This window comes from Paraburkholderia acidipaludis NBRC 101816 (assembly GCF_000684975.1).
GTDB lineage: Bacteria > Pseudomonadota > Gammaproteobacteria > Burkholderiales > Burkholderiaceae > Paraburkholderia > Paraburkholderia acidipaludis.
Genome location: NZ_BAXZ01000017.1, coordinates 1 through 56218 on the forward strand (window position 1 = coordinate 1; position 56218 = coordinate 56218).

General features: G+C 67.4%; 53 protein-coding genes (1 of these 53 cut by a window edge). 37 read left to right on the top strand and 16 right to left on the bottom strand.

Features of this window, described 5'->3' with window-relative positions; translation table 11 throughout:
* From BAC01S_RS18780 to BAC01S_RS18795, 4 genes are all read left to right on the top strand, one after another.
* On the top strand, positions 1–1941 hold a 1941-nt coding region (locus BAC01S_RS18780; RefSeq protein WP_027796156.1), incomplete at its 5' end, for a DUF2345 domain-containing protein.
* Entirely contained in the window at positions 1931–3331 is a 1401-nt protein-coding gene (locus BAC01S_RS31810; protein WP_218001721.1) for a hypothetical protein, read from the top strand. The genes BAC01S_RS18780 and BAC01S_RS31810, both read left to right, overlap by 11 nt.
* Positions 3324–3626, top strand: a complete 303-nt coding sequence (locus tag BAC01S_RS31815) for a PAAR domain-containing protein (RefSeq protein ID WP_245616620.1) — start codon at positions 3324–3326, stop codon at positions 3624–3626. The genes BAC01S_RS31810 and BAC01S_RS31815 overlap by 8 nt, the downstream gene beginning before the upstream one ends.
* On the top strand, positions 3623–5038 hold the full coding sequence (locus BAC01S_RS18795) for a hypothetical protein (RefSeq protein ID WP_027796157.1): 1416 nt from the start codon (positions 3623–3625) through the stop codon (positions 5036–5038). Before BAC01S_RS31815 ends, BAC01S_RS18795 begins: the two co-directional genes overlap by 4 nt.
* Here the strand turns inward: BAC01S_RS18795 and BAC01S_RS31820 are convergent.
* Together BAC01S_RS31820 and BAC01S_RS18805 are read right to left on the bottom strand one after the other, a co-directional pair.
* Positions 5030–7075, bottom strand: a complete 2046-nt coding sequence (locus tag BAC01S_RS31820) for an EAL domain-containing protein (RefSeq protein WP_043202790.1) — start codon at positions 7073–7075, stop codon at positions 5030–5032. The two genes, BAC01S_RS18795 and BAC01S_RS31820, sit on opposite strands and share 9 nt — an antisense overlap.
* A gap of 296 nt (positions 7076–7371) precedes the next feature.
* Entirely contained in the window at positions 7372–8367 is a 996-nt protein-coding gene (locus BAC01S_RS18805; RefSeq protein ID WP_084168659.1) for an AraC family transcriptional regulator, read from the bottom strand.
* A 199-nt stretch (positions 8368–8566) separates the two neighbouring features.
* Between BAC01S_RS18805 and BAC01S_RS18810 the strand changes: the two genes are divergently transcribed.
* Together BAC01S_RS18810 and BAC01S_RS18815 are read left to right on the top strand one after the other, a co-directional pair.
* The gene (locus BAC01S_RS18810) at positions 8567–9628 is read left to right on the top strand and encodes an NAD(P)-dependent alcohol dehydrogenase (protein ID WP_027796159.1); all 1062 of its coding nucleotides are present in this window, start codon (positions 8567–8569) and stop codon (positions 9626–9628) included.
* 228 nt (positions 9629–9856) lie between these two features.
* Positions 9857–10813, top strand: coding sequence for a LysR family transcriptional regulator (locus BAC01S_RS18815; protein ID WP_027796160.1), 957 nt, complete (start codon positions 9857–9859; stop codon positions 10811–10813).
* A 20-nt stretch (positions 10814–10833) separates the two neighbouring features.
* Here the strand turns inward: BAC01S_RS18815 and BAC01S_RS18820 are convergent, their stop codons facing one another.
* Positions 10834–11448 carry a C39 family peptidase gene (locus BAC01S_RS18820; protein ID WP_027796161.1) on the bottom strand — a complete coding sequence of 205 codons (615 nt, stop codon included), beginning with the start codon at positions 11446–11448 and terminating at the stop codon, positions 10834–10836.
* Between the two features lie 296 nt (positions 11449–11744).
* Between BAC01S_RS18820 and BAC01S_RS18825 the strand changes: the two genes are divergently transcribed.
* Positions 11745–12599: a helix-turn-helix domain-containing protein gene (locus tag BAC01S_RS18825; protein ID WP_027796162.1), complete on the top strand. Its 855-nt coding sequence runs from the start codon at positions 11745–11747 to the stop codon at positions 12597–12599.
* Here BAC01S_RS18825 and BAC01S_RS18830 read toward each other — a convergent pair.
* Together BAC01S_RS18830 and BAC01S_RS18835 are read right to left on the bottom strand one after the other, a co-directional pair.
* A complete protein-coding gene (locus BAC01S_RS18830) occupies positions 12586–14394 on the bottom strand; it encodes an ATP-binding response regulator (protein WP_027796163.1) in 1809 nt (602 codons plus the stop codon). The two genes, BAC01S_RS18825 and BAC01S_RS18830, sit on opposite strands and share 14 nt — an antisense overlap.
* A 10-nt stretch (positions 14395–14404) precedes the next feature.
* Positions 14405–14917: a molybdopterin-dependent oxidoreductase gene (locus BAC01S_RS18835; RefSeq protein ID WP_027796164.1), complete on the bottom strand. Its 513-nt coding sequence runs from the start codon at positions 14915–14917 to the stop codon at positions 14405–14407.
* A 209-nt stretch (positions 14918–15126) separates the two neighbouring features.
* On the opposite strand from BAC01S_RS18835, the gene BAC01S_RS18840 reads away from it, so the two are divergent.
* Positions 15127–16074 carry a phosphoribosyltransferase gene (locus BAC01S_RS18840; protein ID WP_027796165.1) on the top strand — a complete coding sequence of 316 codons (948 nt, stop codon included), beginning with the start codon at positions 15127–15129 and terminating at the stop codon, positions 16072–16074.
* A gap of 14 nt (positions 16075–16088) precedes the next feature.
* Here BAC01S_RS18840 and BAC01S_RS18845 read toward each other — a convergent pair whose 3' ends face one another.
* On the bottom strand, positions 16089–17768 hold the full coding sequence (locus BAC01S_RS18845; protein ID WP_027796166.1) for an ATP-binding domain-containing protein: 1680 nt from the start codon (positions 17766–17768) through the stop codon (positions 16089–16091).
* 222 nt (positions 17769–17990) lie between these two features.
* On the opposite strand from BAC01S_RS18845, the gene BAC01S_RS18850 reads away from it, so the two are divergent.
* Together BAC01S_RS18850 and BAC01S_RS18855 are read left to right on the top strand one after the other, a co-directional pair.
* The gene (locus BAC01S_RS18850) at positions 17991–18617 is read left to right on the top strand and encodes a glutathione S-transferase family protein (RefSeq protein WP_027796167.1); all 627 of its coding nucleotides are present in this window, start codon (positions 17991–17993) and stop codon (positions 18615–18617) included.
* A 74-nt stretch (positions 18618–18691) separates the two neighbouring features.
* Positions 18692–19270 (top strand): Fur family transcriptional regulator, encoded by a 579-nt coding sequence (locus tag BAC01S_RS18855; protein ID WP_027796168.1) that lies wholly within the window; start codon positions 18692–18694, stop codon positions 19268–19270.
* 13 nt (positions 19271–19283) lie between these two features.
* On the opposite strand, the gene BAC01S_RS18860 is transcribed toward BAC01S_RS18855, so the two are convergent.
* The 3 genes from BAC01S_RS18860 to BAC01S_RS31825 all read right to left on the bottom strand — a co-directional run bounded on the left by BAC01S_RS18860 (position 19284) and on the right by BAC01S_RS31825 (position 22231).
* Positions 19284–19694, bottom strand: coding sequence for a response regulator (locus tag BAC01S_RS18860; RefSeq protein WP_027796169.1), 411 nt, complete (start codon positions 19692–19694; stop codon positions 19284–19286).
* 228 nt (positions 19695–19922) lie between these two features.
* Entirely contained in the window at positions 19923–21428 is a 1506-nt protein-coding gene (locus tag BAC01S_RS18865; RefSeq protein ID WP_027796170.1) for a cryptochrome/photolyase family protein, read from the bottom strand.
* Positions 21429–21502: 74 nt separating this feature from the next.
* Positions 21503–22231, bottom strand: coding sequence for a TetR/AcrR family transcriptional regulator (locus BAC01S_RS31825; protein WP_043202794.1), 729 nt, complete (start codon positions 22229–22231; stop codon positions 21503–21505).
* A gap of 113 nt (positions 22232–22344) precedes the next feature.
* Here BAC01S_RS31825 and BAC01S_RS18875 point away from each other — a divergent pair, with 113 nt between their 5' ends.
* Entirely contained in the window at positions 22345–23868 is a 1524-nt protein-coding gene (locus BAC01S_RS18875) for an MDR family MFS transporter (RefSeq protein ID WP_027796171.1), read from the top strand.
* A gap of 23 nt (positions 23869–23891) precedes the next feature.
* Here the strand turns inward: BAC01S_RS18875 and BAC01S_RS18880 are convergent, their stop codons facing one another.
* Entirely contained in the window at positions 23892–25313 is a 1422-nt protein-coding gene (locus tag BAC01S_RS18880) for an aminotransferase-like domain-containing protein (RefSeq protein ID WP_027796172.1), read from the bottom strand.
* 154 nt (positions 25314–25467) lie between these two features.
* On the opposite strand from BAC01S_RS18880, the gene BAC01S_RS18885 reads away from it, so the two are divergent.
* From BAC01S_RS18885 to BAC01S_RS33355, 11 genes are all read left to right on the top strand, one after another.
* Positions 25468–26379: a DMT family transporter gene (locus BAC01S_RS18885; RefSeq protein ID WP_027796173.1), complete on the top strand. Its 912-nt coding sequence runs from the start codon at positions 25468–25470 to the stop codon at positions 26377–26379.
* A 139-nt stretch (positions 26380–26518) separates the two neighbouring features.
* Positions 26519–27061 (top strand): GNAT family N-acetyltransferase, encoded by a 543-nt coding sequence (locus tag BAC01S_RS18890; RefSeq protein WP_027796174.1) that lies wholly within the window; start codon positions 26519–26521, stop codon positions 27059–27061.
* Between the two features lie 156 nt (positions 27062–27217).
* Complete coding sequence (locus BAC01S_RS31830; RefSeq protein ID WP_043202797.1) at positions 27218–28129, top strand: mechanosensitive ion channel family protein; 912 nt, start codon at positions 27218–27220, stop codon at positions 28127–28129.
* Positions 28129–29328, top strand: a complete 1200-nt coding sequence (gene kch, locus BAC01S_RS18900) for a voltage-gated potassium channel protein (protein WP_043202799.1) — start codon at positions 28129–28131, stop codon at positions 29326–29328. Before BAC01S_RS31830 ends, kch begins: the two co-directional genes overlap by 1 nt.
* A gap of 183 nt (positions 29329–29511) precedes the next feature.
* Complete coding sequence (locus BAC01S_RS31835) at positions 29512–30531, top strand: urea transporter (protein ID WP_084168661.1); 1020 nt, start codon at positions 29512–29514, stop codon at positions 30529–30531.
* A 31-nt stretch (positions 30532–30562) separates the two neighbouring features.
* Positions 30563–31339 (top strand): class II aldolase/adducin family protein, encoded by a 777-nt coding sequence (locus tag BAC01S_RS18910; RefSeq protein WP_027796176.1) that lies wholly within the window; start codon positions 30563–30565, stop codon positions 31337–31339.
* 33 nt (positions 31340–31372) lie between these two features.
* Positions 31373–31561 carry a 4-oxalocrotonate tautomerase gene (locus tag BAC01S_RS18915; protein WP_027796177.1) on the top strand — a complete coding sequence of 63 codons (189 nt, stop codon included), beginning with the start codon at positions 31373–31375 and terminating at the stop codon, positions 31559–31561.
* Between the two features lie 422 nt (positions 31562–31983).
* Positions 31984–33417: a cytochrome ubiquinol oxidase subunit I gene (locus tag BAC01S_RS18920; protein ID WP_027796178.1), complete on the top strand. Its 1434-nt coding sequence runs from the start codon at positions 31984–31986 to the stop codon at positions 33415–33417.
* A 50-nt stretch (positions 33418–33467) separates the two neighbouring features.
* Positions 33468–34472 (top strand): cytochrome d ubiquinol oxidase subunit II, encoded by a 1005-nt coding sequence (gene cydB, locus BAC01S_RS18925; RefSeq protein WP_027796179.1) that lies wholly within the window; start codon positions 33468–33470, stop codon positions 34470–34472.
* On the top strand, positions 34447–34596 hold the full coding sequence (locus BAC01S_RS35145; RefSeq protein WP_169740138.1) for a hypothetical protein: 150 nt from the start codon (positions 34447–34449) through the stop codon (positions 34594–34596). Before cydB ends, BAC01S_RS35145 begins: the two co-directional genes overlap by 26 nt.
* Before the next feature lie 84 nt (positions 34597–34680).
* The gene (locus BAC01S_RS33355) at positions 34681–35460 is read left to right on the top strand and encodes a hypothetical protein (RefSeq protein ID WP_027796180.1); all 780 of its coding nucleotides are present in this window, start codon (positions 34681–34683) and stop codon (positions 35458–35460) included.
* A gap of 36 nt (positions 35461–35496) precedes the next feature.
* Here the strand turns inward: BAC01S_RS33355 and BAC01S_RS18940 are convergent, their stop codons facing one another.
* Positions 35497–36174 (bottom strand): methyltransferase family protein, encoded by a 678-nt coding sequence (locus tag BAC01S_RS18940; protein WP_027796181.1) that lies wholly within the window; start codon positions 36172–36174, stop codon positions 35497–35499.
* A gap of 68 nt (positions 36175–36242) precedes the next feature.
* Positions 36243–37121, bottom strand: coding sequence for an arylamine N-acetyltransferase family protein (locus tag BAC01S_RS31845; RefSeq protein WP_043202885.1), 879 nt, complete (start codon positions 37119–37121; stop codon positions 36243–36245).
* 322 nt (positions 37122–37443) lie between these two features.
* Between BAC01S_RS31845 and BAC01S_RS18950 the strand changes: the two genes are divergently transcribed.
* The 6 genes from BAC01S_RS18950 to BAC01S_RS18975 all read left to right on the top strand — a co-directional run bounded on the left by BAC01S_RS18950 (position 37444) and on the right by BAC01S_RS18975 (position 45312).
* A complete protein-coding gene (locus BAC01S_RS18950) occupies positions 37444–38880 on the top strand; it encodes a carbohydrate porin (RefSeq protein WP_027796182.1) in 1437 nt (478 codons plus the stop codon).
* Between the two features lie 124 nt (positions 38881–39004).
* The gene (locus BAC01S_RS18955; RefSeq protein ID WP_043202802.1) at positions 39005–40165 is read left to right on the top strand and encodes an NHL repeat-containing protein; all 1161 of its coding nucleotides are present in this window, start codon (positions 39005–39007) and stop codon (positions 40163–40165) included.
* Between the two features lie 2 nt (positions 40166–40167).
* A complete protein-coding gene (gene efeB / locus BAC01S_RS18960) occupies positions 40168–41487 on the top strand; it encodes an iron uptake transporter deferrochelatase/peroxidase subunit (RefSeq protein WP_043202804.1) in 1320 nt (439 codons plus the stop codon).
* 72 nt (positions 41488–41559) lie between these two features.
* Positions 41560–42585 (top strand): iron ABC transporter substrate-binding protein, encoded by a 1026-nt coding sequence (locus BAC01S_RS18965; protein ID WP_027796184.1) that lies wholly within the window; start codon positions 41560–41562, stop codon positions 42583–42585.
* 25 nt (positions 42586–42610) lie between these two features.
* Complete coding sequence (locus BAC01S_RS18970; RefSeq protein ID WP_027796185.1) at positions 42611–44242, top strand: ABC transporter permease; 1632 nt, start codon at positions 42611–42613, stop codon at positions 44240–44242.
* Positions 44243–44262: 20 nt separating this feature from the next.
* A complete protein-coding gene (locus tag BAC01S_RS18975) occupies positions 44263–45312 on the top strand; it encodes an ABC transporter ATP-binding protein (protein WP_027796186.1) in 1050 nt (349 codons plus the stop codon).
* Here the strand turns inward: BAC01S_RS18975 and BAC01S_RS18980 are convergent.
* Positions 45300–46169 carry a LysR family transcriptional regulator gene (locus BAC01S_RS18980; protein WP_027796187.1) on the bottom strand — a complete coding sequence of 290 codons (870 nt, stop codon included), beginning with the start codon at positions 46167–46169 and terminating at the stop codon, positions 45300–45302. The two genes, BAC01S_RS18975 and BAC01S_RS18980, sit on opposite strands and share 13 nt — an antisense overlap.
* Before the next feature lie 107 nt (positions 46170–46276).
* Between BAC01S_RS18980 and BAC01S_RS18985 the strand changes: the two genes are divergently transcribed.
* The gene (locus BAC01S_RS18985; protein ID WP_027796188.1) at positions 46277–47203 is read left to right on the top strand and encodes a DMT family transporter; all 927 of its coding nucleotides are present in this window, start codon (positions 46277–46279) and stop codon (positions 47201–47203) included.
* 47 nt (positions 47204–47250) lie between these two features.
* On the opposite strand, the gene BAC01S_RS18990 is transcribed toward BAC01S_RS18985, so the two are convergent.
* The 3 genes from BAC01S_RS18990 to BAC01S_RS19000 form a co-directional block, all read right to left on the bottom strand.
* Entirely contained in the window at positions 47251–47571 is a 321-nt protein-coding gene (locus BAC01S_RS18990) for a type II toxin-antitoxin system PemK/MazF family toxin (RefSeq protein ID WP_027796189.1), read from the bottom strand.
* Positions 47565–47813, bottom strand: a complete 249-nt coding sequence (locus BAC01S_RS18995) for an AbrB/MazE/SpoVT family DNA-binding domain-containing protein (RefSeq protein WP_027796190.1) — start codon at positions 47811–47813, stop codon at positions 47565–47567. Before BAC01S_RS18995 ends, BAC01S_RS18990 begins: the two co-directional genes overlap by 7 nt.
* Before the next feature lie 77 nt (positions 47814–47890).
* Positions 47891–49192, bottom strand: coding sequence for an MFS transporter (locus tag BAC01S_RS19000; RefSeq protein WP_027796191.1), 1302 nt, complete (start codon positions 49190–49192; stop codon positions 47891–47893).
* Between the two features lie 152 nt (positions 49193–49344).
* Here BAC01S_RS19000 and BAC01S_RS19005 point away from each other — a divergent pair, with 152 nt between their 5' ends.
* The 8 genes in view from BAC01S_RS19005 to mdcH are tightly spaced (at most 11 nt apart) and all read left to right on the top strand, a layout consistent with a single transcriptional unit that may run on beyond the window.
* Complete coding sequence (locus BAC01S_RS19005) at positions 49345–50118, top strand: GntR family transcriptional regulator (protein ID WP_027796192.1); 774 nt, start codon at positions 49345–49347, stop codon at positions 50116–50118.
* A gap of 7 nt (positions 50119–50125) precedes the next feature.
* Entirely contained in the window at positions 50126–51805 is a 1680-nt protein-coding gene (gene mdcA, locus BAC01S_RS19010; RefSeq protein WP_027796193.1) for a malonate decarboxylase subunit alpha, read from the top strand.
* A gap of 11 nt (positions 51806–51816) precedes the next feature.
* Positions 51817–52797 (top strand): triphosphoribosyl-dephospho-CoA synthase, encoded by a 981-nt coding sequence (locus BAC01S_RS31850; RefSeq protein ID WP_084168679.1) that lies wholly within the window; start codon positions 51817–51819, stop codon positions 52795–52797.
* Complete coding sequence (locus BAC01S_RS19020; protein ID WP_027796194.1) at positions 52785–53099, top strand: malonate decarboxylase subunit delta; 315 nt, start codon at positions 52785–52787, stop codon at positions 53097–53099. Before BAC01S_RS31850 ends, BAC01S_RS19020 begins: the two co-directional genes overlap by 13 nt.
* Positions 53096–53977: a biotin-independent malonate decarboxylase subunit beta gene (locus BAC01S_RS19025; protein WP_027796195.1), complete on the top strand. Its 882-nt coding sequence runs from the start codon at positions 53096–53098 to the stop codon at positions 53975–53977. Before BAC01S_RS19020 ends, BAC01S_RS19025 begins: the two co-directional genes overlap by 4 nt.
* Positions 53974–54798: a biotin-independent malonate decarboxylase subunit gamma gene (gene mdcE / locus BAC01S_RS19030; RefSeq protein WP_027796196.1), complete on the top strand. Its 825-nt coding sequence runs from the start codon at positions 53974–53976 to the stop codon at positions 54796–54798. The genes BAC01S_RS19025 and mdcE overlap by 4 nt, the downstream gene beginning before the upstream one ends.
* A complete protein-coding gene (locus BAC01S_RS19035) occupies positions 54783–55475 on the top strand; it encodes a malonate decarboxylase holo-ACP synthase (protein WP_322786897.1) in 693 nt (230 codons plus the stop codon). The genes mdcE and BAC01S_RS19035 overlap by 16 nt, the downstream gene beginning before the upstream one ends.
* Positions 55472–56218, top strand: partial view of a malonate decarboxylase subunit epsilon gene (mdcH, locus tag BAC01S_RS19040; RefSeq protein WP_043202806.1) — the 5' portion only. Its footprint extends 192 nt past the window's final position; 747 of the gene's 939 nt are visible here — the first part of the coding sequence; it begins with the start codon at positions 55472–55474; the stop codon falls past the right edge of the window. Before BAC01S_RS19035 ends, mdcH begins: the two co-directional genes overlap by 4 nt.

A 56218-nucleotide genomic window follows, 5' to 3' on the forward strand; every position in this document is an offset into this window, starting at 1 on the left:
ATGGGCGCGGAACTGCGCACGGCCGCCCATCTTGTCAGTCGCGGCGGCGCGGGTGTGATGGTGACGGCGTACAACCAGGCGGGCGGCAGCGGCAAGGTGCTGGCCATGGACGAAACCCTGGCGCAGTTCGCGGACCACCAGACGTTTGCCGGGACGCTGGCGCAGTCCGCCGAAGCATCGAAGGCCGTGCCCGCCGACACCCAGGCGCAGCAGTCAATCAACGACGGCCTGAAGGCGCTGAAAAAGCCCGGTGTGCTGGTCACGGGACCGGGGCCGGTCGCAGTGGCCTCGGGCGACGGTGTGCAGCTTGCCGCCGACGGGCCGATTCTCGGCACGGCGAAAAAGGGCATCCACTTCAGCACGCTCAGGCGGTTCACGGTGGCCGCCGGTGACCTGTTGTCCCTCTTCACGCAGAAGGGCATGAGCCTGATCGCGGCGGCGGGCGATTTCGTGGCGCAGGCCCAGCGTGGGCGCATGCAGCTTGCCGCGCAGGAGGACATGTCGGTCGAATCGGTCAACGGCGTGGTGCACGTGAAGGCGGCGAAGGAGATCATCCTGAACGTGGACGGCACCTACGTGAAGCTCAGCGGGGCGGGTGTCGAGATCGGCTCGCGCGGGGGCGTGCTGTACCGCACGGCGGGCGTGAAGGGCACCGGCCCTGCACAGATGAATCTGGGCGGGGCAGCGTTCGCGCCGAAGTTCGTGCCGTACACGACCGGGTGCGAGGTGTGGCGCACCCATCCCGGCTTCGTGCCGCCGCCCGCACCGGCGCCTGAGATGGACGCGGCGCAGAGTACGGGAGGTGTCCCGCCTGCTCCTTCGTCTGATATGGGTGCAGCGCCGCCACCTGCCCCGCCGTCCGACATGGGCGCGGCGATCCCGGCTGGACAGCAGCAGACGAACCCGGGCAACAGTCCGCTGGTACTGAATGATCCGGCCAATGCGCCCAGGGGGAACGTCCCCGAGAACCCGGACCCGATCAAGCTGAACAAGGCGGTACCGTGCGACTGGAAGATGCCAGCACTTTGCAGCCAGCGGAACCCGTCTATGGAGACGGAGGCATACCCCGGCATTTACCAGGATGGGAGTCCATGGCTGGATAAGGGACAACATCGCTTGACTGCTGGTGGAAATCGAACCTCCCCCTTCGAACTGGCATTCGATCCGCAGTCGAAAACGGTAACGGCTACTGTTCGTGTAAAGCTTATGCCCAAAGATATCAGGGTGGCGGGTCCCGGCGGCGAAGCGGTTCAACCAGTACAGTCCGTTCCATATAACTATCAGGCGCATTGGTACGCAATACAAAATAATTTGCCAATTCCCGGATGCGTAGTGGAATCCCGCAGCGAGCCTGGAGCCGACTTCAAGCTTTCCGAGGTTCGTGCCCGTATTGAAGCCGTCCTGAACCAGAAGGCATTCTGGCTGGTTCTCGATCAATGCCAAAAGGGCGCTTCCTGCGGTTGCCGGGTCAAGGTCAAATATGCCGTTGAGCTTTACCTGCCAGATGCAAATGGAAAGGTGCCTGCCAACAAGACCATCCACCATGAAATCAATCTGTTTCCCATGGCTATCCGTAACGATGCGGCTAGCTGGGGCGAAGATTCGCCTAATAGCACGAGTTTAAAGTTCCACGACAATGCGATTCCGCACGAGTGTGGTCATCTGTTTAATTTTCCTGACGAATATTACGACCAAGGGGGCTGGCTGCACACGATGTACATCGAAAACGGCGTAGTCAATCGGGACAAGGTGAAGGCGAATCAGGGAACAGAGGTGTGGCAAGGGTATTCGCAGGATAACGTGATGGGCGGCGGTTGCGCGCATTTTTCATTGCCCGGTCAAGCGCCGACAGCGAAGATTGATTACTACTACGGCAATTATATCGCGCGGGAGTTCAACGACATGACCGGTCGGATCTGGCGGGTCGGCTATGAAAAATAATCGAATGATTCGCTGGCTCATCGGTTTTCTTTTCTTGACGGCTTCAACGGGATATGTGATGGCGAATGCAGATATGCCAAACGATGACATGGGCGCAAAACTCGATTTCGCTGAACAAGGTGGTGATTATAGTGTGCGCAATGGGAAGGTGGTTTTGACTAGAAGCGATGCATACGATTCCAACGTTTCTGGATATACGCTATTGGAGGCCAGGCTGCAAGGGGAATCACTGGACGCAGCGCGAGAGATATCCACTATCCTCTGTGACAAAAGTCACTGGCTCAAGAACAATTATTATGGTCCGTATTTCGATGTCACCTGCCCGACGACTGGTGAGAAGATAACGAGCAATATGGATGTTTTGCCGCGTGATTTGGGTATGCGCTATATGGAGCTGACCAACTCCTTGAAGATATATTGCGTGCAAAATGGAATTGCCGTAGAAAAGCTTACCGCCTCCGTTTTGTCATTTGAAAAATCGCTCGAGGGAGGCTTCAAGGCTCATTTGAGGTTATCCAATAGCGGTCGCGATGAAATGACGGTTGATGCTCCCAGTAAGATGTCGGCACCGTATGGATATCTCGCCGTGGGAGTCCCAGGGAAAGGTTCCGTAGTAATCCAGGGGAAAGACGGTTGGATCATCAGGAATGCCCCTTCGGGCAAGGAGCTTTCCCACGCATCCATCATGCCGGGACAATCCCTCGACTTTTCATTCTCGGCAGTACCCTACGAAAAAATTCCGGCCGGGACCTACGATGTCAGCGCATGGATTACGCTTCATGTGAGATTTGAGGGTCCCTATGCCACGAACGACGACGTGAGTTTCCACTCCGACTTCAAGGCTCCGCTGCGCGTAACTTTCGACCATGATTATCCCTCGACACCCGAGGAACGCCAGCAATGGGAAGCGGCGCATCGCTCGGGCATGTCATATCAGCCGGTCAAACCCGGTGAAACGTTCGCGGAGAATGGCCTGTATCGCGCGGTGACGCTGATTCACGGAGGCCGCTATCGCAGCCTTCAGGTCAAACCGTTCAAGGCCGGGGATGTCGCCACCACCGAGAACGTAAAGATGCTGATGGACGGCGGCACCGGCGTCAACATCAACGGCCCGGTGCAGTGGGAGTGGGAAGCCACCGCGCCAACACCTGTGAAGCAGTGGTCGTCCGACATGATCGCGGACACCGTGCAGTTCTGTGCACCGGGTTTGGTCTGTCCGCGCAGCGGGCGCTGGGTGGCCCGCATCCCGGCGGGATCGGACTGGTTGCACCCGGAATATCGTCACGACCTGTCGAGTCTCGTGACTCTGCGGCGCGGCCAGCCGATGCCATCGATCCGGGATGCGGGCGAGCGGGCCGACTGGGAATGGGTGGGAGCCGCACGTGGCTGAGCGCGCCCACATCTATGAAGGCGACCACACGACCGCTGGCGGGACCGTAGCCGACGGCATCGACGGCACCGGCTACAACGGGCGCAGGATGGGCTACATCGGCGCGCACGTGACCTGTCCGGCCTGCGGCACCACCGGCAGGATCGGCAAGAACGGTGAACGCTTCGAACAGGACTGGTACGGCAAGGTGCCCGCGCTGGAGGGCGACTTCTGCCTGTGTGCCTGCAACCCGAAACCTGCGTTGATCGCCTCGCTGCACGCGTGGGCAGTGGGTGACGGAAGGGAGGACGGATGAGTTTTCGCTGGAATCAACCGATGCTGGTTGAACAAGAAATTGGGGAGCCCCCGTCTCGCTGGATATATGTTGTGGTGGTTGTCATCGTGGAGTGTGTTGCCTTCGGGTTGACGGTAGCGACCTGGCCGGCCGGCAAACCCGTCATGTCATGGGACTTCTTCCGGGGTATCGTGGCAATCGGCCCGGCGTTCTCGGCGGCGTTGTGCGCATTCATTTACACCAGTGCCCACGGCCAATACGCCTTCGAGACGGCCGTCGTGAATCAGGAAGCGTGGCGATTGAAGAAATCGTGGCTGCGTGCCAGCCGCTCCGGTGTCGGCGTGCTGGACAGTGTGATACTCGCGCCCGAACCGGACCTGGGCGAGCGCATGCTGGGACTGGACGGCACGCCGCCCGAGAACCCCGGCAAGGTCATGTCGCTCGACGGGATGGAAGATGCGCAGGCCGAGTCCCGTCTGCACGCCGTGCTGGAGACGCTGCTTACCCCGCTCGTCCCGAAACTCGCCAAAGCCATGAGGAGCGAGTCGTTCCTTCTCATGATGCAGGGCGCCCGGGACGAGTCATCGAACGTTATCAGCGCTGTGTGGAAGAAGCTGGAACTGCCGGGGTTTCCGCGCATCGTCCGCATGCGGGCAACCACCGAACCAAAATTCGCCGAGCAGTGGTTTCCCGCGGACAGCGACCCGTACTACCGTCTCGTGCTGGCCTGGCATTTGAACGATGACGGCCCCGACGTCCCGAAAGACTGTTCGGAATTCGCCGTGGCGCTATTGCTGGGTTCGCACCCGTTCCTCTACGACAATCGCGACAAGCTCAGGCCGCAGGCCTGGCTGCTGCGTGGGATCGAGTCGGAAGCCGATCAGGTCGAGGAAGCGCTGGCGCTGCTGCTCGGCGCGGAACAGGTCGAGACGAAACGCATCCGGCAGTTCTGGCACAGCCGCCTGAAGGGCCTCGCGCAACACGCCACGCTGGGTGCGGTGCGGGAAAGCGGGCTGGAGGTTTCCACGCATGTGCCCGACGCGGCCATCGGTCCGCAGGCGCCCGCATCACGATGGCTCGTCTATGCGCTCGCGGCAAAAATGGCGCACTTCGGACAGGGTGCGCAGCTCGTGGCGTTGCCAGGCGAGAAAGGCGTGACGCTCAACCTTGCCGTGCGGGAACTGCGGGCGGTGAACCTGCCCTGGAAAGACAGTTACGCGTATAGCGTCGTCCCGATCGCCGAATGGGTGTTCGTCTCGCTCCTGTTCCAGGCCCTCGCGTTGCTCAATGACAGCAAGGTATGGAGCGGTCTCGATACCGCGATGGTCATCATCTGGCTGCTTGCGCTCGCGGCATTTCTTGCAGCGAGAATTTTCCGCTCCAAACGGCTGGTCGAAGAATGCTGGCGGCTAAGTCGTGGAGGATCAAGATGATCCCGAACGCTCCCGCCCTTCCCCATCCAGCGTCATCGTGTTCGTCAACTCCCGCACCGCGCCGCGATATACATCGCTATTGCGCCCGCCGCTCAGCAGCGCATCGAGCAGCCTGCGCTGCAACGCCGTGCGGGCCTCGCCGGGCGGCAGGATGCCGTCGAACTCGGCCAGCGAGGTCACGAGCGCCGGTGCCTGCGCCGGCGTGGGCTCTCCTGCCAGCCACGGCGCCACGCCGGGAACGGCGGCGATCAACGCAACGCGTTCCTCCCAGATCACGAAGCGCGCAAGGCGCGCGAGCAGACTCTCGCCCGGCGGCGCATACGGGCAAGGCGGCCGCCGCGCCATCCACTCGAGCAGCCGGGGCGCCTCCATCGGCCGCGCGATCGCGTAGCCCTGCGCGCCGTCGACGCCCAGCACGGTCAGCGCGCGCAACAGGTCGGGCGAATCGATACCCTCCGCGAGCACGAGCTTGCCCAGCGCGTGACCGAGGCGCGTCAGCTGATAGATGAAGCGCAGCACGTCGAGTGCGTCGTCGCGGTCGACCCGCGCGATCTCGCGGTCGATCTTGATCGAGTCGAACGGCAACTCGCGCAGGCGCGCGAGCCCGCTGTGCCCGGAGCCCAGATCGTCCTGCGCCAGCAGCACGCCTAGCTCGCGAAAGCGCGTCAGGATCGCCAGTTGTCCCTGGCCGAGCGACAGCGATTCGTTCTCCAGAACTTCCAGCGTGAGGCGAGCCGGGGGACAGGCATGCGCTTCGAGCGCCGCCCGCGTGGCCTCGAAATAGCGGATGTCGTTGAGCGCCGAGGGCGGAAGGTTGATCGAGATTTCGAGGTCGAGACCATCGCGCAGCCAGCGGCTGCGGTCGGCCAGCGCTTCGTCGACCCCGCGCGCGTAGAGCGCAAGCAGGTCGTCGGAGGCAAGCGCGCGAAGGAACTCGTCGGGCTTGAGCAGGCGCTCGCCGTCGCGCAGCCGCGCCAACGCCTCGACCTTGGCGACTCCCCAGGTGCGCAGATTCAGGAGCGGCTGATAGTGCATTTCCAGCGCCCCGGTGCGCACGAGCGCCGCCCAATGCTGGCGCAGGCTCACCGGCACGGCTTCGCTGATGCCGTCGTGGGTCTGGATGCGCAATGCCGCGCAGCCCAGCAGCGTTTGCAGCAGATCGATGAACGCCACCTGGTGCAGCCCGATGAACCCGCCGGGAAACGCGCTATAGAGCATCAGCACCGCGATCGGCGGCTGGCCGGGCGCCGCAAGCGGAATCGCCACCGAAGAGCGCAGGCCCAGTCCGCGCGCCACATTGCGCCACTGCGCCACGTGCGGATCGGTCTGATAGTTGACCACGCGCTCGGGCTTGCCGCTGCGCCACGCGCGCCCGATCGCGCCCTGCCCGTGCGGATGATCGGCGCGCACGCTAACGGCGCGGCCCGATTCGGCCAGCACCTCGATCAACCCCTTGGGCGCCTCGGCGCCCGTGCCCGCCTCGAAGTGAAAGATGCCGTGCTCGTCGGGCCGTCCGATGATGCACGCCGCAATTTCGTCGTGACCGGAAAACGCCTTGACGAGATGGTCGATGAAGTCCGTGTAGCCATCCGCTTCCCACACGATGCGCGTGACGCGCAACAGCACCTCCTGCTGCGAGTCCTGCACTTCCTGATAAGCCTTGAGCTGCCAGGCGAGATCGGAAGTAAGACGGCGCGTGTACAGCGAAAGCGCATGGCCGCTCACCTGGTTGCCGATCAGCTTGTACAGCAGCTCCTGCAGGATGCCGCGGCTGCGCGCGAGCTCTTCCTTGTCGAGCCCCACGATGGCGTGAATGCGGCCGATGCGCAGCGCCATGTCGGCATGGCCGTGCGTGGTGAGGCCGGGGCTCGCGAGCGCGAGGAGATTCTGGAGCTGCTTCGATTTCAGATGCGCGAGTTCGTCCGCCGACAGCATTTCGAGAATGCGTCGAGACTTGGGGAGGCGGGCCAGCTCCTCGTAGAACTGGTTCACCACGAGGGCTGCATAGCGATGCAAAGCCTCGATCAACGTTTGCATTCTTCGAACCTTGACTGGTTCTGACTAAGTCCTGGATGGCGGACGGGCACCACGCCGGTGCGGGTTCCTTGCCGGATCTGGGCGACGCAGACGAAATGATAAGGCATGGCCCCTGCCGCACCAGCGGGTTTTGGGGGCGAAGCGTGGGCTGCCCGACGTAGCGGGACGAGAGCCCCGGGGGAAGGAAAATGCGAATCAGGAGAGGTTCGAAGGGGCGACCGCCGTCATGCCCGCAGCCAGGCCCCGGATCGGCGCGTCGAGCCGGCGCCCTGAGCCGGCATCGCAACGCACGCGGCTCACACCGCCGTCACATAACGCGGCGCAGGCGGCGCCACGCGCGGCGCGGGCCCCACGGCCTCGCCGCGCGCCCGGCGCATTTCGTCGGCGGGACTCAGGCCGAACAGACGCTTGAACTCGCGGCTGAACTGCGAGGCGCTTTCATAGCCCACGCGCGTCGCGGCCGCGCTCACATTGAGGCCGTCGTGCGCAATCAGAAGTCGCGCGTGATGCAGGCGCGTCGTCTTGACGTACTGCATCGGCGACGTCGACGTCACGGCCTTGAAGTGCGCGTGAAAGACCGCGAGACTCATGCCCGCCTCGCTCGCGAGCGTGTCGACGTCGAGCGCGCCGCAGTAGTCCGCGTGAATGCGTCGCAGCGCCTTCGCAATGCGCCCGAAGTGATGCTGATGGGCCAGCGCCGCGCGAATGGCATCGCCCTGCACGCCCGTCAGCACGCGATAGATGATCTCGCGCACGATCGAGGGCCCGAGAATGCGCGCGTCGGACGGCGCGGCCAGCGCTTCGACGAGACGCAGCACGGCGTTGGAAAGCGGCGCATCGAGTTCGGTGGCGTAAATGCCGCGCGGCTCCGAAACCGCGTTGCCGCGCGATTCGTTCAGCGCCATCAGCAGCTCCGCGACCATCGTGAGATCGACACGGATCGAAATGCCGAGCAGCGGTTTGTCCGGGCTCGCCTCGGTCTCGCACTCGAACGGCAGCGGCACCGAAAGCACGAGGTACTGCTGCGCGTCGTACACGAACACCTGGTCGCCCAGAAAACCGCGCTTGCGTCCCTGGCAGACGATGAAGATGCTCGGCTCGTACATGACCGGCGTGCGCGGACGCGCCACGCTCGCGCGCATGAGGGTCACGCCTTCGAGCGCGGAGGGATTGGGACCGTCGCGGTGCGTGAGCCGCGCGAGCAGCTCGACCGTGCGGCGGTGCGTGGTGTCGCCGGGTTCGTCGTTGATGGGGTCGCCGGCCGGCGCGACTAAAGCCTGGATCTGTGCCATATCGTATGCGCCCCTAATGCGAAGGCGTAGCAGAGGAACAGGCTCGAAATCTATCACCAATCTCGCGCTTACGCCGGCCGCCAGGAGAATCAGGCAAGTCTTCGATAGATTCAGGTATTCCCTGGGTGGGGGCCGATCCTTAGCATGGGAACCCTGCCGCTACCCCCGGCACACCATGCACCAACAGGAGCGAACCTACATGTATCCGACTTACGGTTATGCCGCACAGAACGCCAGCACGCCGCTCGCGCCGTTCGAATTCCAGCGCCGCGCGCTGCGCGAAAACGACGTGCGCATCGACGTGCAGTTCTGCGGCGTCTGCCACTCCGACCTGCACCAGGCGCGCAACGAATGGCGCAACTCGATGTATCCGGTCGTGCCGGGCCACGAGATCGTCGGCCGTGTGGCGGAAGTGGGTCCGGGCGTCGCGGGTTTCAAGGTCGGCCAGCTCGTGGGCGTAGGCTGCCTCGTCGATTCGTGCCGCACCTGCGCGAGCTGCGCCGAAGGCCTCGAACAGTATTGCGAAAACGGTTTCGTCGGCACCTATAACGGCGTCGACCGCGTGAGCGGCGAAACCACCTACGGCGGCTACTCCACGCAGCTCGTGGTGGACGAAGCCTTCGTGCTGCGCGTGCCCGAGAACCTCGACCCCGCGGCCGCCGCGCCGCTGCTGTGCGCCGGCATCACGACGTACTCGCCGCTGCGCACGTGGGGCGCGGGCCCCGGCAAGAAGGTCGGCGTGGTGGGCCTCGGCGGTCTCGGCCACATGGGCGTGAAGCTCGCGCACGCCATGGGCGCGCATGTGGTGCTGTTCACCACGTCGCCTTCGAAGATCGAGGACGGCAAGCGCCTGGGCGCCGACGAAGTCGTGATCTCGAAAGACCCGGAGCAGATGCAGGCCCACGCGAACAGTTTCGACCTGATCGTCAACACCGTGGCCGCGCAGCACGACCTGAACCCGTTCATCGAGCTGCTGCGCCGCGACGGCACGATGGTGCTGGTGGGCGCGCCCGAGCACGATCACCCGTCGCCGCAGGTGTTCAACCTGATTTTCAAGCGGCGGCGCCTTGCGGGCTCGCTGATCGGCGGGATCGAGGAAACGCAGGAGATGCTGGACTTCTGCGGGCAGCACGGCATTACGTCGGATATCGAAATGATTGCGATGCAGGACATCAACGCCGCTTACGAGCGCATGCTCAAGAGCGATGTGAAGTACCGCTTCGTGATCGACCTCGACACGCTGCGCGCCGCAGCCCGTTAAGCCGCACCGACACCGCCCGACCTGCCGGGCCGTCGGTTCCTGACGGCCCGCCCGCCTCCCGCATTCCGCCTGGCGCTTCGTGAAAACGTAGCGCCGGCGCCCGCCCCCTCAACCGCCGCGCGCCCTTCTCCGCAGACGCCGGCACCGCGACCCGCTCCGTTCGCTTCGCGGCTTACCGCTTTCTCGCAGCACTGCGGATCTCTCAAGTCAGTAACCAGGAGCTTGCCCGTGATCGACCGTATCCAGGCGATGCGTACCTTCGTTCGCATCGTCGACACCAACAGTTTCACGAAAGCCGCACAGTCGCTCGACATGCCGCGCGCGAGCGCGACCACGATTCTGCAAAACCTCGAGGCGCTGCTCGGCACCCAGTTGCTCGTGCGCACCACGCGGCGTCTCTCGCTCACGCCCGAAGGCGCCGCCTATTACGAACGCTGCGCGCACATCCTCGCCGACATCGACGACGCCGAGGCCAGCGTGCGCCAGTCGCCCGGCGGCATCACCGGACGCCTGCGCGTGGAAATGCCGGGCCTGATCGCCAACGCGATCGTGCTGCCCGCGCTCGACGATTTCCACGCACGCTATCCGCAGATCGACCTCGTGATCGGCGTGAGCCTGCGCAACGTCGACCTCGTCGGCGAAGGGGTGGATTGCAGCATCCAGCTCGGCCCCCTGCCCGACTCGGGGCTCGCGGCGCGCCGGCTCGGTGTGCTCGAGCACGTGACCTGCGCGAGCCCCGCCTACCTCGAACGGCGCGGCTCGCCGGGCTCGCTCGACGAGCTCGCGGAGCATCAGGTGGTGAACTTCCTTTCGCCGCTCTCGGGCCGCCCGCTCGAATTCGACTTCGAGGTGGACGGCAGCGCGACGAAAGTGAAGGTAGACGGCTTCGTGCACGTGAGCGACGACCTCGCCTATCTCACCTGCGGGCTGCAGGGGCTCGGTCTCGTGCAGCCGCCGCGCCTTGCGGCGCAGCCGTACCTGGACAGCGGCTCGCTGATCGAGGTGCTGCCGCAATGGAAACCGCTGCCGACGCCGGTTTCGGTCGCCTACGTGAAGACGCGCCAGGTGTCGCCGCGCGTGCGCGTATTCGTAGACTGGCTCGCCGAGCTGTTCGAAGGGGCCGGACCGATGAACCGCGACCTCTCGCGGGTGCGCCAGTTGCTGGGCGGATTGCAGTACGCCTGACCAGGTCAGGCGGGGCGGCGTCAAACCGGCCGCGTGAGCGCCATGCCCCGTCGCGCGTGAAAGCGCGCGACGGTCTCGTAGGGAAGCCACGCATCCGCCTGGTAGGGCGCCACGCCCGACGGATTATGAAACCAGACGCCGCCATCGCCGCGGCCGTGCAGCAGGATCAGATGGCCGCCGCGTTGCTGGTTGGGCCGCTCCGGCCGGCGGATCTCCGCGCTGACCGAAACGATGGTCAGCGTATCGGCCGAAACGCGCGCGGCCGTCTCCTCGATCGCCTCGTCGGTGATCACCTCGACGCACACGCCGAACTCGGCCTCCACCCAATCGGCGAACGGGCGATAGATCAATCCGTCCACGCCGCCGTCCTCCCGCAGCCGAAAAGCACCGTGCCGTAACGCGGCTTCGAGCAGATCGGCACGCGTGCCATGCGCGATGCCCCAGTAGTCGAGCGCCGATTCGAAGCAGGCGAGCCCGCACAGCCGCTGCGCCCAGAAACGGTAAGCATCCGGATCGATGAAGCCGCTGCGGCGCCATTGCGGATCGCCGCATGGGTCGACGCCCTCCTCGGCGATGCATGCAACCCACTCGGGGCTGCCCCACTGACTGAAGTAAGGAACGCCGTGATTTCGCACGGTCGTTTCGTCTTGAACAGGATTCACGCGGTTCGCGCGCCCGAAGGCGCAGGAAAGTCAGAAACACGCATGTTCTCAGCGAGTCCGGCTCGCCGCAACACCCAAGTGAGACTATCCTGCAGACAGCAAACGTTTCACTTACCAAAAGGAGTCTTACAAAAAGCCGCGACGGCGCCAAATTATGCGTTTAGAATATTGTTTCCATGCATGCCGGCCACCGGCATCACGGTCACGGCAAGCACATTGCCGCACGCCACTACTACTCAAAAACTGAATCCACGATTTCCCCCCAAGGCATGTCGAACGTTGGACACTCACCCGACTCGGCCACGGTTGCGGAGCGCGTGCGCGAGCTGATGAGCCGTCATGGCATCGGCAAGCGCCAGCAGACCACCGAGCTTTGCCGGATCCTCGATCTCAGCTTTTCGCAAGGGCACCGCAAGCTGCGCGGCAACAGCCCGTGGACGCTCGCGCAAATCAAGAAGGTCGCCGAAGCCTTCGGCGAACCGGCAGGCCAGCTCTTCGGCGCCCAGCTGCTCGATCCGGGCGTGGTGGGCGCGACCGCTCAGGAAGCGCTGCTCTGCGTGAGCGCGGCCGAACTGCCGTGCACCGCCTGGATCGGCATACCGGTCGAGGCCGGCAGCCGTCCCGAGTTCGTCGCCTACGAGAAACAAGGCCAGTGGCGCGTGGTGCGTCCGGACGGCGCGCTCTACCAGAACGCGCGTGAAGTCCACAAGATCGAGATCTATCCGCGCCGCGCCGAGGCCGACAAGCCGTCGATCGCCGTGGTCGACGACGACCGCGCCTCCGCCGACAACCTGCGCGATTATCTCGAACACACCGGCTATGCGGCACAGGCAATCTACGGCCTCGCGGCCTTCGAGGAAGCGCTGGAGAACCAGGTGTTCGACGGCGTGGTGATCGACTGGCTGTTCGGCTGCCAGACGGCCGCCGAGGCGATCCGGCGAATCCGCGCCTCCGAGAATCCCGACGCGCCGATCTTCGTGCTGACGGGCGAATTGCTCACCGGCAAGGCGAGCGAGTCGGACATCAGCCAGGTGGTGCGCCACTACAACGTGGCGTGCTACGAAAAACCCGCGCGCATGGCGATCCTCGTCGCCGATCTCTCGAAGCGTCTCAATCGCGGTTAGGCCGCGGCGCGGCCAGCGCGCGCTGCAAGGCGAAGCGCAGCTCCTCGTAGTGCACGGGCTTCGTCAGATAGTCGAAGAACGGACCGACGCCGCCGCTTGCGGTAAGCGCCGCGACATCCGCGCTCACCACGATCACCGGCGGGCGCGCCCCCGTCGTCGCGCCGGCATCGAGGCCCGCGACGAACGCATAACCGTCGCGGCCCGGCATGTGCAGGTCGAGCAGCACGACGTCGCACGACTGCGTCGACACCAGCGCGAGGGCGCTGTCAGCGTCGGCGGTCGCAAACGTCGCGTAGCCCATGTGCGCCGCCATCTCGCAGAGCGATTCGCGCACGAGCGGATTGTCGTCCACCACGAGCACGCGCGGACGGCGCGGCGCGTCGTCGGCCACGCGTCCCGCGCCGGCGGCGGCCAGCGCCTCCACCGGGGCCACCGGCAACGTCACGGTGAAGGTCGTGCCTTCGCCCACGCGGCTGTCGGTGCCGACCGTGCCGCCGAACAGGGCCACGAGGCCGCTCACGATCGCGAGCCCCATGCCCGCGCCTTCATAGCGGCGCGAGCGCGAGCTGTCGAGCTGCATGAACTCCTTGAAGATGAGCGGAATCTGTTCGGGCGGCACACCCGGCCCCGTGTCGCTCACCACGATCGCCAGCGTGCGCGCCTCCAGCACGAACTCGATGCGCACCGTGCCGCGCTCGGTATAGCGGATCGCGTTCGTCACGAGATTGTTGGCGATCTGGCGAATGCGATGCGGATCGGACACGATCTGCTGCGCGGCCCCGCGCCACGCGTGCTCGAACGCGAGCCCCCGGCCCAGCGCGGCGGCCTCGTTCTGATCGACGATCGACTGCAGGAGCTCGCGCGGATCGAACAGCTCCTCGCGCAGTTCGAGCTTGCCCGCGCCCAGCCGCGCGTAGTCGGTGAGATCCTTCATCTGCGCTTCGAGCTGGCGCGCGGCGGTTTCGAGCCGCTGGATCACCTTGCGGTCCGCTTCGGAGTGCGAATTGAAGCCGAGCAGCTCGATCGACGAAACGATCGCATGCAGCGGCGTGCGCAGCTCGTGGCTGATCATGCCGAGGAACGCGTCCTTCGCGGTGCTTGCCTCGCGCGCGGCGCGGCTCGCCTGGTGCTCGGCTTCGAGCGCCGCGCGCTGCTGGCGCAGGAGGCGCGTGCGCCGGTAGCCGTTCATCACGAGCAGCACGGCCGCCGCCGCGGAAAGCACCAACAGCACGAAACCGGCCGCGAAAAGCTCGCGGCGCCTCGTGATGAAGTCGCGGCGAATGTCCTCGCGCTCCACGATGTCGGCGTAACGGCGGTTCAGCGAGAGGTCCGTGACCTCGGACCAATGCTCGCGCAGCACCTCGACCATCGGCACGATGCGCGCCGGCTCGGCATCGAGCGCGGCAAACTGCGCGTCGAACGGCGCGATCGCCGCGTCGAGCGCGGCGAGGTCGGCCTGCTGACGCTGCATGAGCGCGGGCATGCCGACGAGCGAACGCGTCGAGCCCTTCATGACGTTCAGCTTCGACTGCAGCACGGCGTAGCGCAGCCGCAGCGTCTCGAGATCGACGTCCGTGCCGTTCGCGTAGAGCAGCAGCTGGCTTTCCAGGCGCGCATAAGCGATCTGAAGCTGGGCCGCGTCCCAGTAGAGGCCGTCGTAGTTGCCGGTGATGCGCTGAACCACGCGCGGATTGAGCAGGTTCGCGTACATCACATAGCCGACCGCCGCCACTGGCGGCGCGAGCGCGACGATCCAGACCAGCACATGCACTAAGCGCCGCAACCGCCGATGCATCATGCCCCGCTCATTGCTTGATGGTCATCGACTTGATCTGCCAGGCGAACTTGGCGTCGCCGGCGGAACCGTCCAGTTCCAGCGGATACTGGTCGCGCGGATAGATCAGGAACAGCGGGCCGAAATCGCTGACCTTCAGGCGCTTGCCGTTCATCGCGTAGGCAAGCACCACGCCATAATGCGCGGCGTCGGCCACCGGCACGATGCAGGTGTAGTCGTCGATGGTATGGATCTCGATCTCGCTACCGTAGGCGCCCACGGCCTTGAGCACGTCGGAGAGCAGCGGTCCCGTGAAGGTAGAGCGCGGCGTCCATGTGGTCGAGGTGGCGATCGCGTGCACGGGCAGCTTGAGCAATTGCGCCTCGGTGAAGTGATAGGCCGTGTGCGCCGGGTTGTTGGTCACGCGCACTTCGCCGTCGATGTCGAGCGAAAGCGGCGCGAGCGGCGCGGCATGCGCCGCCGCGCTTCCGGCCGCCAGCGCCATTGCGGCGGTCCAGCGCCGCCAGCCTGCAAGTCCCCACATCCTTTCAAACCCCTTGTTGCATCGTTCTTCGTCTGGCCGATTCGTGGCGCCTGCGGCGCATGCGCCTCGCCGGCACTTCGCGGGCGTGCCAGCAGGCGCGCCCGAGCATAGGCATAATATCGTCAAACTTTGAACCGACAATAGCCGTCGCGGCCGCGCCACACGGGTACGGCCCGCCGCTTTGCGCCGCTATTTCCGCTTCCGAAGAGATGAACAAACCTGTCGTGCCGCTCACCTACGAACAACTCGATCACTGGGTCGAATCGCTGCAGCCGCTGCTGGTTGCCGAAGATTTCGCCGCCGTGATCGGCATCCTGCGCGGCGGTGCGCCGCTCGCGCTGATGGTCTCGCACGCCACGGGCGCGAACGTCGCCTTCCTGCGCTACGAGCGCGAAACGCGCGAAGTGCGCTGGGATTCGACCCTGCCGCTGCCCGAGCCGGGCTCGAAAGTGCTGCTGTGCGAGGACATTGCCGGGCGCGGCAACACGCTCGTGGACTGCATCGCCTTCCTGCGCGAGCACGGGCTCGTCGTGCGCACGCTCACGGGCGCCTACGACGACCTTTCGCGCCTGCGCCCGGACTACTCGATCGACGCGAGCGGCTACTTCGCGCTGTTCCCGTGGGAGCGCCAGGCGTACACCGACCGCTACCGCGAGGACTGGACCCGCGACGGCGCGAAGGAAGGCACGCTGATGGCCGACGACCACGAATACGCGGTCTACGCGATCGACCTGGACGGCGTGCTGCTGCCCGACCTGCCGCTCGCGCGCTACGACGAGGATCTCGACGCCGCGCTCGCCGAACGCGACGCGCTGCTGCCGTTCGAGCGCATTCCCGGCATCGACATGAAGCGCACGCGCGCCATCATCACCGGGCGGCCCGAAATGGACCGCGCACGCACCCAGGACTGGCTCGAACGCTATGGCTTCGGGCATCTGGAGCTCGTGATGCGGGTGCCCGACGAGCACGACGACACGCCCTCGGACGCCGCCGCGCACAAGGCGGCCGCGGCGATCCGCTGCGGCGTCACGCATTTCATCGAGAGCGACCCGGTGCAGGCCATCTTCATCGCCCAGCGCGCGCCGCTGTTGCGCGTGATCTGGTGGAACGCGCACACGCGCACGGGCACGCTCATCGGTGCTTCGGTCTGGAGCTGAGCGGCCTCGCGCGTTCAGTTCAGCTCCCTTCCTTCTTCCAGGGCCCGCGCCGCGCGCGGCGACGCCACGACGATGAGCTTCATCGTCGCGCGCGTCGCGCCGACAAAGAGCTTGCGCGCGGCGCGCTCGTCGAACGTTTCGAAATCCACCTCGGTCAGGATCACGCAGGGCGCGGATTGCCCCTTGAAGCGATGGACGGAGTCGAGCAGCACGTCGCCCTCGCGATACTGCGGGTTGCCGAACAGGTCGTACTGCCCCGTGAAGCTGCGCACGCGATGCGGCCCCAGATGATCGAGCGCCGTGAGCTGCGAATGCTCGCGCCCGCGAAACGACAGCACCACGATGTCCTGCTTGCGAAAGCCGAGCGCAAGCGCCTGGGTGATCGCGCGCTTGGTGGCGGCGGCCACGGGCGGCTCGCCGGCGGCGTCGGCCCCGGCAGTCTCGTCCCAGGTGGCGAGTGCGACCTCGGAGCCGTCGAACGGGCTGCCCGCCACGAGTTCGGCGAGCGCGGGCGCGGCCGGGCCGGCGGCGTCGCGCAGGAAAGCGAGAATGTCGCGCGGGCTGCGGTAGTTCGTGCTCTCGCGCAGCACGGTCCAGCCCGGCAATGCAACCGGCTCGCGCAGATAGAGGTTCTGCAGCGGATCTTCGAGCCACCACCACGACGCGGCCGGGGCCAGCAATCGTTCGAGCGCCGCAACCCAGGCTTGCTGGAAATCCTGGCCCTCGTCCACGATCAGAACGTCGAACCGCCAGCGTTCGTCGATGGGCGCCTGCGTGAAGCGCCGCTCCAGTTCCGCGAAAACGTTGCCGCCCTCGAAATCGGGCACGTGGCCGACGTCGCGCGCCACCCAGTCGCAGAGCTGGTGATAGTTCGCCACTTTCGCCCCGGGCGGCGCGACCTTCGCGATATGGTCCGCGAGCGGCCGGTTGAAGCAGACGTAGAGCGTGCGCTGGCCGCGCGCCACCGCGTCCGCCATGACCTGCACCGCGAGCTGCGTCTTGCCCGAACCCGCCGTGCCGATCACGCGCAGCCGGAACGGCGCGAATTCGAGCCGCCGCGCCCAGATGGCGAGCCCGCCCGCGAGCCGCGTGACGAGCGTGCCCGCCGCGCCGACCAGCGCGCTGGCGTCGGGCGCGAGCGAGAGTTCGTCGGCGAGAAAGTGGTGGATTTTCGCCGCGCACGGCAAGCGCGGCTCGTCGGCGGGCAGCGCCTCGAGCACGATCGAAACGAGCCGCGACTTGCGCGCCGCATCGACAATGCGCGCCGGATTCACGCCCGCGATGGCCGGATCGCGCACCACATGATCGGGGCAATACAGGAGTTCTTCGAGGCAGTACGTGCCCGCCCCGAACGCCGCGGTGAAGCGGCGGTGCAGCCCCTCGACGGTGCGCGCGAGCGCGACGGCCACATTGCGCTCGGTCTGCAGATGCGCCTTCACGAGCCCGTTCGGCGTCTCGCGCAGAAAACCCGTCTTCTGCTCGACGATCATTACGCGGCCCGCCGGGCTCACGATCACGAAATCCACTTCGCCGAAGACGGAAAAGCCTTCGGCAAGCCGCGTCCAGTGCACGCCGTGATAGACCGTATAGCCGGCCGGCAGGCCGCGTTCGAGGAGCGCGAGCGTTTCGCGTTCGCGCGCGGCGGCGCCGGCGGCTTCGAGGTGTTGCCAGTTGTCGGGGACGATGCGGGCCATGGACGATCCTCGCGGCGGTTGGGTGGAGTTATTCTAGGGCCTGTCACCCGGCGAAGGTTCCCATGTAGCGGCCAGATAGTAGCCATGGAGCGGCTATGAAGCGGCTATGAAGCGGCTATGAAGCGGCCGTAAAAAAGCCGTAAGGGATGCGATCCGGCAAACACCCTGCCGGATCGTGTATCGTTTCGCCCTGCGCTTATGACCTCAAGGAGAGTGCGCCCGATGCTTACGATCTGGGGACGCGCCAATTCGGTGAACGTCCAGAAAGTCCTGTGGTGCTGCGATGAACTCGTGCTGCCGTTCCAGCGTATCGATGCGGGGCTGCAGTTCGGCCGCGTCAACGAGCCGGAATATGTCGCGCTGAATCCGAACGCCAAGGTGCCGACACTCGTGGACGGCAATTTCGTGCTGTGGGAATCGAATTCGATCCTGCGCTACCTCGCGATGGAATACGGCCCGTCCAGCCTGCTCTATCCGGCCGAGCCGAAAGTGCGCGCGCTGATCGAACGCTGGCTCGACTGGTCGATCGGCACGCTTGCGCCGGCCGAGCGCCCGCTCTTCCAGGCGCTCGTGCGCACGCCACCCGAAAAGCGCGACATGGCCAGGGTGGCCGACGACCTCGATCAGGTCGCCGCATTGTGGAAGCTGCTCGACCACCATCTGCAAGGGCGTTTCTTCCTCGAAAACGAACGCTTTTCGCTGGCGGACATCGTGATCGGCGGATTCGCGCGGCGCTGGTTCGGGCTCGAAGGCATCGAGCGGCCCGCGCTGCCGAATCTCGAGCGCTGGTATCAGCGCATCTCGCAGCGCGAGGGCTTTCGCAAGTACCTCGCCCAGCCGCTCACCTGAAACACGTTTGCGGCACAACGCAAGCGCGGCAGCGAGGGCGGGCGCAGCCGCTGCCCGCCCCGTATAATTGCCGCATGAAGACAGCAAAACCGGCCCCGCACGATCACGGCCACCCTCACCACGAGCACGGCGGCGACGATCACGCTCACGACGGCGTGGCGCCCGCGTCCATCGGCGCCGCGCTCGAAATGGCCGAGGTCTACTGCCGCGAGCGCGGCGAGAAGCTCACGCCGATCCGCCGCAAGGTGCTGGAACTGCTGCTGGCCTCGGGCCGGGCCACCAAGGCCTATTCGCTGCTGGACGAAATGCGCCAGATCCACCCCGGATCGGCGCCGCCCACGGTCTATCGCGCCCTCGATTTCCTGCTTTCGGCCGGGCTCGTGCACCGGATCGAATCGATCAACGCCTTCGCCGTCTGCCACGACCTCACGCAATGCCAGCACGGCATCCTCGTGGTCTGCCAGCAATGCGGCAACGTCACCGAACTGCACGAGCCCAGGCTGCGCCAGGCGCTCGTCGCGCAGATCGAGGCGGCGGGATATCGCCTGGAAGGCGACGGCATCGAGCTCAAGGGCGTATGCGCGCAGTGCCGCGCGGCGGAGCCCGTTCAGGCCGCCGGCGTCGACATCAAGGCCGCAGCGCAGTCCTCCTGAAAACCCAGGGAACCTACAGCGACTGCCTCGCCTCGATCGCGTCGCTCAGCAGCGTCACGAGGGCTTCCGGCTCGGCCGGCTTCGTCATGAAGTGCTGAAACCCTTCGCCGATACTGCGCAGGCGCCAGCTTTCGCCGGTGTGCCCGGTCAGCGCGACCGCGACGGTGGGGGCATGATCGCCGCGTATTTCATGGTCGCGCAGGCGCTGGATCAGATAGAACCCGTCCATGGCCGGCAGGTCCAGGTCGCAGACCACGGCATCGGGCAAGAGTTCGAGAACCGCTTCGACGCCGGTTTCGGCATCTCCCACCGCCACCACGCGCGCCCCTTCCGACTCGAGCAGCGAGGCCAGCGACGCCCGGCTTTGCGGATCGTCTTCGACCAGGACAATGGTCGTCCGGTCGAGTTTGTGTACTGCATTCATTGTGTTAGCTTGAAACTTCCTGTTCGTCTGGCTTGCCGCGCCATGCGCGAACGCCGTCGCGGGCCGCCCTTCCAGCGCAAGTTTAATGCCGTCGCGAGCGGCGGCGCATGTCGCGTGCACGGTGCGCCGCGCACGATAGCCCCGGCGCAAGTCACGTCGATGAAACCGGCTTGCCTTGCGGCTTTCGCTGCCTTACCGAGGGCACGGCGAGGGCACCGGTCACGCCTTTTACCCGGTCCCTTTGCCGATGGCGGCGAAGGCTTCGAGGGCGCGCTCACGAGCGAGTTCGTGTTCGACGATGGGCCAGGGGTAGTCGTTCCCCAGACGCACGCCCGCCGCCTCCCGTTCTTGCGGCGCCGCCTTCCACGGCTGATGGATCAGCTTGTCGGGCAGGCGCGCCAGTTCGGGCACCCATTGCCGCACATAGGCGCCACGCGGATCGAACTTCTGGCCCTGCAAAACCGGATTGAAGATGCGGAAATACGGTGCCGCATCGAGGCCGCATCCGGCCACCCATTGCCAGTTGGCCGGATTGCTGGCCGGGTCGGCGTCCACAAGCGTGTCCCAGAACCATCGTTCGCCCTCGCGCCAGTCGAGAAGCAGGTGCTTCGCAACAAACGACGCCGCCACCATGCGCACGCGATTGTGCATCCAGCCCGTGTGCCAGAGCTCGCGCATTCCGGCGTCGACCAACGGATAGCCGGTCAGGCCGCGCTGCCATGCGCGCAGGCCTGCGGAGTCGCTGCGCCAGGGCATGGCGTCGAACGCGGGCCGCAGATTCCGCGCCGCCAGATCCGCGAAGTGGAAACGCTGGTAGTGGCTGAACTCGCGCCAGCCCAGTTCGCTCGCGAACTTCTCCGCCGCCGCCGAGCGCCGTGCCGAAGGCTCCGCGTGCACGGCTGCGCGCAGCGCGGCCCAGACCTGGCGCGGCGACAGGGCGCCGACGGCCAGATACGGCGAGAGGCAGCTCGTGGCGGACAAGGCGGGTTCGTCGCGTTCGCCGGCGTAATGGTCGAGCCCATCGGCGAGGAAGGCGCCAAGACGCGCCAGCGCGGCGGCCTCGCCCGCGGGCCAGGCCGCGCGCAAACCGCCGGACCAGTCGGGCGCATGCGGCGCGAGCCCGAGCGCGTCGAGATGGCCGGCGCGCTGCACGAGCGCTGCCGGTAAGTGTTGAAAAAAGCGTTGAAAAAGGCGCTGAAAAATTACCCGCTCCGGTTCGGGAAGCGGCGGCGGAATGTCCTTCTGACGGCACGCGCGCCAGTAGGCCGTAAAGACCTTGAACGGCTGCCCGGATTGATTGAGCACCGTCCACGGTTCGTTGAGCAGCTGACCGTTGTGGCTTTCGACGCCAATACCGCGTGCGCGCAGATCGGCCTTGATTGCGCGGTCGATCTCACGCTGAGCGAAACCGTAGCGGCGATTCCAGTAGACCGCGCTCGCGCCGGTTTCTTTCACGAGCGTGGGCAGCGCCGCGGCGGCCTTGCCTTGCAGAATCAGCAGCTCGCCGCCATGCGCCGCGAGCGCGGCTTCGAGGGCCTGTAGCGACACGTGCAGCCACCAGCGCGCGGCGCCCCCGGGAGGCCGTTCGCCGGCGGCGTCCGGATCGTGAATATAGACACAGATCAGCGGCCGGCCAGTCGCGGCCGCCTGGGCGAACGCGGGATGATCCGCAAGACGCAGATCGTCGCGAAACCAGACGATAACGGGCGCGGAATTCGGCGTTACGGTAGGCAGATTAGACCTCGAATGGGATAAAAGCAGGGAGCGCCAACGGGAGCGCAGCCGTACCACGCACGCGCGCTTGCGCCTTAACGGGGCGTGCCGGCTTTGTCGACCGCCGCGCCGCCCGGCAGAGGCCCGATCCCCTGCGTGATCAGCGCCACCGCATGCTGTGCGATCTCGCGCGCGCCGATCTGGCGCTTGTCGGGATCGTTGCGCCACTGGCGCGAGGTGGCGAGCGGCAGCAACGTGAGACCCAGCAGCGACTGAAACAGCAGCGACGGTTCAAGCGCCGGATTCAGGCGCCCTTCGCGCTGCCAGCGTGCGATCGCCGCCTGCGCCGCACTCTGGTTCGAATGGCCGAACCGCTCGTGCATGCGCTGGCGCAACAGGCCGCCTTCGCTGAGCACCTCGCGCACCCACAGCGGCGCGAACCACGGATAGCGCGCCCCCACTTCGACGAAACGCTCGGTAAGCAGCGTGAGCGCGGCGACGGGATCGTCGGGATGCGCCTCGAAGATGCCGCCCATGGTCTCGCGCAGCGGCACGAAACGCTCGTCGATCAGCACGTCGATCAACTGATCGCGGGTCTTGAAGTAATAGTGGACCATCGCGGAGGTCACGCCGGCCTCGCGGGCGATCGCCGCCAGCGTGGTGTCGACGATGCCCTGGCGCGCAAAGAGCGCCAGCGCCGCCTCGATCAGCCGCGCGCGCTGCTCCGCCCCGCCCGCGCCGCCGCTCGGCCGGCCCGGACGGCGGGCAGGACGGCAATCGACGGTTTCGGGTGCTGTGGACGCGGGGGTATCGGATTCGCTCATTTTTCCGATTATCTCCCTACTTATCTCTGGTTACGTTTCAGTCTTTGACTGTATCCCGGAATTCTTCTAATATTAATCGTCAAGTTAATTAATTTCAAGACGGTCCCACTGCGATGGAATCCACAACGGAACGCACCCTGCCGGTCCAGCACGACGCCGCGCCCGCGGCCGACCATCCGCCGATCCGGCTCCTATTCCCCGCGCTGCTGCTCGTCATGCTGCTCGCGGCGCTCGACCAGACGATTGTTTCCACGGCGCTGCCCACCATCGTCGGCGAGCTGGGCGGCCTCGACCGCCTTTCGTGGGTCGTCACGGCCTATCTGCTCACCTCGACCATCGTCGTGCCGCTCTACGGCAAGTTCGGCGACCTCTACGGGCGCAAGATCGTGCTGCAGGCCGCCATCGCGATCTTTCTCGTCGGCTCGGCGCTGTGCGGCATCGCCCAGGACATGACGCAGCTCATCGTCCTGCGCGCCGTGCAGGGTATCGGCGGCGGCGGGCTCATGGTCGTGACCATGGCGGCCATCGGCGACGTCATCCCGCCCGCGCAGCGCGGCAAGTATCAGGGCATGTTCGGCGGCGTGTTCGGGCTCGCGACCGTCGTGGGGCCGCTGCTGGGCGGGTTTCTCGTCGAGCATCTGTCGTGGCGCTGGATCTTCTACATCAACCTGCCGCTGGGCGCGATCGCGCTCGCCGTGATCGGCGCCGTGTTCCGCCCGCGCGCCGCGCAGGTGAAGCACGTGATCGACTACATGGGCGCCGCGTGGCTCGCCACCGCGCTCACCTGCCTGATCCTCTTCACGAGCCAGGGCGGCTCGATCCTGCCCTGGTCCTCCGTGCAGCTGTGGCTCACGCTGCTGCTTGGGGGCGTCGCGGTGGCCGGCTTCATCCACGAGGAAAAGCATGCCGTCGAACCCATCATGCCGCTCGAACTGTTCCGCCACCGCACCTTCGTGCTGTCGAGCCTGATCGGCTTCATCGTGGGCGTCTCGCTGTTCGGCTCCGTCACCTTCCTGCCGCTCTATCTGCAGGTCGTGAAAGGCTCCACGCCTTCCGAGGCCGGCATGCAGATGCTGCCGATGATGGGCGGCGTGCTCGTGATGTCCGTGATCACGGGCCGCACCATCAGCAAGATCGGCAAGTACCGCATCTTCCCCATCGTCGGCACCGCGCTCGTGGCGCTCGCCATGGTGCTGCTCGCGCGCCTGCAGATCGCCACGCCGATCCATCAGATGTATCTGTACATGGGCATTCTCGGCTGCGGGCTCGGCATGGTGATGCAGGTGCTGATCCTCGCCGTGCAGAACACCGTCGAATTCCGCCATATGGGCGTGGCCACCTCGGGGGCGACGCTGTTCCGTTCGATAGGCGGTTCGGTGGGCGTGGCCGCGTTCGGCGCCGTGTTCTCGCACGGCCTGCAAACGAGGCTCGAAAAAGTGCTTACGCCCGGCGTCGAGCTGCCGCAGCCGCTCACGCCCGAGGTAATCCGCCACCTGCCGCCCGCGCTGCATGCCGGCTACCTCGACGCGTTCGCCGGCGCGCTGCATCTGGTCTATCTCTCGGCGGCGATCGTAGTGCTGCTCTCGTTCGCGCTGGCCTGGCTGCTGCAGGACGTGCCGCTGCGCAAGCAGCCTTGACGTTGCCCGTTGCGGCGCGCCCCTCACGCGGCCTGCGCGCTCAACTCCATCGCGCGCTGCAATGTTTCGTACACCTTCGGGCGAGCGCACTGCGAGACGTTGAAGCGCAGGAAGTCGCCGGCGCTGCGCGAGTAGCTGAAGACATTGCCCGGCGCGAGCACCATGTCCTGCGCGAGCGCCTCGCGCGCCACCTGCGCGGCGTCGAGCCCGTCCGGCAGACGCGCCCACACGAAGAGGCCCGCCTGCGGCCGCGTCCACGCAGTGAGGCCGAGCGACGCGAGACGCCGCAGCGTTTCGCCCATCGCGTCGGCGAGGCGCGCGCGTAGTCCGTCGAGATGGCGGCGATAGGTGCCGTCCACGAGCAGGCGGTGCACGAGATCGGCCGCCACCTCGCCATTGCCGAACGACACCGCGAGCTTCAGATCGACGAGCGCCTCGACCCAGTCGGCGCGCGCGGCGATGAAGCCGCAGCGCACGGCCGCCGACATCGTCTTCGAAAAGCTGCCGATCGTCACCACGCGCGCAAGACCGTCGAAGGCCGCGAGGCGTGGGGCGGGGTCGGTTTCGAAGTCGGCGAAGATGTCGTCCTCCACGATCAGGAGATCGTGCTCCTCGGCGAGCTTGAGCAGGCGATGGGCGACCGCCGGCGCGAGCGTCGCGCCCGTGGGGTTGTGGAGCGCCGAATTCGTCACGTAGAGCCGCGGGCGATGTTCGATCAGCGCGCGCTCGAACGCGGCGAGGTCGGGGCCGGCGGGCGTGTACGGCACGCTCGCCACGCGGGCGCGATGCGCGCGCAACAGCGCCTGGAAGTTGAAATAGCAGGGGTCGTCCACGAGCACCGTATCGCCCGGTTCCAGCAGGAAACGGCACACGAAGTCGAGGGCCTGGGTGCCGCCGTCGGTGAGCACGATCTGCTCGGGCCCCGCTTCCACGCCGTGCTGCGCGAGACGCCACGAGAGTTGCTGGCGCAGCGCCGGCAAGCCCAGCGGAGAGGCATATTCGGCCAGCGGCGCGCGCGGATCGCGCGCCTGCGAGCGCAACGCGCGCCGCACGGCGTCCTGCGGCAGCCACGAAGGCGGCAGCCAGCCGCAGCCGGGGCGCAGCGCGTGCTGATCGGCTTCGAGCGACTGGCGCGTGAGCCAGAGCGGATCGATCTCGCGATCCAGACGCGGACCGAGCGCCGCGAGCGCGAGCGGCGGCGCATGGCCGGCGACGAAGAACCCGGAGCCGCGCCGCGCGACCAGCACGCCCTCGCCTACCAGCCGTTCGTACGCCTCCACCACGGTGGACTTCGAGACGCCCATCTGCTCGCTCATGGCGCGGACCGACGGCACGCGCGCGCCGGCAGCCAGCGCGCGGCCGGCAATGCGCCCGCGCAGCGCCTCCATGACGTGCGCGACGCGCGTGAGCGTGCCGCTCGTGGATGCTTCCGTTTGTGCTTGCATTTGCGTTTGGCCGATGTCCCGCATCTGTACTGCTCTGTATTCAGTACAGTTTTGCGAAATTGTACTGATCTGTAGCTTACCCTCTGCCCGGCCCGAGCGCATCATCCGCCGGATGTCCGATGCCATCCGGCCGACTTCGCGGCCGCCCCGAACCATGCGCAAATCTCTCGACTCCACCGCCGACGGCTGGCTCTGCGGCCTCGCCGGTGTCCTCATCTTCAGCGGATCGCTGCCGGCCACGCGGGTCGCCGTGCTGGGCCTCGATCCGCTGTTCCTCACCGGCGCGCGCGCGACCATTGCCGGCGCGCTCGGCATCCTGCTGCTCGCGTTGCTGCGCGCCGCGCGGCCCGAGCGCCGCGAACTCGGCCCGCTCGTCGTGGTGGCGCTCGGCGTGGTGGTCGGCTTTCCGCTTCTCACCGCGCTCGCGCTGCGTCACGTGAACTCCGCGCACGCCATTGTGTTCGTCGGCCTCCTGCCGCTCGCGACGGCCCTCTTCGGCGTGCTGCGCGGCGGCGAGCGCCCGCAGCCCGCGTTCTGGATCTTCTCCGGGCTCGGCAGCGCCGCCGTGGTGGCCTTCGCGCTGCGTCACGGCGTGGATGCCTCGCCGGTCGGCGACGCGCTCATGCTCGCGGCAATCGTCGTCTGCGGGCTCGGCTATGCCGAAGGCGCGCGCCTCTCGCGCCGGCTCGGCGGCTGGCAGGTGATCTGCTGGGCGCTCGTGATCTCGCTGCCCGTGATGGCGCCGCTCGCCTTCTGGCTGCGGCCCGCTTCGTTCGCCACCGTCGGCGCGGCGGCCTGGTGGGGGCTGGCCTACGTGTCGCTGTTCAGCATGCTGATCGGCTTCGTGTTCTGGTATCGCGGGCTCGCGCTCGGCGGCATCGCCGGCGTCGGGCAGTTGCAACTGCTGCAGCCGTTCTTCGGTTTCCTGCTCGCCGCGCTCGTGCTGCACGAAGCCGTGCCGCCCGCGATGATCGGCGTGACCGCCGTCGTGATCGCCTGCGTGGCCGGCGCGCGGCGCTTCGGCAGCCTGGCGCCCGCCGCCCGGGCCTCCGCCCCGCGCGCCTGAACCCATGCGTTGCACTGCGCACCCGGCGACTGCGCGCCGGTATTTTTGACAAGCTTTCAATCCGCCGCCGTCCGAGGCATAGTGCAAGGCGCTACCGCGCACGCCGCGCTGGCGCCTTCCCAACCCCGACTCGAGACGCATGAACGCACCCGCCGACGTCCGGCCGCTCCTGCGCGACGCAGCGCCAGGCGACTTCCCCGCGATTGCCGCGATCTATGCGCATCACGTCCTGCACGGCGCGGCCTCGTTCGAAGAAACCCCGCCCGACCTCGATGAACTCCTGCGCCGCCATGCGGCCGTGCACGGCCACGGCCTGCCGTGGATCGTCGCCGAGCTGAACGGCAAGGTGGCCGGCTACAGCTACGCCACGCCCTACCGCCCGCGCGCCGCCTACCGCTATACCGTGGAAGACTCGATCTACATCGACGAGTCGTGCCGCGGTCTCGGACTCGGCCGCACCCTGCTCGAAGCGCTGATCGCGCGCTGCGAAAGCGGCCCCTGGCGGCAGATGATCGCCGTGATCGCCGACGCGCGCGGCGGCTCGCTCGCCCTGCATCGAAGCCTCGGTTTCGAGATGGTGGGCACGCTGCACGCCGTCGGTTTCAAGCACAACGAATGGCGCGACACCACGCTCATGCAGCGCGCGCTCGGCTCCGGCTCCAACACGGTGCCCGCCGCCTGAGCAGACAGGCAGCCAGCCGTCACGGGCCGGCTCCGCGCCCTTAAAATAGTCCGTTCGTCTCGCGCCGGCCGCACGCCGGCGCGCCCAGCCTGAACACGCGCGCGCACGCGGCACCCAAGACCGCGCGAGCGCGCGCCGACGACAAAGGACTTCCGCATGCACCCGCTACTCGCCCAGATTCACCCGTCCAACTGGAGCTTCCTGTGGGACGCGCTCACCTCGTTCGCGATGCGGCTCGTCGCGGCGCTGGCCATCCTGTGGATCGGCTGGTGGCTCGCGCGCAGCATCGGCCGCTGGCTTTCCGGGCAGGGCAGCATCGACGCGACGCTGCGTCCCATCGTCCGCGATTCGGCCAAGTGGGGCGTGCGCATCATCGCGCTGATCGGCGCGCTGTCGCAGCTGGGCATCCAGACCGCGAGCATCGTCGCCGTGCTCGGCGCCGCGGGCCTCGCCATCGGCCTCGCGCTGCAAGGTACGCTGCAGAACATTGCCGCCGGCATCATGCTGTTGCTGCTGCGCCCCTTCAAGGTGGGCGACTATATCGACGGCGGCGCGGGCGTGAGCGTGGCCGGCACCGTGGAGGAGGTCAACCTCTTCACGACGCGCCTCAAGAAGCCGGACGGCATCTGCGAATACGTGCCGAACAGCGCGCTCTGGAGCAACTCGATCCGCAACTACAGCCGCAATCCCACGCGCCGCCTCGACCTCGAGGTGGAAGTCTCGGTGCGCGACGACGTGAACCGCGCCATCGAGGTGCTGCGCGAGCTCGCCGACGCCGACCCGCGCGCGCTGCGCGAGCCCGCGCCGCAGGTGATGGTGAGCCGCTTCGACGACAGCACGGCGGTGCTCAACATCCGCGTCTGGGCCAATACCGACGTGTTCTGGGACCTGCGCTGGGATCTCTCGCGCAAGGTGCGCCAGGCGCTCAACGACGCGCAGTGCTCGCTGCCGCTGCGCACGCGCGAGCTGCATATCGTGCAGACGCCGCAAGCCGAACAGGCCCAATCGCAGGCCCAACCGCAAGTCCCGCCTCAGGCCCAGCAACCCGTCCAACAGCGGGCCCAGTGATGCTGAGCGCACTCCTGCGCCGCCTGCGCGGCTTCGCCACGCGCATCGTGCCGCATGGTTATCTGGCCTTGCTGCTCGTGGTGGATGGTCTCATGCTGCTGCGCCCGGTCGCCGAAAAGGCCTTGCGGCATGCGCGCGGCAACTGGTTCCAGGACTGGATCACGCTCATCGATGCATTCGGCCTGCTCGCGCTGCCGCAAGTCGTGGTCGCCACGGGCCTCACGATCATGGCGATCGGCATCGCCTTGCGCGCGCGCGTGGCCTGGGTGCTCTCGCTGCTGCTGCTCGCCGCCGCGGGCATCATCAGCATGTGGGGCGACTATCGCAGCGAGCCGCTCTTCGCCTTCACGGCGCTGCTGGCCGCCGCCCTGCTGTATTACTGGCGGCGCTTCGACCGCACGAGCCTCGCCGCCAGCTCATTGTTCGCCATCCTGAGCATTGGCTCGTTGCTGATCTACGCGGTGTTCGGCGCGCTTTATCTCGGCCCGGACTTCGATCCGCCCATCCAGAACCTCGTCACGGCGTTCTACTTCGCGATCGTCTCCATGTCCACGGTCGGCTACGGCGATATCGTGCCGCACTCGGATACCGCGCGGCTCTTCACGGCCTCGGTGATCGTGCTGGGCATCACCGTGTTCGCAACGTCGATCAGCGCCGTGGTGGGGCCCGTGATAGGCGGCAAGCTGAAACATATCGTGAAGGGAGGGATTTCCAACGTGACCCGCAAGAACCATTACCTGATCGTCGGCGCCTCGCCGCTCGCGCACAACGTCTACGCAGGCCTGAAAAAGCGCGGCTACGCGGTCACGGTGATCGTGGCGCCGAACACGCCGCACACCTATCCCGCGAACGCCGATATCGTGGTGGGCGACCCGAGCGACACGGCGACGCTGCACAGCGCGAGCGCGGAAACGGCGCTCGCCGTGCTGGCCCTGCGCCTCGACGACGCCGAGAACGCCTTCGTGATTCTCGCGATCAAGGAGCTGGCGCCGAAGGTGCGCACCGTCGCGCTGGTGAACGACAGCCGCAATCTGCAGCGGCTACGGCTGCTGCAGCCCGACATGGTGTTCTCGCCGCAATTGCTCGCGGGCGAGCTGCTCGCCCGCACGCTCAACAACGAAACCATCGACAACGACCTGATCTCGCACCTGCTGTTCGGCAAGGAGCATGCCGATGGGGCCGCGGCGCCGCCGGCCTGAGGGCGCGTAGTTCCGTGCCGGGTTCTGTGCCGGGTTGCGCCCGCAAATAGCGACTATCACGCGCGCGCGTGCGCAAAAGGCCCCGTATGACCTATGCTCCACGCTCGACCCGATCCGCGCGGGTGCCCGCGCCCGCGCGCTCCGCGTTCGTCCGCTGTCATTGTTCGCACCGTTCTCATCCGCATGTCCATCCGAGCGCAAGCCCACGGCGAAAGCGCCGCGCTCCGTACCCTGTTGCGCAGCGTCGGCCAGATCGTCCTGCAACGCCACGCCGGCACCGGCGCGTGCCTGCTCGCGGCGCTCGCCCTCTGCGACCTGCGGCTCGCGTGCGCCGCGCTGATCGGCGCGACGACGGCCAATGTCTGCGCCGTGCTGGCGGGCCACCCCGACGCCGCGATCCGCGACGGCCTCGCCGGTTTCAACGGCGCGCTCGCCGGCCTGGCGGCATGCAGCTTGATCGGCGACGCAGCCACGGCAATCGCCGCCGCGCTGCTCGCCGCCGCGGCCGCCGGCTGGCTCGGCGCGCCGCTCGGGCGGCGGCTCGCGCGCGCGGGCCTCTCCGTCTACTCGACACCCTGCCTCGTCGCCACGTGGGCCTGGCTCGCGCTGCGCGCGGGCGCCCCATCCGCACCGCCCGCGCCGGTGCACGCCTTCGCCACCCTGTTCGCGGCGGACGGCGCCGTGCCGCATTCCACGGGACTCGCCCTGCGCGCCCTTGGCGGCGTCCTCAGCGGCGTCGCGCAAAGCGAATTCGCGTCCGGCGCGCCCGCCGGCCTCCTCGTGCTGGCGGGCATCGCGCTCTCGTCGCGACGGGCCGCCGGCTTCGCGCTCGCCGGCGCGGCGCTCGCGAGCGCCGTCGAGCTGGCATGCGGCGCGGCGCCCGCCGACTTCGACGCGGGCCTCGCGGGCTTCAACGGCGCGCTGGCCGCGCTCGCCACGCTGACGCTCGGCACGCGCGCCGCATTCTGTGCGACGATGTTCGCCGCGGTGCTGCATCTGGCCGCCGTGCGCTGCGGCCTGCCCGCGATGACCGCGCCGTTCGTGCTGGCGAGCTGGTGCGCTCACGGCACAGCACGGGCGCTGAACCGCAAGGACGGCGCGGGCGGGGCCGCGCGACCGGCCGCACCGGCAACGCAGGACGCCGGCCCCACATCCGCGCACGACAATGACGCCACGCGCGCCGCCCCTTCCGTAGCCCGCTGAATCTTCGCCGCGCCCCCGGCAAGGAGCCACCATGTCATTCGCCCACCGCCCCACGAGCACGACCGCCGAGACCGGCCCGCGCTCCGCCGCCGAGCAGCAGTTGCGCATCGATCTGGCCGCGGCCTACCGGCTCATCGCGCTCAACGGCTGGGACGACCTCATCTACACGCACGTCTCCGCCGCGATTCCCGGCGAACCGGGCCGCTTCCTGATCAACCCGTTCGGCCTCGCCTTCGACGAAGTCTGCGCGTCGAACCTCGTGAAGATCGACACGGAAGGCCGCATCGTCGGCCCGAGCGACCATCCCGTGAACGCCACGGGCTTCGCCCTGCACGCCGCCGTCCACCTCGCGCGGCCCGACGCGGTCTGCGTCATGCATCTGCACAACACGGCGGGCATTGCCGTCTCGATCCAGCGCGGCGGCTTGCTGCCCGCCTCGCAACATGCGCTGCGCTTCTACGGCCAGCTCGCATGGCATGACTACGAAGGCCTCGCGTTCACGCCGGCCGAAGGCGCACGGCTGACGGCGAGCCTCGGCGACCGCCCCGCGATGCTGCTGCGCAACCACGGCACGCTCACCACGGGCCGCACGGTCGCCGAGGCCTACGTGCTCATGGCCACCTTGATCAAGGCCTGCGAGATCCAGCTTCAGGCCCAGGCGGGCGGTGAGCCGCTGGTATTGCCCGCGCCCGAAGTGGCGGCGCGCACGGCCGAGCAGCTCTACGACGGCGGCGCGATCGAAGGCGAGCTCGAATGGCCCGCGCTGCTGCGCAAGCTCGACCGCCTCGACGCGTCGTACCGGAACTGAACCATCCCACCCTGCCTTACACGGAGACAACTCATGCCGACTTTCCATATCGAACTGTTCGAAGGCCGCACCGTCGAAAAGAAACGCGAGCTGGCCGCCGCGCTCACGGAAACCACCTGCCAGGTGCTGGGCTGCGACCCGCAGAGCGTCGACATTCTGTTCGTCGACGTCAAGCCCGCGGACTGGGCAACGGGCGGCAAGCTCTGGAGCGATCCGCGCTGAGCGCGGCAAGCGCGCGTCCCGGCGCCGTAATCTTCCTGGCATTCCTGATTACCCTTGCGTGCCGCCGTCCCGGCCGTCGCGGTCCGGGACGGTCCCCTCCAGATCCCCACCTCATCTCTACACGTTGCGCACCTGGTCAGGTTGACGCACCCATGCCGCAGCGCGGTGTATTGACGCAGATCTACAGGCCGCACGTCTGATCAGACGCCCCCGCGTTTGCATCATTGTTGATTTGCATCAACGCGTTATCGGACGATCTCGTCATCGGTTAATTGCGATGTGCGACATGCTGGCGCACATCGCGGCGCAGCAAAACCGCCTGCGTTCCCCTACGCTTACGCTCATCCGCACGAGCCGCAGCCGGCCTTTCCGGCGCGACGATCGAGCGGACCCATTCCGGCAAGCAAGCATCAGGCACGCACATGGACACCTCGCTCTCGGCCTTCGACCTGGCCCGGCTGCAATTCGCCTTCACCGTTTCCTTCCACATCGTCTTTCCCGCGCTCAGCATCGGCCTCGCGAGCTTCATCGCCGTGCTCGAAGGCTGCTGGCTCAAGACCGGCAAGTCGTACTACAAGGATCTTTGCCTGTTCTGGTCGAAGATCTTCGCGGTCGCCTTCGGCATGGGCGTGGTCTCCGGCGTCGTCATGAGCTACGAGTTCGGCACCAACTGGGCCGGCTTCTCGTCGTTCGCCGGGCCCATCACCGGCCCGCTCCTCATGTACGAGGTCATGACCGCGTTCTTCCTCGAAGCGGGCTTCCTCGGCATCATGCTGTTCGGCTGGAACCGCGTGAGCCCGCGCGCGCACTTCGGCGCGACGCTCATGGTCGCCATCGGCACGCTCATCTCCACGTTCTGGATCCTCGCCTCCAACAGCTGGATGCAGACGCCCCAGGGCTTCGAAGTCGTGAACGGCCATGTCGTGCCCACCGACTGGTTCAAGGTCATCTTCAATCCGTCGTTCCCGTACCGCCTCGCGCACATGGCCATCGCGGCCTTCCTCGTGGCCGCGCTCGTCGTGGCCGCCACCGGCGCGTGGCATCTGCTCAAGCGGCGGCGCGACCCCGCCGTCAAGACGATGTTCTCGATGGCGCTCGGCCTTCTGCTCGTGCTGGCCCCCGTGCAGGCTTTCGTCGGCGACCAGCACGGCCTGAACACGCGCGAATACCAGCCCGCCAAGATCGCCGCCATCGAGGGCCTGTGGGACACCGAACAGGGCGGCACCGCGCTCAATCTCTTCGGCATTCCCGACATGCAGGCCGAAACCACGCGCTACGCCGTGTCGGTCCCGCACCTCGGCAGCCTGATCCTCACGCATAGCTGGGACGGCGAGATTCGCGGCCTGAAGTCGTTCCCGCCCGACCAGCGCCCCAACTCCACGCTCATTTTCTGGACCTTCCGCGTGATGGTGGGCCTGGGACTCCTGATGATCGTGCTGGGCGTGGCCGGTTGGGTCCAGCGCCGGCGCGGCCGGCTCTATGAATCGCGCGGGTTCCAGCGCTTCGCGCTGGCGATGGGGCCCACGGGCTTCATCACGCTGCTCGCCGGCTGGATCACCACCGAAGCCGGCCGCCAGCCCTGGGTCGTGTACGGCGTGATGCGCACGTCGCAAGCGGTGTCGCCGCTCACGACGCAGCAGGTGAGCGTTTCGCTGATGGCCTTCGTGGTCGTGTACTTCCTCGTGTTCGGCACCGGCATCTACTACATGCTGAAGCTGATCCGCAAGGGTCCTGCACTGCCGGGTCATTCCGAAGATGGCGCGCGCCCCGCCGCCCTGCCCGGAAGCCCGGCAACGCAGACCGCGCAAACCGCGCGCCGTCCGCTCTCGGCCGCCGATCAACTGATCGACGCCTGATCCCCTTCCCTCGCTTCGTATCGATAGCCACGCAAAAGAGGCAAGCAAAAATGGATGTCACCGTCATCTGGGCTGCGATCATCGCACTCGGCATCTTCATGTATATCGTGCTGGACGGCTTCGATCTGGGCATCGGCATCGTGTTTCCGCTCTTCCCCGACGAGCACGAGCGCGATCTGATGATGGACACCGTCGCCCCCGTCTGGGACGGCAACGAAACCTGGCTCGTGCTCGGGGGCGCCGCGCTCTTCGCCGTCTTTCCGGTGGTATACGCCACCGTGCTCTCCGCGCTCTATCTGCCGCTCGTGTTCATGCTCGCATGCCTGATCTTCCGCGGCGTGTCGTTCGAGATTCGCGCGAAGGCCAACCGCACGAAGCACCTGTGGGATCTCGCCTTCATCGGCGGATCGGCGGGCGCCGCGTTCTTCCAGGGCATCGCGCTCGGTGCGTTCCTGCAGGGCATTCCGGTCGAGGGCGGCCATTTCGCCGGCGACGCCTTCGGCTGGCTCACGCCGTTCAGCCTGCTCACGGGGTTCGGGCTCGTCGCGACCTACGCGCTGCTCGGCAGTTGCTGGCTCGTCGCCAAGACCGAGGGCGATCTGCAGCGCCGCCTGCACCGGCTCGTGTGGCCGCTCACGATGGTCCTGCTCGTGTTCATCGCGCTCGTGAGCGTCTGGACGCCGCTGCAGGACGCCAGCATCGCCTCGCGCTGGTTCGACTCGCGGCTCTTCTGGCGTCTCGCCCCGGTGCCGCTGCTCGTGCTGGCCTGCGCGTACTGGATGCATCGCGCCGTGCGGGCGCGCCATCACAACACGCCGTTCATCGCGGCGCTCGGCCTCGTGGGGCTCGGCTATCTCGGGCTGCTCGTGAGCCTGTGGCCCTACGCGATTCCGCAGAGCCTCACGCTTTGGGAAGCGGCCGCGCCGCGTTCGAGCCAGATGTTCACGCTCGTCGGCGCGGCGGTGATACTCCCCGTCATTCTGGCGTACACGACGATGGGCTACTGGGTCTTCCGCGGCAAGGTGCGTCATGGCGACACCCATCACTATCACTAAGCGGCGCAGGCTGCCGGGCTGGCTCTGGTTCGTGCTGCTGTGGTGCGCGGGCGTAGCCGGGGCGGTTTCGCTGGGGTGGGCGTTCAAGATTCTGATGAATCTCACGCTGTTCGCGGTGAAATAATCGCGTCACGAGCACCACCGGCGCGCGATGCTTCCCCACTCCGCGCTAGACTGTCGGCCATCTGTCACTCGAACGATAAAGACCATGCAGCAGATGCCTTTCATGGAATGCGTAAAGCGCGCCTGGGCCAGCGCGCGCGCAGCCGCGACGCACATGCCCCTGCTGATGCTCGGCGCCTTCGTGGTCTATACCGTGCTCGGCTGGATCGCCTTCGCCGGGCGGCCCGTGCCGGGCCAGAGCGAAATGCCGTCGGGCGCGCTCGTGCTCGCGGCCGATATCGCATCGCTCCTGAACTCGATCGTCTATCTCGGCTTCGTCGTCAAGGTGCATCGCTTCGTGCTGCAGGGCGAGCACGCGGCGCCGCTCGTCCCGCTCGGCGGCAAGCCGCTCATGCGCATGTTCGGCGTGGGCCTCGTGCTCACCGTCGCGCTGATCGTCACGGCGCTCGTGCTTTACGCCGTGCTGCGGCCGCACTATGCGGGGGGCGTTGCGTTTCTCGGGTTCCTCGTCGGCGTCGTCTGGATCTACATCGCCGTGCGGCTCAGCCTGCTCTTTCCGTCGCTGTCGCTCGGCAACCCCATCGCACTGCGCGACGCGTGGCACGACAGCCGCGGCCATTTCTGGAGCCTGCTGGGCGTGCCGTTCGTGACCGTGCTGCCGCTCGCGGCCTGCGCAATGGTCGCGCTGTTCGCCATCGGCGCGGTGGGCATCACGCCCGCCATGCTCGGCTCGCCCGTGCGGCTTCTCGTGCTCGCGGCCGGCCAGAGTCTTGCGAATATCGTCTTTGTGCTGCTCACCGCGGCGGCCCAGGCCTGGCTTTACCGGCGCCACGCAGAGCGCTTGCCCGCGCCGCCCGAGGCCTGAGGCCAAGAGGCGAAACCGCCGCAGCGGCGCACCGCTTCACCAGATGCCCGGCAGGAAGCGATACCGCACGCGCTGCATGTACTCGCGGTAACCGGGCAGCCCCTCGGCCAGCACGCGCTCTTCTTTTACCGCTCGCCAGCCGATGGCGGCCATCATGATGGGCACGCCCGCGAGCCCCCACCATGAGCCCAGCATCAGCGGCGTGCCGGCCAGCAGCAAAATCGCGTAGGCATACATCGGATGCCGGATGTGGGCATACGGCCCGGTATCGCTCACCGCATGGCCGCGCTCGCGCTGGATCGCCACGACCGGCGCGGCGTAGCGGTTCGCGGCGAACACGCCGCGCGTGAGGTAGATGCAAAGGAAGATCGCAACGGCGCCTACCCCGCTCAGCCAGAGCGGCACGTGCGACCAGCCGCGGCGCACGGCATCGACGCCGATCAGCACGAGCCACGCGCACCAGCCAACGGTGACCATGAGCATGAACACCCGGTCCCAGGTGCCCTGGCCGCGCTGCGCGTACGGCGAAAGGCGCTCGGCCAGCAGCCCGGGATCGACGCGCGCAAGCCACAGGCCGAGCCAGAGGCTCGTGGCCGCGAACTCCGCCAGCCACAGCCAGGCGGCGGGCCACGCGAGCGTCCCCGCCGCGCCGAACAACAGCACGCCCATGAACGCAAGCCACGTCACCGTAATCGCGACCATACGACCGATCATTGCCGATTCCTTCGCCAGGTGTGTCCGCCTTTATTCGCGCTCATATGTCCCGCCTGCCCTGCCCGCGCTCAGTCAACCGGCGCCCGGCCCGCAATGCGCGCATACAGCATACCTGCATCGAAGTCCGAAGCATCGATGCCGAAGCGCGCGTGCAGGCAGTCCATCAGATCGTCCGCATCGGCGATCCTGCGCGTAAGCGTGCGGCGGCCGCTCGCATCGCGCTCGGTATAGCGGTCGTTGAACAGCGCCATGCGGCCCCCCTCTTGTACGCCGCACGCGATGAGATTGCCCGTGAAAAACGAATCCGGCGACGTCGACGTGTACCAGTTCGCGACTTCGTAATCGACCCATTCGGCCGGCGTCGATTCGAAGCGGTAGACATCGCTCCACGCGTCGGCTTCCTGCACGGCGAGCTTCCACATGCCGTCGGGCTGAACCGCGAGGGACGCGGCTTCGAGCGGCGTGGACTGCGGCGCCTGCGAAGCGAACGCGAGCGGCGCGCAAAGCGTCGTGCCGCCGAACCCCACATCGGCGAGCCATGCCGCGCCCTCGGCCTCCACGCGCAGGAGCATGTGCGTGCGCGCGGTGATCGCGCCCGCTGGCCGCCCGTACAGCACGCGTGCGGCGAGCGGCGTCACGCGAAAGCCGAGCGCCGCGAGCGCGTGAGCGAAGAGCGTGTTGTGCTCGAAGCAATAGCCGCCGCGCCGCGCATCGACGAGCTTCGCGACGATGTCTTCGAGACGGATCGAGATGCGCCGGCCAGCGAGAACGTCGAGGTTCTCGAAGGGGATCGCGAGCGGATGAAGCCGATGCAAGGCGCGCAGCACCGCCAGCGTCGCCGCGCGCGGCCCGTCGTAGCCGATGCGCGCGAAATAGCGGTCGAGTTCGCTGCGCCCGTCGGGACGCGAATCGGGGGAAAGGTCAGGCGAAAAACCGGAAACGGTCATGGGCAGCTCGTCCGATGAAAATGCGTGCCGCCCGGCACGCACGGTCATTCACGTAGCGATGATAGGCGAGTTCCGGCGCCCCGCCGATCGACGTTATTTCTGTCTAACCGTAAGCATAAACAACGCATTTCGATAGCTATTGGAAAGAAAACTGCATCCCCCAAGTAATTATCATGAGAATCATTCTCATTTGTGTTGACTCCTGTATTCCCGATGGGTACGATGGGCCCCGTTCGCTGGCCTCCTCAATGGCGGCGATCAAGAGAATTCATGTGCAGCGGTGCCCGCCGAACGGGCATCGACATAATCAATAAGGATCTCGATGAAGTTCTCCCGGTCAGTTCGTCCCGCCGCGCTGCGCGGCTACGGGATCCGGCGCCGCTTCCCGGCGCTGCGCAGGCTCGCCCTGTCCATCGCGTTCGCGACCCTCGCAAACGGCGCCGCCCACGCTCAGGAATCGGCCAACCCCGACGCCAATCCGGAAGCCCCGGAAGCCGACCTCGCCATCCAGGCCACGCCGTCCAACTTCTGGACCGGCATCTGGGCCCGCCAGAACCTGCTCGGCGACATGGGCGGTCTGCGCCCGTGGATGGGCCAGTACGGCTTCTCGTTCCAGTTGACCGAGACGAGCGAATATCTCGCGAACCTGCGTGGCGGCCTGAACCGCGGCGGCACCTATGACGGTCTCACCACCGCGACCCTGCAGCTCGACACGAGCAAGTACCTGGGCATCCCGGGGGGCCTCTTCAACATCAGCGCGCTCAACATTCACGGCTCGAACCTGAGCGCGCTGAATCTCGGCACGCTGAACACGGCGAGCGGCATCGAAGCGCAGGACACCACGCGCCTGTGGGAAATGTGGTACCAGCAGTCGTTTCTCGACAAACGCGTGGACGTGAAGATCGGTCAGCAGAGTCTCGACCAGGAATTCATGGTGAGCCAGTACGCGTCGCTGTTCGTGAACACGATGTTCGGCTGGCCCGGCCTGCCTTCGTACGACCTGCCGAACGGCGGCCCCGCCTATCCGCTCTCCGACCTCGGCGTGCGCCTGCGCGGCCAGATCAACGGTTCGCTCACCGGCCTGATCGGCGTGTTCGACGCCGACCCGCTCGGCAACGACCCGAACAACCTGAGCGGCACGAACTTCAACCTGCACAACGGTGCGATGGTGATCGGCGAGCTGCAGTACTCGATCAACCAGCCGGCCGAAGGCGATCTCGTGAGCGCCGACACCAGCAAGAAGCTGCCGGGCACGTACAAGCTGGGCTTCTGGTACAACAGCGACTCGTTCGCCGACCAGCAGAACTCGTCGATCCAGCACAAGGGCGACTACAGCTTCTACGCCGTGGCCGACCAGATGATCTGGCGACCGGACCCCGACGAGCCGCGCAGCATCGGCGTGTTCGCGCGCGTGATGGGCGCGCCGAGCGACCGCAACGAGGTCAGCGTTAGCGCCAATCTGGGTATCGTGATGAAAGCGCCGTTCGCCGGCCGCGACAACGACAGCGTGGGTCTGGGCCTCGCCTATATCAAGGTGAGCAATGACGCCGCGGCAGCCGACCTCGCTGCCGGAAACGTTCCGCGCGGCAGCGAAACCGCCCTCGAAGCGACCTACCAGTATCAGGTCAACCCCTGGTGGCAGATCCAGGCCGACGCGCAGTACACGTTCAACGCCGGCGCGGGCCAGAACCCGGACAACCCGACGGAGGCGCTGCGCAACACGTTCGTGGTGGGTGTGCGCACCAACATCACGTTCTGACCGCACGCCCTGTCACCACCGATCGAAACCTGATCCCATGGCCAACACCAAGTCCTCGCGAGTCTTTGCCGTCATGAGCGCCCCATGCGGCGCACGGTTTGCTTGCGGGGCACGGAGATTCACGATGAAACACGCAACGCGCACGCTCCTGCAACGCACGGCCCACTTCACGCGCGCCGCGCTCGCACTTGCCGCGGCGGCCACGCTGACCGGCGCCCCGCTCGCCGCCCACGCCGACCCCGAAGGCCTGCTGCCGTCCGTCCACAAGGACACCACGCTCATCAACACCGTCCCCGACAACGGCGACCAGAACCCATACGCGATCGTCGTCGCGCCGGTCAGCGCCGGCTCGGTCAAGGCAGGCGACGTGCTGGTGGACAACTTCAACAACGCGGCCAACATGCAGGGCATGGGCAGCACGATCGTCGATTACCACCCCGACACGAAGCAGATGTCGCTCTTCGCCACGATCCCGCGCGACCTGAAGGAATGCCCGGGCGGCGTGGGCCTCTCCACGGCGATGACGATGCTCAAGTCGGGCTGGGTGATCGTGGGCAGCACGCCCTCCAACGACGGCACGACCGGCACCAAGGGCGCCGGTTGCCTGATCGTGCTCGATTCCAGCGGCAAGATCGCGAAAACCATCAGCAGCCCGAACATCAACGACCCGTGGGGCAACATGGCCGTGGTGGACAACGGCGACCATGCCACGCTGTTCTTGAGCAACGCCGGCTTCGGCGTGGGCGGCGCGGACGGCAACCCGCCCGTGTTCAAGCAAGCCACCGTGCTGCGCCTCGACCTCGACATCCCGAGCGGCCAGGTGCCGGTCGTGAAGAGCGAGACCGTGGTGGCGAGCGGCTTCGGCGCGCAGGCCGACAAGGGCGTGTTCCTCGTCGGACCGACGGGCCTCGCGCTCTCCGCCGACAACAAGCTGCTCTACGTCTCGGACGCGATCGGCAACCGCGTCAACGTGATCGAAGACCCGCTCACGCGCGACACGAGCGCCGGCGTTGGCCGTCAGCTCACGGCGGATGGTATGCTCCACCGCCCGCTCGCGATGATCATGACGCCGCAAGGCCACCTGCTCGTCACGAATGCGCTCAACGGTCAGGTCGTGGAGATCGATCCGGCCGCGGCGAAGCAGCTCTACGCGCGCTGGATCGATACGGACAAGGCGCAGACGCCTCCGGGCAACGGCGACCTGTTCGGCATCGCGCTGACGCCGGCGGGCGACGGCTTCTACTACGTGGAAGACGACGTCAATACTCTCGTACTGGCAAAATAATCATGTCCTCCGAAGACCCCACAAACACACCCGAGCGCCCCAAGCGCCGGGGCTTCCTGAAGGCCGGCGGCGCCGCGGTCGCGGCGAGCGCGACGCTAGGCGCCGGCTTGTCCGCGCCCGGTGTCGCGCACGCGGCCATGGAAGCGAAGAAGCACGCGGCAAGCATGGACCCGCTGTTCGCCGTCGAGCCGTTCTACGGCGAGCACCAGGGCGGCATCGCCACGGCGCAGCAGGCGCACACCTATCTGGCCGCGTTCGACCTCACGACCACCTCGCGCGAGGACGTGATCAACCTGCTCAAGCAGTGGACCGAATCGGCCGCGCGCATGACGCAGGGCCAGCCGGCCGCGGCGCTCGAAGGCACCGGCGACGATCACCCCGCGCCCGACTCGGGCGACGTGCTCGGTCTCGGGCCGGCCGGCCTCACGGTGACGTTCGGCTTCGGCCCCGGCCTCTTCACCTCCGAAGGCAAGGACCGCTACGGTCTCGCGAGCAAGCGCCCCGCCGCGCTCGTGGATCTGCCGCGCTTCAACGGCGACCAGCTCGTGGCCGAAAAGACCGGCGGCGACCTCTATGTGCAGGCCTGCGCGAACGACGCCCAGGTGGCGTTCCACGCGGTGCGCCAGCTCGCGCGCCAGGGCTACGGCGTCCTGCGCATGCGCTGGGGCCAGGCCGGCTTCCTCTCGGGCCCGAAGGGCCAGACGCCGCGCAATCTGATGGGCTTCAAGGACGGCACGGACAATCCGGCAATCGGGAATCCGAAGGAACTGAACGAATTCGTATGGGCGAACGATGCCGACGCGCCCTGGATGCAGGGCGGCACGTACACGGTCGTGCGCCGCATCCGCATCACGCTCGAACACTGGGACCAGATGGAGCTCGGCTTCCAGGAGCAGGTGTTCGGCCGGCAGAAGTACAGCGGTGCGCCCATCGGCAAGGAGAAGGAGTTCGACCCGGTCGATCTCGCCGCGCAGGACAAGGATGGCAATCCGCTGATCCCGGAAAACTCGCACGTGAGGCTGTCGCATCGCTCGACGAACAACGGCGCGCGCGTCCTGCGCCGTTCGTACTCCTACAACGACAGCGCGAACTTCTATATCGAGCGCTGGCCGCCGTGGCGCCAGGAAACCGAATATGACGCGGGCCTGATTTTCATCGCTCACCAGGGCGACCCGCGCACGGGCTTCATTCCGATCAACGAAAAGCTCTCGAAGTTCGACATGATGAACCAGTTCACGACCCATGTCGGCAGCGCGATCTTCGCGTGCCCGCCGGGCGCGAAGCCGGGTTCCTATATCGGCGCGGAGCTGTTCTCGGCCTGAGTGCATGCCCTGAGGACGCCTGAGGAACCGACGACCCGGGCGCCTTTCTTCATCAACGGATAACGACACATCATGAAGCTTTCGTTCCCCGGCGCGCCGCTGCGCGCCGCCGCACTGAGCGTCGCCCTGGCCGTGGCCGGCACGCTGCCGCTCGCCGCTCGCGCCGACTCGATAACGGTGTACAACGCCCAGCACGAGCAGGTCATGAACCAGCTTGCCAAGGACTTCGAACAACAGAGCGGCATCAGCGTGAAGGTCCGCACCGACGAAGGTCCGGCGCTCGCGGCGCAGATCGTCGCCGAAGGCGACAAATCGCCCGCCGACGTCTACTTCACGGAAAACTCGCCCGAGCTGATGCTGCTCGAAGAGAAGAGCCTGCTCGCGCCCGTGCAGCCCGCCACGCTTTCCGCCGTGCCCGCGCGCTTCAGCTCGCCGGCCGGCCAGTGGGTGGGCGTGACCGCGCGCGAAAACGTGCTCGCGTACAACACGGCGAAGGTCCAGCCGGCGCAGTTGCCGCAGTCGCTCATGGATCTCGCGAAGCCCGAATGGAAGGGCAAGGTGGGCATCGCGCCGTCCGACGCCGACTTCCTGCCGCTGGTGGACGCCATGATCGCCGCCAAGGGCGAAGCCGCGACGCTCGAATGGCTCAAGGGCCTGAAGGCCAACTCGCAGATCTTCGACGACGACGAAGGCGTGGTGGCCGCCGTGAACCGCGGCGCGGTTGCCACGGGCATCATCAACAACTACTACTGGGATCGTCTGCACGCCGAAGTGGGCGACGCCAAGACGCGCAGCGCCGTGGCGCACTTCGCGAACGGCGACATCGGCGCGCTCGTGAACGTCTCGGGCGCCGCCGTGCTGAAGTCGGCGCACAACGCCGAGGGCGCGCAGAAGTTCCTCGCCTACCTCGTGAGCGATCGCGCGCAGAAGCTGATGGCGCAGGACCACATCAGCTTCGAATACCCGCTGCGCCCCGGTGTGGCCGCCGACCCGATCAACAAGCCGTTCGACCAGCTCCATCCGCCGCAACTGACGATCGAGCAACTGGGCGACGACAGCCAGGCCGGCAAGCTGCTGCGCCAGGCGGGTCTCCTGTAACCGCAACTGCAATGCCGGCACTATCGTGAGTGAAGCTGTCACCACGGCGCCAGCCATCGAGGAGCCGGGCGGCCACGCGCAGCCCGCGCGGCGGCGTGTGCCGCGCGCGCTGATCGCCGCCGCGCTCCTCGGCCCCCTGCTGGTGCTGCTCCCGCTCGCGCTGACGTTCTGGCGCGCGCTTTCGTTTGGATTCGCCGACGCCGCCGACCTGATCTTCAGGCCGCTCGTCGGCGAACTGCTGGTCAACACGCTCTCCATCACGGTCTCCGCGACGCTGGCCTCGGCCGTGCTCGGCACCGCCGTCGCCTGGTTCGTCGAGCGCACCGACGTGCCCGGCCGGCGCGTCTGGGCTTTGCTCGCCGCCGCGCCGCTCGCGATGCCCGCGTTCATCACGAGCTTTGCCTGGATTTCGCTGAGCCTCGATCTGCAGGACTTCCTCGGCGCCTTCATCGTCATCACGACGGCTTATTTCCCGCTCGTCTATCTGCCCGTAGCCGCCGCGCTGCGCGGGCTCGACCCCGCGCTCGAAGAAACGGCGCGCGCGCTTGGCTGCAACCGCTGGAACACCTTCGTGCGCGTGGTGCTGCCGCAATTGCGCCCCGCCCTCCTCGGCTCGATGCTGCTCGTCGCGCTCGGCGTGCTGGCCGAGTTCGGCTCGTTCCAGCTGCTGCGCTTTCGCACTTTCACGACCGAGATCTACGCCGAGTACCGCACGAGCTTCGACGGCGGCGGCGCGTCGCTGCTCGCCTGCGTGCTGATCCTGCTGTGCCTCGTCGTGCTCGCGCTCGAATTCCGCGTGCGCGGCCGCGCACGCTACGAGCGCGTGGATCGCGGCACGCGCCGCGCCGTCACGCGCCATGCGCTCGGGCGCTGGCGCTGGCCCGTCGCAACAGCCTTCCTCGGGCTCAACATCGCCACGCTGGGCGTGCCGCTCGGCATGATCGGCTACTGGCTCACGCAGCCCGGCGCGGCCGCGATCACGCCGGCCGACGTCTCGCCCGAACTGCTCTTCGAGACCACGTTCGCCTCGCTGCGTCTCGGCCTCACGGCCGCCGTCGTGACGACGCTGCTCGCGCTGCCGCTCGCGTACCTGCTCGCGCGCTATCCGGGGCGCCTCGCCACGTTCCTCGAACGCACGACGTTCGTGGCGCAGGGCGTGCCGAGCATCGTCATCGCGCTCGCGATCGTCTCGCTCGCCGTGCGCGTGCTCACGCCGCTCTATCAGAGCACGACGCTCCTGATCGTCGCCTACGCCATGCTTTTCCTGCCGCTCGCGCTCGTGAGCGTGCGCGCCGCGCTGCTGCAGGCGCAGCAGCGGCTCGAAGACACGGCGCGCTCGCTCGGGCTAGGCTGGTTCGAAACGCTGCGCCGCGTGGTGCTGCCGCTCGCGGGCCCCGGGCTCGGCGCCGCGGCTTCGATGGTGTTCATCTCCGTCGTCACCGAACTCAACGCGACGCTGCTGCTCTCGCCCATCGGCACGCACACGCTCGCCACCCAGGTCTGGAGCGACACCGCCACGCTCGCGTTCGCCGCCGCCGCGCCCTATGCCGCGCTGCTCACGGCGCTTTCGCTCGCCGCCTCGGGACTGCTGTTCGCTTTCGCGGGCAAGAGCGCGCTCGCCGCGCATTCGGTCACACCGCCCGAAGTGACCTCCTGACCGCCTTCACCGTATCGCCCATGAGCACTCTTCGCATTTCCGGCCTGCAAAAGGCGTTCGACGGCCACCCGGTGCTGCACGGCATCGATCTTTCCGTGAAATCGGGCTCGCTGCTGGCGCTGCTCGGGCCTTCGGGCAGCGGCAAGACCACGCTCCTGCGCGTACTGTGCGGCTTCGAGCGCGCCGACGCGGGCACGATCGAAATCGACGGCCGGCGCGTGGCCGGCGAGGGCCAGCATCTGCCCGCCGAGAAACGCCAGATCGGCTATGTGCCGCAGGAAGGCGCGCTCTTCCCCCACCTCACCGTGGCCGAAAACATCGTGTTCGGCCTGCCGCGCACGCAACGCCGCGCGCAGCATCGCGTGGCCGAGCTGCTCGAACTCGTCGGCCTTCCGGAGTCCTATGCGAAGCGCGCGCCGCAGCAGCTTTCGGGCGGCCAGCAGCAGCGCGTGGCGCTCGCGCGCGCACTCGCGCCGTCGCCCGGTCTCGTGATGCTCGACGAGCCGTTCTCGTCGCTCGACGCCGCGCTGCGCATCGAAACGCGCGAAGCCGTCGCGCGCGCGCTCGCCGCGGCGGGCGCGACCGCCGTGCTCGTCACGCACGACCAGGCCGAAGCCCTCTCGCTGGGCCACGAAGTCGCGGTGCTGTGGCGCGGGCGATTGCTCCAGACCGCGCCGCCGCAGGCGCTCTATCGGCGCCCCGTCACGCGCGAGCTGGCGGCGTTCATCGGCGAGGCCGTGCTGCTGCCGGGCACGGTGGCGGACGGCCGCGCGCAATGCGTGCTCGGCACGCTGCCCGTGGTGGAAGGCTCGATGGCCGCCGACGGCGAGGTCGACGTGATGCTGCGCCCCGAGCAGATCGAAGTGCTGCCCGAAGACGCGCAGCGCAGCGGCGCGCTCGACGCTCTCGTGCGCGACATCAGCTTCGAAGGGCAGGACGCGGCGCTCACGCTGCAACTGCTTGATTCGCCCACCACGGTGCGCGCGCGCGTGCCGGGCTACCGCACGCCCCGCCCCGGCGAGCGCGTGCGCCTCTCGGTAGGCGGCGAAGTCAGCGTCTACCCGCGCTGACGCCGCACCGAAAGATCCTGCACCATCTGCTGTGCCAGGTAATCGCAGGTGGGCCGGTTCGACTTCACGCTGCGCGCAACGATGATGTCGAGCGGCTCGATCTTCGGCAGGCCCTCATCCTCGCCCAGAATCGCGAAGCGCGGCGGCACGCTGCAGCGCGTGAGCGCGACGACGGCGATACCCGCCTCGACCGTCGCCATCAGCCCCATCAGGCTCGCGCTGCTATAGGCGGCGCGATAGCGGATCTGCGCCGCGTCGAGCGCCGCCACCGTATGCGCGCGCGCCACGCTGCCATGCTCGTAGAGCCCCACCGGCAGCGGCGACATGGCGAGCGGCGCGGAGTCCTCGGCCGAGCCCACCCACACCATGTCCTCGCTGCGCACGAACTCGCCGCGCAGCTTGCGGTCGCGCGTGACGAACGCGAGATCGATCTTGTTGTCCGCCAGCATCGGCCCTAGCGCCACACTCTGCGCGCAGACGATCTCGATCTCCACATGCGGGTAGAGCGTCGAAAAACGCCGCAGCACCGGCGACAGCAACGCCGCCATGTAATCGTCGGGTGCCCCCAGCACCACACGCCCCGTCACCTCCGGCCGCACCAGCGCCGACCAGGCCTCCTCCTGCAACTCGAGCGAGCGCCGCGCGTATTCAAGCAGCGTGCTGCCCGGCCGCGTGAGCGCGAGATTGCGCGTGTCGCGCGTGAACAGCGTGGTGTCGAGCATCTGCTCGAGCCGCTTGATCTGCATGCTCACCGCCGCCTGCGAACGGTGCACCGTGACCGCGGCCCGCGTGAAGCTGCCCGCGTCGGCCACGGCAACGAAGGTGCGCATGAGGTCGAGGTCGAATTCCGGGTTCATGATTCATCAGCGGCATTGATGGAATTGTTCAATTTAATTCGTTTGCCTGCGGTCCGCAACTGACGAATACTGGGGCGGTTTTCATCCTCCTTTCGCGTCACGAACCTATGCAAACCGCGAGCCCGACCCACCGCCAGCAAGGCGTCCTCATGCTCGCAAGCGGCGGGCTGCTGATGGGCACGATCGGCGTCTTTGTCGAAGAGGCGCGGCTGGGCGCCATGACGCTCGTGTTTTTCCGCTGCTTCTTCGGCATGCTGGCGCTCGCGGCGTACTGCCTGTACAAAGGCTGGCTCTCGCCGCGCCAGTTCACGCGCCGCACGCTGACGCTCGCAGTTTTATCGGGAGTGCTGATGGTCACGCAGTGGGTCGCGTTCTTCGATGCGATTCACCGCACCAGTATTGCCGTCGCGACGGTGGTGTTCCACGTGCAGCCGTTCTGGGTGGTGCTGATCGGCGCCGCGCTCTTTCACGAGCGCCTGGGCGCTGACCGTCTGGGCTGGATCGGCATTGCGTTCGTGGGCCTCGTGCTCGCTTCGGGCGTGATGGCCGAGGGCGCGTTGCAGGGGCATCAGCGCTATCTGATCGGCGTGGCCGAGGCGCTGGGGGGATCCGTGCTCTACGCGAGCGTCACGCTGATGGCCAAGAGTCTGGGCGGACTGCGTCCGCATTTGCTGACGCTCACGCAATGTGCCGTGGGCGCCGTGTGCCTGCCGCTGATCGCGCCGTTCTTCGCGCCGCTCGAACTGACGCATATCTCGGCCGCGCAATGGGGCTGGGTGATCGGCATGGGGGTGCTGCACACGGGGCTATCGTATGTGCTGATCTACGGCGCGCTACCGCAGCTCACCACGCCGGTGATCGCCGTGCTGCTGTTCGTCTACCCGCTCACGGCAATCGCCGTCGACGCGCTGGTGTACGGGCGCGCGCTCAGCGTGCCGCAGCTGGGCGGCATGGTGCTGATCGTGGTGGCGAGCCTGGGGGTCAATCTGGGGTGGCGGCTGTTTCCGCCGGTAATGGCGCGGATGCGGCGGTAGGGTCGACGGGTTCATGGAAGAAGCCCGCATTCCCGCTGACTTCCTCCCTATTCGGCGAAGACCTCCTGCAACGCCCGCAGAGTGTGCCGAAGCGTTTCTTCGGGGACCGAACCCTCCTTCTTGACCAATCGCACCTTGTCCACTGCACGAACCTGATCGAGAAGGACGAGACCCTGCTTCCGCTTGAACGTAACCGGAATTCGAAACGGTGCCGGACGGCCCTTCGAAGTCATCGGAGCAACGATGACTGTCCGTAAATGATCGTGCATTTCAGACGGGGAAATCACGACACAGGGGCGCGTCTTTTGAATCTCGCTGCCCAGTGTCGGGTCAAGCGCGACCAGCCACACTTCCCCGCGCACTACCATTCAAGCTCCGCATCGTCGGCATTCGGAAACTCACCCATCACCAGCGCATCATCGCCACTCTGGGCGAGCGCTTTGCTCGCCTCCGCCCAGCCTTCACGAGCCTGTTGTCGCGGCCGCCTCAGCACGATTGCGTCGTTTTCGATTTCCATTTCCACTTCGTTCTCCAATCCCAACTGTGCCAGAACGGGCTTCGGGATCAGCACGCCCTGCGAATTGCCCATCCTGCGGATTGTCGTTTTCATGACCTCACCGTAATCACAATGTTATTCCACGCCCTCATGAGACGTTAACACAATGTTATTACATTGCTGCGCTCGCGTCACCCCGGCAATGCCTCGCCCTTCGTCTCCGGCGCGAACGGAATGATGAACAAGCCGGCGACGAACGCCAACGCCGTGAGCGCCACCGGTATGCCCAGCGTGTGCATATGCAGCACCGCCGCGCCGAGCAGGAAGTTCACGCCCGCCCCCACGAAACGCCCGAACGACGTGCAGAACGCGAACGCCGTGGCGCGCACGCGCGTACCGAACTGTTCCGGCAGCCAAAGGCTGAACAGCGCGAAATTGCCGCCGAAGAAACCCAGCACGAAAAGCAGCACGATGAACGGCACGAGCCCGTTCTCGAGGTAATAAGCCCAGCCGAAACTCGCCGCAATCGCAATCGCCATCCCCGCAAAATAGATCGCAAGCGTCCACTTGCGCCCCACGCGCTCCGCCAGCGGCGGCAGCACGAGACAGCCGAGGATCGTGCCGATGGAGAGGAGTCCTGTCGCAATCGACGCCGTGCGGATCGCCTCGGCCTTGCTCGCGCCCGCGCGCGTCGCAAGCTGGATCACGGCGGAAGGCTCGTACACCGCGCCCGCCCACAAGCCGATGATCGCGATGGTGAGCAGCGCGCACGCCACGATGGTGCGCTTGCGATAAGCGGTCCCGAAGATCTCGCGCAGCGGGCGGCCTTGATGCTCGTGGCTCGCCTCAGACTTCTGCCACTTGTCCGGTTCCTCCACGCGCAGCAGCACGAGGATGGCTACCACCACCGGAATCGCGCCGGTGAGGAACATGGCGCGCCAGCCGAAGTGCACGCCTATCGTGTAGTTCAGCGCCGCCGCGATGAAAAAACCCGCGTAATAGCCGGTCTGCAGATAGCCCGCGCCCATCTTGCGCCGGTCCTCGGGCCATGACTCGGCCACGTAGGTGCCCGCCAGCGCCCACTCGCCGCCTATGCCGACGCCCGCGAGGAAGCGGTAGATGGCGAGCGCCCACACGCTCTGCGCGGTAGCCGAAAGACCCGTGAAGATGGCGAACATGAAGATGGTGCCGGCCAGCACGCGCGTGCGGCCGAAGCGGTCGGCAAGCGGCCCCCAGATGAACGAGAGCCCCCAGCCGACCAGGAACAATGCAAAAAGAATCGAGCCGGCGAGCCCGATATTCGACGGCGTGGCCGCATAGCCCGAGCGCGGCAGCAGTTCGGCAAGCGCGGGCGTGAGCACGAGCGCGTAGATGAACGAGTCCATGCCGTCGAGCGTCCAGCCGGCCCAGGCGCCCCAGAAACCCGCGATCTGCGAGCGGTTCAGCGGTGTTTTGGTCCGCGCTCGCCGCGCCGCACCGGTAATCGAATTCATGATGCTCCTCGTCCCATGCAAAGCAATCGGCGCGGGTTCGTATCGCGACGATTCGTCTGAAGAAAACGCTGCCACTTCCCCGTTTACGGCACCTTCTCGTTCGGCTTGATGGGGCTTCCGCCCGCGTCGTTTTATATATAATATTTGATCTTATGAGCGACGTAACGACTGGTTTTCCCCTGGAAGGCGAGACGACGGCGACCGGCCTGCCGGCCGCGGCGGCACCGCGCCCCAGCACTTCCCACGTGATCGCGAACGCCCTGCGCGACGCCATCGTGGCGGGCACGCTCGCGCCCGGCGCGCCGCTGCGCCAGGATGCCCTCGCGCGTCACTTCTCGGTGAGCGCCATTCCCGTGCGCGAAGCGCTGCGCCAGCTCGCCAGCGAAGGCTGGGCGCGTATCGAGGTCAACCGGGGCGCAAGCGTCGCGCCGCTTTGTGCCGACGAAGCGCGCGAGATCTACGAGATGCGTTCCGCGCTGGAAAGCCTCGCGCTCGGCCTCGCCATTCCGAAGCACACCGCGCAGTCGCTGCGCGAGGCGCGCGCGCTCGCCGACGCCGCAAAGCGCGAGCGCGATCCGTCGCTCTACGTCGCGCGCAATGAAGCGTTCCACACGAGCCTCTATGCGCCCGCCGGCCGGCCCCACTTGATGGAGACGCTTGCCTCGCTGCACCGGCGCGGCGAGCGCTATCTGCGCCTGAAATTCGGCTTTCCCGAGTACAAGGGCGAGTCCGACGCCGAGCATGCCGGAATCCTCGCGGCCGTGCAGCACGGCGACATTCCCGCCGCCCAGGCGCTCGTGGCCGCACATCTGCTCGGCACGGGCGAATTGATCTATCGTTTTCTCACCGAGCGCGCCGCGGCGCTGCCCGCTGCCAAAAAGCCGCGCTCTTCGCCGCGCTCTTCGTCTTCCCGCTCACGGAGCTGATCCGCCGATGAAGCCTCTCGCCGCAACACCCGAATCACACCCCCCCGCCCAGGCGCCGCGCTCGTGGACCACCCGCCGCGAAGAAAAAGCGCGTCGCCTTGCCGCCGTTGCCGGCTGGCTCGAAGACGGCGTGCTGCCCGCCGCACGCATGACCGAAGCCCTCGAACTGCTGATCCGCCCGGGCGACCGCGTCGCGCTGGAAGGCGACAACCAGAAGCAGGCCGACTTTCTCTCGCGCTCGCTCGCAAAGGCCGATCCCGGCAAGCTCAACAACGTTCATCTGCTGATTTCGAGCATCAGCCGCCCCGAGCACCTCACGCTCTTCGAGCGCGGCATCGCACGGCGCGTCGACTTCGCGTTCGCCGGGCCGCAGAGCCTGCGCGTGGCGCAGCTGCTCGAAGACGGCCAGCTCGAAGTCGGCGCGATTCATACGTATGTCGAACTATATGCGCGCATGTTCGTGGACCTGATTCCGCAGGTCGCGCTGCTGTGCGCCGAAAAAGCCGATCGCCACGGCAACCTCTACACGGGCGCGAACACCGAGGACACCCCCACCATCGCCGAAGCCGCCGCCTTCAGCCAGGGCATCGTGATCGTGCAGGTCAACGAGATCGTCGACGAACTGCCGCGCGTCGACATTCCGGGTTCGTGGGTCGACGTGGTCGTACAGGCCGACCGCCCCTTCGCGGTCGAGCCGCTCTTCACGCGCGACCCGCGCCATATCGGCGATCTGCAGGTGCTCACCGCGATGATGGTCATCAAGGGCATCTATGCGCCGTATGACATCGCCGCGCTCAATCACGGCATCGGCTTCGACACCGCCGCGATCGAGCTGCTGCTGCCCACTTACGGCGAGTCGCTGGGCCTCAAGGGCAAGATCTGCCGCCACTGGACGCTCAATCCGCATCCCACGCTGATTCCCGCCATCGAGTCCGGCTGGGTGGAGAGCGTGCACTGCTTCGGCAGCGAAGTGGGCATGGAGGCATATATCGCCGCGCGCCCCGACGTGTTCTTCACGGGCAGCGACGGCAGCCTGCGTTCGAACCGCGTGCTGTGCCAGCTCGCGGGGCAATACGCGGTCGATCTCTTCATCGGCTCCACGCTGCAGATCGACGCCGACGCGAACTCTTCCACCGTCACGCGCGGGCGCCTCGCCGGCTTCGGCGGCGCGCCCAACATGGGCCACGATCCGCGCGGCCGCCGCCATGCGAGCGAAGCCTGGCTCAAGCTGCTCAAGAATACGGGCCCGGTCTCGCGCGGCCACAAGCTCGTCGTGCAACTGGCGGAGACCTGGAAGAAAGGCGGCGAGTCGACCTTCGTCGACGAACTCGACGCCATCGCCGTGGGCGAGAAGAGCGGCATGCCCGTCGCGCCCGTGATGATCTACGGCGACGACGTGAGCCACGTCGTAACCGAAGAAGGCATCGCGCACCTGCATCGCGCGGAAGGCGTGGAAGAACGGCGCGCGGCGCTCGCAGCCGTTGCGGGCGTGACGCCCATCGGCCAGCGCGCGAAGCCCGAGAAAACCGGTGAATTGCGCCGCCGCGGCATCGTTCAGTTCCCCGAAGATCTCGGCATTCGTCGCGGCGAAGCGAAGCGTTCGCTGCTTGCGGCGCGCAGCATCGACGATCTCGTGACGTGGTCGGGCGGGCTCTACACGCCGCCCGCGCGTTTTCGCAGCTGGTGAGCGCGATGCGTATGCTTGCGTTCGATACCCGGACCGCGCTGACCGAAGGCAGCGGGGCACCGCTTGCGCACGATCCGCATGCCGCCTTCGCGGCGCGCGATGAGGCCGCCTGCCCCGATGCTCAACTCGCCCGCTTCGCGCGCGACGCGCTGATCGACGAGGCGCGGCTCACGCCGAAACCCGGTCTCGTCGACACGCGCGGCAGCGGCGCGCACAGCGATCTCGATCTTGCGACGATGCTGCGCTCCGCGCATGCGCTCGAACCGACGTTCCGCGCACTCGCGCGCGCCTCGCGCGGCGCGACGCCCGGCGTCGCCCTGCGCACCGATCTCGCGCGCATCGGCCGCGCCGGCGAAGCCGCGATGATGCGCGCGACGAACGGCAGCAATGCGCATCGCGGCGCGATCTGGATCGTTGGTTTGCTCGTGGCGGGCGCGGCCATCGTGCATGCGCCGCCGTGCAGCGAAGAATCGGCCTGCGCCCACGCCTCGCGCATCTGCGAAACCGGCGCGCAGATCGCCCGCTACGACGACCGCTTCTACGATCCCCTCGCGCGCCCCACACTCAGCAACGGCGAGCGCGTGCGCCAGCAATACAACGTGGGCGGCGCGCGCAGCGAAGCGCAGAACGGCTTCCCGCACGTGATGCTCGCAGGCTTGCCGGCCCTGCACGAAGCGCGCTCGCGCGCGCAAGACGAAAGCACTGCGCGCGTGGATGCGCTGCTCGCCATCATGGCCTCGCTCGACGACACCTGCGTGCTGCACCGCGCGGGCCACGCCGGCCGCGAAGCCGCGCAAGCCGGCGCACGGCGCGTGCGCGAGGCCGGCGGCATCGCCACCCCCGCGGGGCGTGCCGCGTTCGATTCGCTCGAACGCGCGCTGCTCGCGCTCAACGCATCGCCGGGCGGCGCGGCCGACCTGCTCGCCGCCACGCTCTTCATCGACAGACTCGTTCAGCACCGCATCGGCGGAGGAACCCCATGGAACAACTGACTTTCGACTACCCGGCGCAACGCGCCGTGACGACGCGCGCGCACGTGGGCGTCGTCGGCTCGGGCGATCTCGAGGTGCTGCTGCAGCCCGCCGGCGACCTGCGCGCGCGCGTGACCGTGCATACCAGCGTGGACGGCTACGGCCACATCTGGAAGAGCGTGCTCGACCGCTTCTTCACGCGCTACGACGGCGCCGCCGAGATCGAGATCAACGACTTCGGCGCGACACCCGGCATCGTGGCGCTGCGCCTTGCGGAAGCCGTGGAAGCGGCCGAGGACGCGGCACAAGGAGCGCAATCATGAGCGCCGTACAAGAAGGCGCTCCGCGCGCCCTGCTGCGCGAGAGCTTCATCGAACTCACGGCGCGCGAACGCGCGCGCGCCGTACTCGACGCGGGCTCGTTCCGCGAACTGCTCGGCCCGTTCGATCGCCTCGAATCGCCGTGGCTGCCGCTGCAAGGCATCGTCTGCCAGGCCGACGACGGCGCGGTCATCGCGCGCGGCACGATCGACGGCGAGCCCGCCGTCGTGGCCGCCATCGAATCCGCGTTCCAGGGCGGCAGCATCGGCGAAGTGTCGGGCAGCAAGATCGCCGCGGCGCTCGAACTCGCGCTGGCCGACTGCGAGCGCGGCAAGATCGTGCGTCCCGTCGTGCTGTTCGAAACGGGCGGCGTGCGCCTGCAGGAAGCGAATCTCGGTCTCGCCGTGATCTCCGAGATCCAGGCCGCGATCGTCGCGCTGCGGCGCTATGTGCCGGTTGTGGGCGTGATCGCGGGCATGGTCGGCTGCTTCGGCGGCATGTCGCTCGCCGCGGCGCTGTGCTCGTATCTCGTGATGACGAAACAGGGGCGGCTCGGCATGAACGGCCCCGAGGTGATCGAGCAGGAAGCCGGTATCGAGGAACTCGACGCGAGCGATCGCCGCCGCGTGTGGCAACTGATCGGCGGCGAGCAGCGCGCGCAGACCGGCTACGCGGACGCGCTGGTGGAAGACGCCGTGGACGACGTGCGCGCCGCCGTGCAGGCGGCCTTTGCGCGGGGCGTACCCGCTGCCGCCCGCAGCGAGCAGGTGGACACGTACCTCGCGAAGCTCGCGGCGATCGACCCCGCAACGATTGCGCCCGAAACGATGCGCGCCGCGTTCGGCGCGGCACCCCTCACCTCGCGCGGAGAAACGGCATGACCCATACGATTTCGAGCCGCGGCGCGCAGTGGCTGCGCGCCCTCGCAGGCGGCAGCGCCGCCCAGGCCAACGGCGGCGCGGTGCACTACGCCGATGCCCCGCTCGGCGACGAAACGGCGCGTTTCATCGCGGTCGTCCCCGATCCCGACAACCGCTTCCCGCGCGCGCGCGATAACGTCGTGGGCCTCGAACAGGGCTGGCGCCTCGCGCAGACCGTGCGCGAGGCGATTGCCGCCGACGCGGCGGGCCCGACCCGTCGGCCCATCGTCGCGGTGGTCGACGTGAAGAGCCAGGCCTATGGCTATCGCGAGGAAATGCTCGGCATCCATCTGGCGTGCGCCGCCGCCGTCGATGCCTATGCGAGCGCACGGCTTGCGGGCCATCCCGTGGTGGCGCTGATCGTCGGGCCGGCCATGTCGGGCGCGTTCCTCGCGCACGGCTACCAGGCCAACCGCATCGTCGCGCTCGACGCGGAGGGCACGATGGTCCACGCGATGGGCAAGGAAGCGGCCGCGCGCGTCACGCGGCGCAGCGTGGAGGAACTCGACGCGCTCGGCGAAACGATCGTGCCGATGTCGTATTCGCTGGCGTCGTTCGGCAAACTCGGCCTGCTCGACGAACTGATCGAGGGCGTGGATGCGGACGCGCCGAGCGCGGAGCAGATCGCCCGCGTGCGTGACGTGCTCGCGCGCATGGTGGACGAGGCCCGTGCGGACCGACGCGATCTCTCGCACCGTCTGCAAGGCGATGCCGCGCAGCGCACGCGCGCGGCATCGATCGAGGTGCGCAAGCGCCTCGCACAGCAGTGGGACGCAAGCTGATGCGCGTCTGTGCCGCGCCGCCGTTCGCCGCCGACGCCCCCCGCGTCGCGGACGCTCGCTGGCGCGCGCACGATCTGCTGCGCGTGTTGCGGATTCCTTGCGCGCACAACGAGACAGAATGGGTGCGTGCGGCGCTAGAACGCGCGCCGTGGGCAGTCGTAAGACGCGCAGAGGCGCCGGCCGGCTTCGTGGCGGCGGGCGTGCGCGGGTCGGCGCGCGACCAACGGTTCGGTACGTGGCTACATCATCAGGATATCGAAGCGGTTTGCTCGCCCGAAGACCTGTTGCAGCGAGAACCGCAGGCCGGACGCAGCACCCTGCCCGCGTTCGCGGCCCTGACGCTGCTGCGCGAAAGGGTGTCGCCTCTTCGTGAGTTCGCCTGGGGCCCGACTGGCAGCACCGGATTCGAGCTGGCCTCCGGCGTAGCCACGTTATCGGCCACGAGCGACCTGGACTTGCTGATCCGGCTGCCCGAGCGTAGCGAGGCCGCCCTGCTCCGCTCGCTCGCCGACGTGCTCGCCCACGCTGCCGCGCGCGCCGGCACGCGTGTCGATGCGCAGATGGAAACACCCGCGGGCGGCGTGGCGCTGGCCGAACTCGTCGCGGGCAAGCCGCGCGTGCTCGTGCGCGCGAACGACGGCCCGCGCTTTGTCGCCGATCCCTGGCTAACCTCATGACACTCGCGCTGATGTTCCCCGGCCAGGGCGCGCAAAGCCCCGGCTTTCTTCACCGACTGCCGCAGCACGATGCCGTGGCCGCGACGCTGGATGAAGCCTCGGCAACGCTTGGCCTCGACGTGCTCACGCTCGACAGCGCCAACGCCCTGCACTCCACCGTGGCCGTGCAGATCGGCCTCACCGTGGCAGGGGTCGCCTGTGCCCGCGCGCTCGCGCACGAGGGGCTCGCGCCGCAGTTCTACGCCGGACTTTCGGTCGGGGCCTTTCCGGCCGCGGTCTCCTGCGGCGCGGTTGCGTTCGGCGACGCGCTGCGGATGGTCCGCAAACGCGCCGAACTGATGGAGACAGCGTGGCCTGGCGGCTATGGCCTGACGGCCATCTCGGGCCTCACCGAAACGCAGATCGAAACGCTGGCGCGCGCCCAGCTTCAAGCGGGCGGCGAGCCCGTCTACGTCGGCAACGTCAACGCGCCGCGCCAGATCGTCGTGGCAGGCGCCGATAGCGCACTGGAGGCGTTCGCCGCTCGCGCACTCGCGCAGGGCGCGAGAAAAGCGCAGCGTCTCGCGGTATCCGTTCCTTCGCACTGCGAATTACTGACCGATGCGGCGAAGCAGCTTACGGCATGGGCGCGTAACATCCCCTTTCGAGCGCCGCAGAGCGTCTACATCGACAACCGGGGCGGCCGCCCGCTCCACACCGGCGAGGCGATCCGTGCGGATCTCGCCACCAACATGCGCTACACC

Coding starts and splice junctions, on each gene's coding strand:
- BAC01S_RS31810 (WP_218001721.1), top strand. CDS start 1,931: ATGAAAAATAATCGAATGATTCGCTGGCTCATCGGTTTTCTTTTCTTG.
- BAC01S_RS18795 (WP_027796157.1), top strand. CDS start 3,623: ATGAGTTTTCGCTGGAATCAACCGATGCTGGTTGAACAAGAAATTGGG.
- BAC01S_RS31820 (WP_043202790.1), bottom strand. CDS start 7,075: ATGCAAACGTTGATCGAGGCTTTGCATCGCTATGCAGCCCTCGTGGTG.
- BAC01S_RS18805 (WP_084168659.1), bottom strand. CDS start 8,367: ATGGCACAGATCCAGGCTTTAGTCGCGCCGGCCGGCGACCCCATCAAC.
- BAC01S_RS18810 (WP_027796159.1), top strand. CDS start 8,567: ATGTATCCGACTTACGGTTATGCCGCACAGAACGCCAGCACGCCGCTC.
- BAC01S_RS18825 (WP_027796162.1), top strand. CDS start 11,745: ATGTCGAACGTTGGACACTCACCCGACTCGGCCACGGTTGCGGAGCGC.
- BAC01S_RS18830 (WP_027796163.1), bottom strand. CDS start 14,394: ATGCATCGGCGGTTGCGGCGCTTAGTGCATGTGCTGGTCTGGATCGTC.
- BAC01S_RS18835 (WP_027796164.1), bottom strand. CDS start 14,917: ATGTGGGGACTTGCAGGCTGGCGGCGCTGGACCGCCGCAATGGCGCTG.
- BAC01S_RS18840 (WP_027796165.1), top strand. CDS start 15,127: ATGAACAAACCTGTCGTGCCGCTCACCTACGAACAACTCGATCACTGG.
- BAC01S_RS18845 (WP_027796166.1), bottom strand. CDS start 17,768: ATGGCCCGCATCGTCCCCGACAACTGGCAACACCTCGAAGCCGCCGGC.
- BAC01S_RS18850 (WP_027796167.1), top strand. CDS start 17,991: ATGCTTACGATCTGGGGACGCGCCAATTCGGTGAACGTCCAGAAAGTC.
- BAC01S_RS18855 (WP_027796168.1), top strand. CDS start 18,692: ATGAAGACAGCAAAACCGGCCCCGCACGATCACGGCCACCCTCACCAC.
- BAC01S_RS18860 (WP_027796169.1), bottom strand. CDS start 19,694: ATGAATGCAGTACACAAACTCGACCGGACGACCATTGTCCTGGTCGAA.
- BAC01S_RS31825 (WP_043202794.1), bottom strand. CDS start 22,231: ATGAGCGAATCCGATACCCCCGCGTCCACAGCACCCGAAACCGTCGAT.
- BAC01S_RS18875 (WP_027796171.1), top strand. CDS start 22,345: ATGGAATCCACAACGGAACGCACCCTGCCGGTCCAGCACGACGCCGCG.
- BAC01S_RS18880 (WP_027796172.1), bottom strand. CDS start 25,313: ATGCAAGCACAAACGGAAGCATCCACGAGCGGCACGCTCACGCGCGTC.
- BAC01S_RS18885 (WP_027796173.1), top strand. CDS start 25,468: ATGCGCAAATCTCTCGACTCCACCGCCGACGGCTGGCTCTGCGGCCTC.
- BAC01S_RS18890 (WP_027796174.1), top strand. CDS start 26,519: ATGAACGCACCCGCCGACGTCCGGCCGCTCCTGCGCGACGCAGCGCCA.
- BAC01S_RS31830 (WP_043202797.1), top strand. CDS start 27,218: ATGCACCCGCTACTCGCCCAGATTCACCCGTCCAACTGGAGCTTCCTG.
- kch (WP_043202799.1), top strand. CDS start 28,129: ATGCTGAGCGCACTCCTGCGCCGCCTGCGCGGCTTCGCCACGCGCATC.
- BAC01S_RS31835 (WP_084168661.1), top strand. CDS start 29,512: ATGTCCATCCGAGCGCAAGCCCACGGCGAAAGCGCCGCGCTCCGTACC.
- BAC01S_RS18910 (WP_027796176.1), top strand. CDS start 30,563: ATGTCATTCGCCCACCGCCCCACGAGCACGACCGCCGAGACCGGCCCG.
- BAC01S_RS18915 (WP_027796177.1), top strand. CDS start 31,373: ATGCCGACTTTCCATATCGAACTGTTCGAAGGCCGCACCGTCGAAAAG.
- BAC01S_RS18920 (WP_027796178.1), top strand. CDS start 31,984: ATGGACACCTCGCTCTCGGCCTTCGACCTGGCCCGGCTGCAATTCGCC.
- cydB (WP_027796179.1), top strand. CDS start 33,468: ATGGATGTCACCGTCATCTGGGCTGCGATCATCGCACTCGGCATCTTC.
- BAC01S_RS35145 (WP_169740138.1), top strand. CDS start 34,447: ATGGCGACACCCATCACTATCACTAAGCGGCGCAGGCTGCCGGGCTGG.
- BAC01S_RS33355 (WP_027796180.1), top strand. CDS start 34,681: ATGCAGCAGATGCCTTTCATGGAATGCGTAAAGCGCGCCTGGGCCAGC.
- BAC01S_RS18940 (WP_027796181.1), bottom strand. CDS start 36,174: ATGATCGGTCGTATGGTCGCGATTACGGTGACGTGGCTTGCGTTCATG.
- BAC01S_RS31845 (WP_043202885.1), bottom strand. CDS start 37,121: ATGACCGTTTCCGGTTTTTCGCCTGACCTTTCCCCCGATTCGCGTCCC.
- BAC01S_RS18950 (WP_027796182.1), top strand. CDS start 37,444: ATGAAGTTCTCCCGGTCAGTTCGTCCCGCCGCGCTGCGCGGCTACGGG.
- BAC01S_RS18955 (WP_043202802.1), top strand. CDS start 39,005: ATGAAACACGCAACGCGCACGCTCCTGCAACGCACGGCCCACTTCACG.
- efeB (WP_043202804.1), top strand. CDS start 40,168: ATGTCCTCCGAAGACCCCACAAACACACCCGAGCGCCCCAAGCGCCGG.
- BAC01S_RS18965 (WP_027796184.1), top strand. CDS start 41,560: ATGAAGCTTTCGTTCCCCGGCGCGCCGCTGCGCGCCGCCGCACTGAGC.
- BAC01S_RS18975 (WP_027796186.1), top strand. CDS start 44,263: ATGAGCACTCTTCGCATTTCCGGCCTGCAAAAGGCGTTCGACGGCCAC.
- BAC01S_RS18980 (WP_027796187.1), bottom strand. CDS start 46,169: ATGAACCCGGAATTCGACCTCGACCTCATGCGCACCTTCGTTGCCGTG.
- BAC01S_RS18985 (WP_027796188.1), top strand. CDS start 46,277: ATGCAAACCGCGAGCCCGACCCACCGCCAGCAAGGCGTCCTCATGCTC.
- BAC01S_RS18990 (WP_027796189.1), bottom strand. CDS start 47,571: ATGGTAGTGCGCGGGGAAGTGTGGCTGGTCGCGCTTGACCCGACACTG.
- BAC01S_RS18995 (WP_027796190.1), bottom strand. CDS start 47,813: ATGAAAACGACAATCCGCAGGATGGGCAATTCGCAGGGCGTGCTGATC.
- BAC01S_RS19000 (WP_027796191.1), bottom strand. CDS start 49,192: ATGAATTCGATTACCGGTGCGGCGCGGCGAGCGCGGACCAAAACACCG.
- BAC01S_RS19005 (WP_027796192.1), top strand. CDS start 49,345: ATGAGCGACGTAACGACTGGTTTTCCCCTGGAAGGCGAGACGACGGCG.
- mdcA (WP_027796193.1), top strand. CDS start 50,126: ATGAAGCCTCTCGCCGCAACACCCGAATCACACCCCCCCGCCCAGGCG.
- BAC01S_RS31850 (WP_084168679.1), top strand. CDS start 51,817: ATGCTTGCGTTCGATACCCGGACCGCGCTGACCGAAGGCAGCGGGGCA.
- BAC01S_RS19020 (WP_027796194.1), top strand. CDS start 52,785: ATGGAACAACTGACTTTCGACTACCCGGCGCAACGCGCCGTGACGACG.
- BAC01S_RS19025 (WP_027796195.1), top strand. CDS start 53,096: ATGAGCGCCGTACAAGAAGGCGCTCCGCGCGCCCTGCTGCGCGAGAGC.
- mdcE (WP_027796196.1), top strand. CDS start 53,974: ATGACCCATACGATTTCGAGCCGCGGCGCGCAGTGGCTGCGCGCCCTC.